Below are 57,671 nucleotides of genomic sequence, written 5' to 3'. Positions count from 1 at the left end.
GTCATTTGAAAACAAAGGCGGCTGGGTCCTCGATCAGCAGTCGTTTGTGGTCATGGGCTCCTCCTACCTCATGGCCCACGGCATGGGTCGGCCGGTGAAAGATGCCGCCACGACCGTTCGTTTCCCGAAAACCGGCAAATACCAGATCTGGGTTCGCACCAAAGACTGGGCGCCCTTTCCGAAAGGGCCGGGCAAATTTCAGGTCGTCATCGACGGAAATCCGCTGAAGACGGTTTTTGGGGAAAGCGGCTCGGATGCCTGGAAATGGTATCCCGGTGGCGAAGTCGACGTTAAAAGTGATCAGGTAAAACTGGCACTCCACGATCTGACCGGTTTCAACGGCCGCTGCGATGCGGTTCTGTTTACCAACGTACCGAAGTTCACGCCGTCTGACAAACCGGAAGAACTGACCGCTTTCCGGAATAAACTCCTGAATCTGACCGGCAAACCCGCCGAAGCCGGAAATTTCGATCTGGTGGTCGTCGGGGGCGGCATTGCCGGAACCTGCGCGGCCATCTCGGCCTCCCGCATGGGTCTTAAAGTCGCGTTGATTCAGGATCGTCCGGTGTTGGGAGGCAACAACAGTTCCGAAGTTCGGGTGCATTTGCGGGGCGATGTCGACAAGAACCATTACCCCAAACTCGGTCGGATTGTCCGGGAAATGGACAATGGCGATCCGGGAAACGGCCATCCCGATGGACTGGAATACGGCGATGCGCGAAAAACGGACATTATAAAAGCCGAACGAAACATCACTCTGTATCTGAATACGCACGTTTATAAAATCGAGAAAAAAGGCAATACCGTTGCCGCAGTGATCGGGCGCGACATTGCCACCAACAAGGAAGTGCGGTTTACGGGGACCTATTTTTCCGACTGCACCGGTGATGGCACCCTGGGCTACCTGGCCGGGGCCGACTACCGGTTTGGTCGGGAAAGTAAAGCCGAAACCGGGGAGTCGCTGGCCGCTGAAAAAGCCGATAATTTCACGCTCGGAACGTCCAATTTGTGGGCATCGCTGGAGCGGGATACGGTTTCGTCGTTTCCTGAAACGCCCTGGGCCTTGCCTTTTTCGGACGAATACCACATCGACGAAGTGCGGGCCGACTGGCAATGGGAAACCGGTTTCGGGAATCTCAATACCATCACCGATGCCGAGAAAATCCGGGATCACAACCTCCGGGCGGTGTATGGCAACTGGTCGTACCTGAAGAATAACAAGAAAGCCAAGTATGGCAAACGCGAACTCGCCTGGGTGGCCTACATCGGCGGCAAACGCGAATCCCGGCGGCTGCTGGGCGATCACATTCTGACCCAGATGGATATTCAGGAAGGGAAGCAATATCCGGACGGCACCGTAACGGCCACCTGGACCATCGACCTGCATTTTCCAGATGCCAAAAACAGCAAATACTTTGAAGGTCAGGAGTTTTTCGCGGGCACGAAGCACATCAAAGTCGCGCCGTACACGATTCCATACCGCTGTCTGTATTCCAAAAACATCACGAACCTGTTCATGGCGGGCCGGAACATCAGCACCACGCACGTGGCTTTTGGCAGCACCCGCGTGATGCGGACCTGCGGCATGATGGGCGAAGTGGTCGGGTTTGCGGCCTATGTTGCGAAAAAATATAACACCACCCCGCGTGGCGTCTATCAGGAACATCTGCCGGAATTTATGGCCATTATCAAAGACGAGCCGACCGCGGCCAAGCCGTAATTTAGTTAAAAACAGGTTTATGGTTTGTGGTTTAAAGTTTCAGACGTAAGGCGGTTTTTGAAACTTTAAACCACAAACCATAAACGATAAACGCACTCCGTAATGCCTTCAACGTTCCCCAGGACCCCGGTTTGCCTGCGACTGTTCGCCCTGTTGTTGATGCTTTTAATTCAAACGCATCGAACCAAGGCTCAGTTGGTGAATCTTGCCAAAGGAAAAGCCGTGTCGGGTTATCCGATCATTGCCGACAATCCGGTTCAGAACCTCGTCGACGGCAACGATGCCACGGTTTGGTACACTTCCCCGGCGGCACCGGTCAATCAGTTTGAAGTAGATCTCGGAAAAGCGTATTCCATCGACCGGGTGTTGCTGCGCGGTTTTCGCGGGAAAGAAAAGGTCCGGATTCGGGTGGAAACCGGCGGCACCTGGAAGGAAGTTTTTAACAATCCCCAACCCGACAAAGCCCTGATTGCGTTTGAGCCGGTTTCGGCGCAGAAAATCCGGGTGGACTATTCGGCCAAACAAGCCACCGGTTTTCCCGAATTTGAAGTCTATGCCTACGATCCGCAGCCGGTTTTTGTCAACCAGATTGGCTATAATCTGAAGGCGTCCAAACGGTTTACGGCTCCGCTGGCGACCGATGGCACGGCCTTTCACGTGGTCGATTCGGAAGGCAAAAAACCGTTTTCCGGAGCGCTGAAAGGTCATATTGGCGATTTTACGGCTTTCCAACCGACCAATCCGGGCCCCTATTTCATTGTTGTGGATGGGGAGAAAAAAGGCACCTCGTTTCCGTTCGAAATTGCGCCGTATGCCATCGAGCAGGCGTCGTATAGCCCCGCGCTGGCGTTCATGATCGACGACCGCTGCTGGTACGGCAACTCAGAAACGTATTCACCAACCGACAAAAGTGCCGATTGCCCGTCGCTGGGCGTGGCCTGGCGCGACAGCCACCAGTTTTCGTTTGAACTACCGGCGCTAATCGCGCTGTATTCCGCCAATCCCGATGCGTTTTCGACGGAACGGATGCCGGTTGAGGGCATTTATACGGGGGTTCGCGAAAAACTGCCCGAGAATACGCCCGAAATCGTTCGGCTGATTTACTGGGCGGTCGATGTGTATTTGCGGGGTCAGGTGAATCATACGCTTTTGAAAGAGCAACTGGCGTATTTTCTGTACGCGTATCCCGACCTGAGTCCGTACATCCCGCAAAAGGTGTATGTGGAAGCCCGCGATTACCTTTTCAAAATCTGGGAAAATGAGAAAAAAGATCGCTGGAACTGGTATGACCTCGACCATTCGGCCAACCTGTTTCAGACCTACACGCTGATCGGAACCGGAAAAGGGCAATTTCCGCCGGGCCATTCCATCGTACCGAATCTAATGCTGTATGAAGTGGCTTTGCGTGAAAACCGGAAGGACGCCGACACCTATTTCAAAGCCGCTTTTCAGCAAACCGACTGGCTGATCAAAAACCTCGACTGGCAGGACCCGACCTCCACCAAAGGCCAGCGAATGAACGAGTACGTCACGATGGATGCGCTGGCGTATTTTCTGAAAAAGTACCCGAAAAAAGCACCCAAAGGCTTGTCCGAAAAAATTCAGGAATGGGCAAGAGTAATCATCAGTCGTTCCGACAATCTGTGGGATTATCGCAAATACGCGGACAACAAGTGGGTGATTGCCGACATCAAAGCCACCTCCGATCCGACGTACAATCCGACCGGGAGCTTCAACGAACCCGGTAACATCGCCGGTTTTCCGGCTCCGGCCCTGGCGGCTGCGTCAGTTTTGACCGATATGGCAACCCAGAAACGATTACGCGAACTGGCAACGGCGCAGCTGGACAACGTCTACGGGCGCAACCCGACCGGGCGGCATTTCTGCTACGATGCCCTGACTGATTTCAAAGGTGCCGATCTGGGCTGGTTCAAGGAACTGGAAGGCGGGGCGGCTTTGCTCCAGACGGTTCGGGGCGTGTTGGACGGCTCACCCAAAGAGGGGGTTTATCCCTACGATCCGTATTCCGGCGACCCCGGTCATACGGAAGGTTGGGTCACGTTCAATACCGCCTGGATGGCCGGATTGGCTTATTTAGCCGCCGATGCGACGACCATCGAGTTCTACGACGCCACGTTCCAAACCCGCATTCAGGAAGCCCGGCCGGGCCAGAAAATTGGCATTCGACTGACGGCACCACTCAATCTGGACACGCAGAAAAACGAACAGGCATCGGTTGTTTTGACGACGGGCAAAGGAGTTCAAAACCTAATTACACTGAACGAGCAGGGCGCGAATGGCGTCTATTTTCAACAGGTCGTCGATTTGTCGAATGGTCCGGTTTCCAGTCATAAAAATGACGTCTTTCGGGCTTCGTACGGGTTGGGGGCGTTTAAAAAAGATGCCGTTTTGAAAATTAAATAGGTACCAAAAAACCAGCCCACGGTTTCAACCGTGGGGATTAATGAAAATTGAAGCCCAGGTTTCAAACCGTTTCAACGGTTTTGTTCACGGATTTCAAAACCGTTAAAACGGTTTCCGAGAATGAGGTTTCCGGTTGGTTGTCCCACGGTTAAAACCGTGGGCTGTTATAAATTTAAAAATCGTAGGTGGGGCCACTTGATACTTTAATCAGGCTGAGTCTTAAATGAATTAACACAATGCCATGAAATACAGCCTTATTTTTATACTTGGATTAGTGAATCTAGCCGGTTTTGCCCAGACGTCGAAGAAACTCAGCCTGTCGAACGAGAAGGTTCAACTGGTGTGGGAGTCGACGGCTGCGGGCTGGCGGTTGCAGAAAGTTTCGGCTCAAAAAGGGAAACAGTGGCAGTCATTCGTCCAGCCTTCCGGCGAAAATACGGTGTTGTATGCCGCCGAAAAACCGTCGGAATTGCCCCAGCAAACCTTTAAAACCATCACGGGCGAAGAGTTTCCCGGTGAACATTACCATTACCAGACTAAACAGTGGGCGGAAAGTACCAACCCGGTTTCACTGAATACCGCCGGACAGGCCACGCATTTTTTCCCGAAAGAAGGCAAACGATCCGGTAAAAACAGCCTGACGTTCCGGCAGGAAACCGAAACCGCTGCCATCAGCACCGAATGGAGCCTGGACCCCAAATTCCCGCAGGACATTGTGGTTAAACAGACGCTGACGGCGAAGAAAGGCGGTTATTTTTCACTGGCCAGTCCTTCGGTCGCTACGGTTTCCGAACCCAATCTGGCGTGGGCGACGGTGCCGGGGTACTTTCAGGGAAATAAAATGCAGCCGAATTTTGTGCTGGCCTACGCCTACGGCCACGGCATTCCGAGTCTGCCCGTCGTTTACCGCGAACGTTGCGCCAGCACGCTTAGTCCGATGATCAGCACCAAAAATGGCCTGACGCTTTCGGTGATTCCCGAACCGGGTCTGGCGCGCGATCCGTGGGCGAACGACAAAATCACGCAGACCGACTGGAACATCGGTTTGTCGCACATGAACCGCAAAGCCCAGCTTTCGCCGACGCTTTATTTTCCGGTTTTGGGCGAACCCAAATCGGCCCTGAAACCGGGCGAAACGATCACGTATTCTTTCCGCTACAGCCTGACCGACGGCGATTGGTTCAAGGCGCTGAATCATGCGGTGTATGACATTTACCAGTTTAAGGAGTCGCTGGCGTTGCGGCAAAGCAAGCAATCGCTGACCGACCGCATCCAGAAAATGCACCACTACCTGACCGATCCGAAAACGTCGCTGTGGAACGTGGAGGAATTTGAAGGCAGGAAAATCGGGGCGCAGTCGTATCTGGGGGGCGTGGTTGGCTCGAACAAGGACGCCATGAAAAACTCGGATTATGGCGCGATGTGGATGCTGGCGACGGCCACCGGCGATTCACTGCTGACAAAAAACGTGCTGCCGTATGCTCAAAATTTCAAGCTGGTGCAGCAGGAAACGAACAACGGTTTTTTTAAGGGAGCCGTTGAAGGACAATATTATCTGGCCAAATCGAAGAAATTTGTCGAAGAGTGGGGCGCGGTGGTCGAACCGATTGCGCTCACGTATTATACGATGCTCGACATTGGCAACATGCTGCTGTTCGAACCCAACGATCAGGAACTGAAAGAGCGGCTGCGGTTTGGAGCGGAGCGCTTGCTGACCTGGCAAAAACCGGATGGCAGCTGGGCCGTGGCCTACGACAAGAAAACGGAGCAGGAAATTTTCAAGGATGTGCAGGACGTTCGGCCCACGTTTTACGGAATGATCGTGGCCCATCGCATCCTGAAAGACCCCAAATACCTCGCGGCCGCCCGCAAAGGAGCCGATTGGCTGATCAAAAACGCGGTCGAAACCGGGAGTTTTCTGGGCGTCTGTGGCGATGCGCGCTACGCCCCGGATTTTGCCACCGGCCAGTCGGCCCAGGCTTTTCTGGATTTGTATGATCTGACGAAAGACGAACGGTATAAAGCAGCCGCCATTACCTGCGCGAAGATTTACACCACCTCGATTTATACGCACCCCATTGCCAGCCACAAGCAAAAGACGGTCAACGGTATTCAGAAAGAAGATTGGGAGATCAGCCAGGCGGGTTTGAGTTTCGAACACGGCGGCATTTTCGGCTCGGCAACCCGGCTTGGCCCCATCCAGTTGTGCAGCCACGCCGGGATGTTCATCCGGATGTACGGGTTGACCAAAGAGCCCCTTTTTGCCGACATGGCGCGGGCCGGAGCCATTGGCCGGGACGCGTTTGTGGATCCCAAAACCAGCGTCGCTTCGTATTACTGGCAGGCCATGAACCGGGGTGCCGGGCCATATCCGCACCACGCCTGGTGGCAGGTTGGCTGGCTGACGGATTATTTACTGGCCGAAGCGGAGCTGCGTTCGAATGGAAAGGTGGTTTTTCCGCGCGGTTTTGTGACGCCCAAAGTGGGGCCGCACCAGACCTACGGTTTTGCACCGGGAACGGTCAACGGCGAGAAAGTGAATCTGGTTATTGACGAAACGCTGGTGAAGATCGACAATCCGTCGGTGGATTACATCCTGGCCAAGTCAGAAAACAAGGTGTTTGTAATTCTGCTGAACAATAGTGCCGGCAAGTCTGATTTCCAGCTGGCTGTAGAAGGAAAAACCGCCACGGCAAAGCAATTACCGGCTTTTGGGCTGGAGGTTGTTACGCTTGAGAATAAAAAAATGTAAGCAGAAACAATGACTACATCCTATTTCTTTTTTGCAACATCAGGAACACCCGCTTTCGCAAGAGCGGCATTGGCGCGGGCTATTTTTTCGGCAAACGGTTCGCGTCCGTCGACGCCCTTCAAAACACGATTGGGAACTACTTCGGGCCGTCCTATTTCTTTTTGGGTTTCCATATGCTTTTCCATTATTAATGAATTTAGGTGTTATTTCTTTCCAATCAAAAAGAGTTCATAATGATGGGTAGAATTAAACGATTCCCATTCATCATTCTGATACCCTAACAACGAAAAAAATTGAGAGAGTTCCTCAAATCCCTGATTGATGGCCATTCGATATAGACGATTTCGAGACGGCGTGTTGCCGGCAAGTATTAATAAATGCGCTGGATGGACATCCAAGTAGGATATCACTATTCTAAAAACCGTAGCTAAAATTTTGGCAGTATCACCATTATTACTGATCGTAAGATCGTCAATCACACCGGTTTGGGAGTTAAAATCACCTAAACCCAGATTGTAGACATTGTCGATACCGGTGGCTGTGACAACCACTACTTTTTGAATGCTACCTTGTGGTCCAATGCTTTCGAAGAAAAATTGAGTAGCGTTTTGGCTCCGACGGAATGAATAACTTGGGTAATGCACAGATTATATTTTTACATACAAATATAGAAAAACTTGAATACATCCATTGATACCGCCGTCATCCTGATTTTCTCGGCGTTCGTGCTGGGCATCGGGATGCTGTTTGCCCGAACGGGGCGCAACCTGAAATCCTTCTTTGCGGGTGGAGAAGCCGTGCCGTGGTTCATCGGCGGCCTGTCGCTGTTCATGAGCTTTTTCTCGGCCGGAACGTTTGTAGCCTGGGGATCCATCGCTTACAAACACGGCTGGGTAGCCATTACGATTCAGTGGACGATGTGCATTGGTGCCCTGATCACGGGTTTGTACCTCGCGCCCCGCTGGAAAGCCGCCGGAGCACTCACAGCCGCCGAGTTCATCCGCGAACGGCTGGGGCTGACGGTCCAGAAAGTGTACATCTTCATTTTTACGCTCGTATCGGTTTTTATCAAAGGATCGGTGCTCTATCCGGTGGCCAAACTCGTCAGCTCGTCGCTGAATCTGCCGCTGGTTCCCTGCACGATTGGCCTGGGCATTTTCATGATCGCCTATACCGCCGTTGGCGGCTTGTGGGCGGTGATGGTGACGGACATTCTGCAGTTTGTGGTTCTGTCGGCGGCTGTTTTCATTCTGCTGCCGCTGTCGCTCGACAAAGTGGGCGGTTTTGCCGGATTCACGAAAGCCGTTCCCGACGATTTTTTCAACCTCCTGAATGGCGAGTACACCTTCGGATTTGTGGCGGCTTTCGTGATTTACCACATTTGCTACATCGGTGGAAACTGGACGTTCGTGCAGCGGTATACCAGCGTCGATAGTCCCAAATCGGCCCAAAAAGTGGCTTTTCTGTTCGCGGGATTATACCTCGTCAGCCCGGTCATCTGGATGTTACCGCCGATGATTTACAAAGCCATCAACCCCTCATTGACCGGTTTGGATACCGAGAACGCCTACCTCATGATTTGCAAACTCGTTTTGCCGCCGGGCCTGCTGGGCCTGATGCTGACGGGCATGTATTTTTCAACCTCGGCCAGTGCCAACACAGCCCTGAACGTGGTTTCGGCGGTTTTCACGAATGATATTTACAAAGGGCTGATCAATCCGAAAGCGTCGGACAAACAACTGATGCGGGTGGCCCGCGGCTCCTCGTGGTTTTTCGGAGTCGGCATGATCCTCATTGCGCTGATGGTTCCGGCGGCTGGCGGTATCGTGGAAGTGGTGCTGAGCATCTCGTCCATTTCGGGCGGGCCGCTGCTGGCTCCTCCCCTCTGGGCCCTGTTCTCCAAACGCCTGACCGGAAAAGCGACGCTCTGGGTTACCGGTATTGGGCTGACGGTCAACCTGTTCTTTAAAGCGGTTTCGCCCTGGCTGCTGGATTTCAAACTAACGCGCGGAGCCGAAACGATCATTGGCGTCGGCTTGCCGCTGCTGCTTTTATTAGCCTATGAACTTTGGGCAAGATCCCGCGAAAAAGTAGCCGACGACTACCTGAATTACCGCACGGCCGACAAACAAAAACGGATCGATGCGGCCGAAGCCGTCAGTGAAGAAGAAGCGATTGAAGTGAAGAAGCAAAACCGCTTTGGCCTGCGGGTGATTGCCGCATCGCTGGTTTTCACTGCCGTCATGCTGTTCGGGCTGAGTTTTCTGACCACGCAGGGCGCGGGGATTACGGCGGTCATTTCCGGAGTGGTCTTAGCGGGATCGCTGATTCCGTGGCTGGCATCGCGACGGGTTCAAATCCCTTCAGGGCTGCAACAACCGGAGAAAATCATCAATTCGGATCACCGATAATTTGGGAAACGTAATGTCACGAAGAATTGTAAAATGGCGGTCTTCCGAAACCAAATGGTCAACATTTGACATTAAGGCGCAATCGACGTACTTATTGTCATCGGGATCATTATGCCTAAATCCCCACTCAAAATATACAGATTGCAGTGTACAGTTTTCGAGAGAAAGAATGAGTTTGATTACATTATCAGCGACACTGGGAGAAGTCTTTTCGGCTAGTTTCTCGTGGTATTCAGCTAAAATGGGAGTACTGACAACGCATTCAAAACGACCTGTTTTTAACGCATCGAAAATCGGACGATATGGGGAGGCAACCGGAAGAGAAATGAGCAAAACATTGATATCCAGAACAACTTTCATTCGGCAGAGCGGTTACGCAAATGCTCGTTTTTCCAGGTTTCAATGGTTTGCTGGTCCCAGTTTTTCTCCTGCCAAAGCTGGTTCATTTCTTCATCAACCTTCCGGGCAAAATAATCCGCCAGCAGAAGTCGAATATCCTTTAATTCTTCGTCCGAAACCGAATAAGGATACAACTTCAGTAGCTCCATCTGAAGATTGCTCAAGTGGGTGGATGCGGTTTGTGAAGTTGCCATTTGATAGCTTGTTTTTTCACAAATATAACACAAAGCGAACGGCTTTGTAAGTTGTTCTAAATCTGCTCATGAGATTCAAAAAAAACATAGCATTCCTTTCCGTAGTACTCCAGTTTGCTACGGCTTCCTTCGCCCAATACACCATCCGCGATCCGAAAGCTATTCCGCTGCATGGCGAGTGGGTGTTTGCGATGGACCCGAATGACGTCGGTGAAACCGGCAACTGGTACCGCGAAGATGCCCCGCTTAATCGCTGGAACAAGGTAACGGTGCCGCATTGTTTTTCGGTCGATCCGCGCTACCAGTTTTACACCGGAACCGCCTGGTATCGCCGGACATTTCCGTGGCAGCCCACCACGGGCAAACGGGTTTTGCTCCACTTCGATGCGGCCTATTACGAAACCGGCGTCTGGATCAACAACCGGAAAGTTGGCACGCACGAAGGGGGCTATACGCCGTTTCACTTCGATGTGACGGATTTCCTCAAAGCGGGCACCAACACCATCGCCATTTCGGTCAACAATAACACCTGGCGGACCGGAACCATACCGGGTGCCAAAGACAACAACCAACCCAATGACCCGTTTCCCGGCTGGATTAATTATGGCGGTCTGATTCGTCCGGTTTATTTCACGGTTGAGCCGGACGTGTATGTCGAAAACGTGAAAGTGGAAGCGACACCGGACCTACAAAAAGGGACGGCTACGCTGAAAATCAAAACCCGCATTCGCAACACGACGGCCCAGGCCAATGCGCCCAAAATAACGTTTCGAGTCGAGCAAGGTGGTAAAACAATACCGCTCAACTGGAAGCAGCAACCTGGTAGTTCCGCCAATCAGATTGTGGTGCTGGAAGCCGAAACCGCTCTGAAAGCCACCGATGTTAAACTCTGGAGCATCGACCAGCCGACGTTGTATGACGTCCAGGTGATGGCCGGAACCGATACCGTCCGAACGCATTTCGGCATTCGGAAAGTTGAAGTTCGCAATGCCCAATTGCTGCTCAACGGCCAGCCGATCAAGGTAGCGGGCGGCAACCGGGTGGTCGACTACCCGGCTTTGGGGTCGCTGGAACCGGATTGGCTCATTGAAAAGGACTTGCGACTGATGAAGGAAGCGGGCATGGAATTGCAGCGTCTGACGCACTACACGCCGTCGGAAACCGTCTACGACTGGGCCGACCGTAACGGCATGCTGATCATCACGGAAGCTGGAAACTGGCAGCTCACCCCGCGGCAAATGGACAACGATACCATTCGCACCAAATTCCGGCAGCAGTTTCGCGAGATGGCCGAACGCGACTGGAACCACCCCAGCGTTATTGCCTACAGCGTCGGAAATGAATACCTCTCCGAACAACCCGCCGGGCAGCGCTGGACCAAAGATATGATTGCCTACGCCCGCGAACTCGACCCGACCCGGCTGTATACCTTCGCGTCGATGCGGTTGAATATTATGCCCAAAAAACCGGAAGACGAAGCGAGTCAGTATTGCGATTTTATCTCGACCAACACCTACGGCAATCATGCCGCCATCCTGAAACACATCCATGCGCTGTACCCCGACAAACCGATCTTCATCAGTGAATACGGCACCCGGGCCGATGGCAGCAACGGCGAAGCCGGTCAGGTAAGCCACCTCGAAAAATTCCTCAGCGATGTCCGGCAACTACCCTACGTGGTGGGTGCATCCTGGTGGTCGTACAACGATTACCTCAGCCGGCACGACGGCACCAATCCCGACGGAACCCGCCCCTGGGGACTCGTCCGGCACGACCGCTCGAAACGACCGCTGTATGCCACGCACCAAACCGGTATGGCTCCGGTAACGGTTGAAAAAATAAGCTGGACACCCGGTGCCGAAGGTGTTCATCAACTCAGGCTCCGCATCACCGCCCGGCCGGATTTTCCGGCCTATGCGATCAAACAATACCGGCTCAAAACGGGCCATTCAACCCAAACCATTCCCGACTTACAACCGGGACAAACAACTGAAATTATACTCCCGATCCGTGGTTTCGATAAAACGATGACCGTCGAGGTTCTGAAACCAACTGGCTTTTCAATTCTTACGCAAACGATTGATCTGACGAATGATACGCGAACAAGCAACCGATAAACGAAGTCCGAAAACCGTCCGGTATGAGGCTGATTTGATTGTGGTAGGCGGAGGACTTTCCGGTACCTGTTGTGCCATTACGGCGTCCCGCGCCGGCATCCGGGTTGTGCTGGTGCAGGACCGGCCCGTGCTGGGCGGCAACTCCTCGAGCGAAGTCCGGCTCTGGGTTCTGGGAGCCACTTCACACATGGGCAACAACAACCGCTGGGCCCGCGAAGGCGGTTTTATCGACGAACTTCTGCTCGAAAACCTGTACCGGAATCCGGAAGGAAATCCGCTGATTTTTGATACGATTATCCTCGAAAAAGTCGTCAACGAGCCGAACATCACCTTGTTATTAAATACGGCGGTTTACGAAGTGGAGAAATCCGATGCCGAAACCATCACCGGACTGAAGGCTTTTTGCAGCCAGAACAGCACGGCTTACGAGTTGGTGGCTCCGCTCTTCTGCGATGCTTCGGGCGATGGCGTGGTGGCGTTTCAGGCCGGCGCTGCGTTTCGGATGGGTGCCGAATCGAGTGAGGAATTTGGGGAAAAATTCGCGCCCACGGCCGAGTACGGGGAATTGCTGGGCCATTCGCTTTATTTTTACTCGAAAGATACGGGCAAACCGGTTCGGTTCGTACCGCCTTCGTATGCCCTTCAGGACATCACTCAAATTCCGCGCTACCGGCGGTTTAACACCAAAGAATTCGGTTGTCAGTTGTGGTGGATCGAATACGGCGGTCGGCTCGATACCGTTCATGATACCGAAACCATCAAATGGGAACTCTGGAAAGTGGTCTACGGCGTCTGGAACCACATCAAGAATTCCGGGCAGTTTCCCGAAGCCGAAACGATGACGCTCGAATGGGTCGGACAGATTCCCGGCAAACGCGAAAGCCGCCGGTTTGAAGGCGATTACATCCTGAAACAGCAGGATGTGGTGGAGCAACGGACGCATCCGGATGCCGTGGCGTTTGGTGGCTGGTCGCTGGATTTGCACCCCGCCGACGGCGTATTTTCCGAAAAACCGGGTTGCAACCAGTGGCACAGCAAAGGGCTTTACCAGATTCCGTACCGGTCCTTCTACAGCCGCAACATCAAAAACCTGTTCATTGCCGGACGGATCATCAGTGCTTCGCACGTGGCTTTTGCCTCTTCGCGGGTGATGGGTACGAGCGCCTACGGTGGCCAGGCCGTCGGCATGGCGGCTGTGTTGTGTGCGCAGGACGGTTTGCTTCCCCGCGACCTGACTGAACCCAACCGCATGAAAAAATTGCAGCAGGAATTGCTCAAAACCGGTCAGCACATCCCCGGTTTGCACCTGCACGACGAAAGCGATTTAACGCACCAGGCCACGCTTTCGGCTTCCAGCGAACTGATTTTAAATGAGTTACCACCCGATGGCCCGATCATCCCACTAACTTCGGCGGCTGCCCAGATGCTGCCTTTACCCGCCGGACGGGTTCCGGGGATGACGGTTTGGGTCAGTGCCGATCAGCCCACCACGTTGACGGTCGAACTGCGCCGGAGCAGCAAACCGGATAATCATACGCCGGACGTCACGCTCCGCACGCTTACCCTTCCCCTGCAAAAAGGCAAACAGGACGTCGAGCTGGATTTTGACACGGTTTTGGATGAACCGGGTTATGTGTTTGTGACTTTTCCCAAAAATGAACACATTCGATTGCAATACAGTGCGTTGCGGGTGACGGGCGTTTTGTCAGTTTTCAACAAAATCAACGCGGCTGTTTCCAATTTTGGCAAACAGGAACCCACCGAAGACATTGGCGTGGATGCGTTCGAGTTCTGGACGCCCGAACGACGGCCCAAAGGACAAAACCTGGCGCTCAAAATCGACTCCGGTATCGCACTATTTGGCGTCGAAAACCTCCGCAACGGTATTCAGCGTCCGACGAACCAACCCAATGCCTACGTGGCCGACCCGGCGGATCCGAATCCGACGATTACCCTAAGCTGGCCATCGGTGCAACGCATTGGCCGGGTAGAACTGTTCTTCGATGGCGACTTCGATCATCCGCTCGAAACCGTGATTATGACGCACCCGGAAACGGAAGTTCCGTTTTGTGTTCGCGGTTATATTCTTTGCAACGACCGCAAAGAGCGCATTTTTCAGGAGAGCGACAACCACCAGACCCGCAATACGATCCGGTTTGAGCAACCCGTGGAAACCCGGAGCCTGACGATTCATTTGAAAGCCATGAACGGCCCGGTTCCGGCGGCTTTGATGGAAGTGCGGTGTTATACTGAATAAAAACGCGCCGTAGTAGTCACCCGTTATTCCCGGCCGAAGCGACTTCGGCCGGGAATAACTCTTTATAAATCAGAGACGAGGAAAAGAAATAATTTGTTTTCGTAACTAATAAAGTCTATCTAGCGTTATATCCCGTATAAGCCTTTGCTACTCTTGTATCGATCTTGGCATCCCGGCAGTTATTAATTTCTGGATTGTCATCCTTTCATTTTGTAAAGCATTGTCATACAGAGTATGTATCATGATTATCGAGTTGGTCTGATCATGAACAAATTGACCGCCTGGTGCCTTTATCAACCGGTTTGTTGGCCGCTCTTTCACTGTTAAACAACGTAGAGAAAATGGTACATGCGATTCATTTGCTGAAAGAAAAATTAAAAATGATGGGAACGACTCAGTGGGATAATCTACTTCATCGGGTTTTCCGTCCGGTTATTGGACCTTCTCAGTCAATTTACGATTCTGTTGGAAACGGCATGTTCGGGTTTGACAAAACCCCGGCCAAAAGCTACCAGATGATTCCTGTAGCGAACACTACCCCGATTTCTCAATTCCGGCAATCGGCAAGGTCTCCCTATCTGCCGTCCGGCGGGCTTGGTGATATTTGATCTGCTCCCTGTAAATACGACGCTTTGGTAAGCTGAACGGCGCGAATGCGATCGTCTTACCGAACGATTTGCTCTGAAAATCCGGGCAACTGCATTGACTTTCTACTTTATAAAATGAACGAATTAGCAACAAAACTCCAAAAAATGCAGGAATTTGGCACACCCACCGTAGGCGGTTATGTCATTACGAACTTCTATAGGTCAAATGCCCACAGTGGTCCAACCACCTATCGCCTACATTTTAAACGAGAAAAAGATTTAACTCCCCCTTCTTTTGATGTTGTCATTCAATATACTGAATCATTTCAGGTAGACTACAAAGATCCGGGCCAGGATACGGAACGCCTAACCTTTCCGAATTACGAATCCGTGATGGCTTACCTGGCCGCCAAATAAGCAACCGGACCTTCCGTTCTACAAGACGCGAAATTGAGTCGTGGCAAAATGATCAATCATTTTCCAACTCAGTTTCGCGTTTTTATTTTAAAAGTCGTACGAATATTCTTAAACGGGGTGCCGTCAGAGGTGAGAACGGCAAATGTTTTTCCATCATACATACAGGCATTGCCCCTCGTGGCAAACCAGAATTTCCCTGGTTTATCTTCAATAAGAGAATTAACATCATTATGATCATTAAGGAAAAGTCTTTCTTCCGTCGCACAATTTAGACCTTCACAGCACAGCATTATACTAATCCCGATTCCTGCTGTAATGAATAGGGTAACTTGGCCTTAGTCAGTTTGGGATATTTAGACTATGTTGCTGCTAATGAACAGGATAGACTTAGTTCAAGGAGTAAAAAAAAACAAGTAGATACCAGCCGCTACAAAGAATTCAGGGCCTTCAATCAGTACTTGTTGAAAATTGACAAGGAGCGACGAAACGGACAGACCCGTTTCGGACCTGTATCCTTTACTTGTAAAATGGTTGAAGATCATAAATACCAGTAATGCTATTCTTAAACTTGTCCATGATCGACGGTACTTTGGGTTCAATCTTTTAATTTAACCTATTCATCCGCTTATTCGACCAGTAGTTTAATCCGCTTGCTTTTGGTGCGGCTTTGGAGCCACTTTTCTATGCGCTGCCGTTCAGCCTTCGTGTGTCGGCGGGAAAACCGGGCATACACCAGCATGACTGTATCCGGTGTCGCCTTATTGGCATTCATCACCAGTGACCGGGCAGCGGTAAAAGTTTGCACATCGGGCATCAGGGTTTTGAGCTCGTTGCGCAAATCGGCTACCGGTAAATGCGTCGATTGGGTTAGATCGATATACCGGCGCAAGGAGTCAATCGTATGGTCTTTGCGCGCGATAGACGACTGGCTGTATTTGATAACCTGGTCGGTTAATGAATTTTTCAGGGCATCGACATCAATCTCGGTATCTTTAAAACTACCTTGCTTCACGATTAGGGACGCATCACCCAGACCATAGGGAGGCATTTTGGCTCGGAGAAAGGTAATGGAATCTTTTGGTAACGGTTCGCCGACCAGCGTCAGCTCGACAAAACTTTGCTTTCGGTTAAAATGGGTTGTGTAATTGATTACTTGCCGGTATTGAAAATTACACTCGTTCGTTACAAACCGCTTCGCATTCTGCTCGAAAATGGTTTTGCGCACAATCTGGTAACCCAGGTAGCTGCTGGGGATCACCACGATCAGAACGGCTACCCAAATGGTGTTGCGGACCCGGCGTTCAATATCCGGCGTCGGATACTGTTTCTGATGGTAGCCTAAAAACCGTACAATCAGGAAAGTAGCTAAGCTGATGCAGACGCTGTTGATGAGAAACAGGTAGAATGCGCCGGCAAAATAATACAGGTTGCCCGATGCCAGACCGTATCCGGCCGTACAGATGGGTGGCATAAGGGCCGTTGCAATGGCGACACCCGGAACCACATTGGTGATTTTATCCCGGCGAGAACCGGCCACAATGCCCGCCAGACCACCAAAAAAGGCAATAAAGGCATCCCAGACCGTGGGTGAGGTCCGGGCCAGCAACTCTGATTGAGCAATATGGAGCGGACTAATAAAAAAGTAGACGGTTGACGTCAACAGGCTGATAAAAACCGCAATGCTTAAATTTTTTAAGGCCTGCTGAATCATGATCAAATCATTGATCCCGATCCCGAGTCCAATACCCATAATGGGCCCCATGAGGGGCGAAATAAGCATGGCCCCAATAATTACCGCCGTGGAATTAACATTTAAACCAATGGAAGCGATAAAAATGGCAAAAATCAAGGTCCATAAATTGATTCCGCGAAACTCAATTCCCCGGCTAATGGACTGAATAATAGCCGTTTCTTCTTCCTTGTCTTCTTCCAGACTGAACCGCTCCCGTAGAAATGTACCGAAGCGGGCCAGCCTATCAGGTCGTTTGGTACGGGGTTGGTTGGGGTCGTTGACGATCATGCTGGTCAAATAAAAAATGGATGTGGTAAGGCCAATTTGAATAAATCAAATGAAATTTAAGCAATCTTGTGAAAACCCTTGATCTGAATGGACTTATTTACGCTCATTACACTCCTTATTGTGATCTCCGCGCTGTTTGCCTACCTCAATACGCGCTGGCTTAAGCTTCCGGATGCCATTGGGATTATGGTCTTATCACTCCTTTTTTCGGTTTTGCTCATTGGCTTAAACGCTTTTCATCCCGCCTGGTTTGCCGTAATCCGCCAGGCCTTGGGGCAGATCGATTTTGGCCGGGTTCTGTTCGATGTGATGCTGAGTTTTCTGCTGTTTGCGGGGGCTTTTCATACCGATTCCGCGCAATTAAAACTGGAACGTCGGTCGGTCATGCTTTTTGCCTTAATCGGTGTATCGCTTAGTACAGCCCTGGTCGGTACAGGGCTCTATTTCCTGGCGGGCTGGTTTGGATTTGCCTTACCCTATCCGGCTTGTTTACTGTTCGGCGCCTTGATTTCTCCCACTGACCCGATTGCCGTGCTGGGTATCCTGGCCAAATTCAAGTTGCCCGAGAATGTAAAACTCAATATCGTGGGCGAATCCTTGTTCAACGATGGGGTCGGCGTAGTCGTATTTGCGTCCATCTATCGGATTGTTGTCAATGGGGCCGACAGCATCAGTGCGGGGGAAATTGGCTTGTTGTTTCTGGAAGAAGCCGGCGGAGGAATCTTATTTGGCCTGGCGCTGGGCTATGGAATGTTCCGGCTGCTGAAATCCATCAATCATTATCAAACCGAAGTGATCCTTACCGTTGCAGGCGTGATGGGGGGCTACCTGCTGGCGCAGACGCTCCACATTTCCGGACCCCTGGCCATGGTGGTAGCCGGTCTGTTTGTGGGTGGCCATGCCCGGCAGGGAGCCATGAGTCACACCACCGAAGAATATGTCGATAAGTTCTGGGAATTAATCGATGGCATCCTGAACGCCGTGCTTTTTGTATTGATTGGCCTTGAATTATTACTTATCGATTTCCAGTCGGGGTATTGGCCCATTTGCCTGGCCGTTGTCTTTTTAGTTTTGCTGGCCCGGTTCATTTCGATCTGGGTCCCTTTCAACCTGGCGCGACGCTGGCTCGATCTGGACGATAAGGCCCCCCTTATGCTGACCTGGGGCGGGTTACGGGGCGGATTATCCATTGCGATGGCCCTGTCAATTCCGGCCGCCTTGCCGTATAAAGACCTGCTGGTAACGATTACCTATGCCGTGGTCCTGTTCTCGGTGATTGGGCAGGGCCTGACCATGGAACGGCTGATTCGGCGACTCTACCCACCCGCATCCAGCAAGTAACGCCTGGCCAACGGGTCAATCAGCACGGGTCGGTTTTGAAGGGGGTTTATTGGGTACGGACTGCGCCAATGTTTCCTGGACAAATCCGGTTTTCAGGTGTTCATAAAAAGAGACCGGATCAACCAGCGAAGCCGCGCCCTGGGCCATCAACCCGCCCAACAGGAGCTGGAAGATGGCCGAATGCCGATCCGTCATTTCAAGGACCAGAATAGCGGCTGTAAACGGCGAGCGGACCACGCCGGTCAGGAAACTCACCATGCTGACCAGAATGATCAGGTTGGTATTGGCGGGTGTAACATGCAGCAGACGGGAGAGGCCATCGCCCAGAATGGCACCGGCGCTGAGGGACGTGGCGAAAATACCGCCCGCGGCTCCGCTACTGTAGCTAAGGGCCATCCCCGCAAACCGCACCGGAAAGAGATACCAGGGCGTCAGGTGATCATTCTGAAACAAGAGCCGGTTGATGATGGGTTTGCCCGTTCCGGCGGCATCCGTTCCGACCAGAAAGGCCAGCCCGGCCAGAACCAACCCACACCCCAGCACCCATCCCGCCTGCGCGGCAACGGTACGGAATCGGCGACGGTAAGAATTTAACCCCAAGAGAGCCTTGGCAAATACCGCCCCCGCAAAACCGCACAGCATCGCCACCAGCGCAACAATACCCAAAAACCAACCGGTCGAAGCCGTCACTTTGGGAAAACCCAGGTATAAATACGGCCCCAGAATGGCTTGTGCCGTCATACCGGCAATAATCACCGCCGTGAAGACGGCGGTACGAAAACGGGTAATGTGGGTTTGCGTCAGCTCTTCCACCACAAAAACGATTCCACCTAAGGGCGTGTTAAAAGCCGCAGCCAGGCCAGCCGCCCCGCCGGTGACGAGCGCAATTTGGCGCGATAGCTGCGGCCAGCCCGACGGTTGGAGCCGGTTAATGGCCCGAAAAATGGCCGCCGAAATCTGGATGGTTGGCCCTTCCCGACCAATGACCCCTCCGCCGAGTAGCAAGACCACACTACTGAACATTTTGACCACCGCCACCCGCAGACTCAGCAGGTAGGCGGTGTGTCCGTGCGTGGTTGGGCTGGCGAGTTCAATCCCGGCCATGACCTGCGGAATACCGCTTCCCCGGGCGGCAGGGGCCCATCTGGCCACGATCCACCAGGCAACCACAAAGGCTATAGGGGTCAGGATAAAGACCAGCAGGGGTTGGGCTTGGATCCAGGTAAAACTGGTTTGCTCCGCCCACACAAACAATTTTTCGTAGCCAACCGCAACCAGACCAGTCAGGATGGAAGCGACCCAAAAGGGCAGACTTTGAAGAATAATCCGGCGGACCTGCTCGGTATACAGCCGCCGGATCAGATGTCGGTCGAGCCAGGCCAGCACCAGGGCATAGCGGGAGGGTCTATTGGCCATTGGTCAGTAAAAAGTATCGGTTTCTATACTAACACAGGAATGCGGTATCTGATTGACAGAATGGCCAATTCTAAGCAAATTTTAAGTTTTCCTTCAGTCCGTTATGAGGGCTCGAGGGTGGGTTTGAGACCATCAACCACCCCAAATGCAGTTGAGCGAGTAAAAACATTTGGACGATGTTGCGGTGAAGTAGACGGCAATGGCTGCTATATCTTTTGAGTTTTAAAATACCCTGTAGCCGTCAGCAATACCGGTAAAACCTGCTGTTGCTGGCTGCTGTTCGACATTGCCTTCGAGGGTAGCCAGTTTTCTATGGTATTGAAACCCCATCACTAGCCCGGAAACCGGGAATACCGTATAGGCTCGTTCTGTTTCATAAGCGACACGACAAAATAATGGATATCAGGCTTGAGCTTCCCGGTTGGACGATGCTTCCCGAACTTCATTGGGCATTCCGCACAGAGGTTATAGATCCACTTAGTAAAACAGGGGAATTATCAGATAGGGCCCATTTAAGCAGATACGATTTTAATGAGTACTACGACAGATTTCTTTATGCAGTCTATAAGCTACTTCCAGACAGGTACAAGAATGGCTGCCATTCTGACGGGATTAGGCACGGGCCAATGGGAATCAAAGGTAACAAACCGCAACCCGACCAAGGTTGTGAATTACCCTGAAATAGTTTTACAATTACTGTATCAGGCTATTTCAGGGTAATTCACAGGTGGCTTAATTTAATAGCCCGGATTCTGTACGATTTTCAGCCCGAAATTGGCATCAATAAATTTCTGCGGAATGGGAAAAAGAGCGTTTTTATCCTGAATCGTATTGACGGTTGTGGCGAAACCGTTGTATTTTTTTACCCGCTCCACCAGTTTTCCCATCCGACTCAGCGTTAACCGACGCGGTTCTTCCACGACCAATTCCCGCAACCGTTCATCCAGAATATAATCCAGATCGACCTGAGACGCCAGTACGGGTTTTGCTTTAGCCCGGCCGCGGACCACGTTGATATCGTCAGCCGCTTTTTGCTTTTCTCCTTTCAATAAATACGCTTCAGCCCTGAGCAGGTACGTTTCCGCTAGCCGCATCATAGGCCAGTCATTAAAGGTAGTGCCTTTGGCCGCTCCGGCCAGCGATAAGCCTTCAATTTTCCGGAATGAAGGGTAAAGATGATAGAGCGTGTCGAGGTATTGATGGTTCTTCACTTCCTGACCGTAGTACTTTGATGCCGGATTGTTGTAATACCATTTCCGCCGGATGTTGTATCCCGAATTGCGGATGTCAGCCGGGTCGTTCCAGATTCCGTACAAAATATGATTACTGGGCCGTATCCAGCTCACTCCCCGCCCCAAACTATCCGCCAGGAGCATTCCCGAACTATTATTCGGATCTTTCGCATCAAAATACCGCGCTCCCCAGGCCCGTAGCCAGGTTTTTCCGTTTGCGCTGGTTCCACCGGATGTGCCGCCCGCCGTCTGAAATTCAAATTGAACGACCCACAAATTTTCCAGGTTGCCACTGCTCCGGTTTTGATTTCCATCCTTCCACAGATCCGAAAAAACATCCCCCGGTTGTGCTTTCATCGTACCAAAACGCTCGGTCATGAGCTTATTCCGGCCCGAGCCGATGACCGATGACGCGGCCGCGATGGCTCCGTCGTAATTTCCCAGGCTGATGTTTACCTCCGAAAGCAAATGATCGGCAGCATCTTTCGTGATACGACCGGGTTGCGATTCGGTTACCGGAAGCCACTGAGAAGCAAACTCCAGATCCGCTTTGGCAAACGTAAGTACCTCTTTGCGTGAACTCCGCTGGTAATCGACACGGGGCTCCGTGGCCAGTTTATCCACAATAACGACATCCCCATACAGGTTGGTGAGTAAGTTCAGCGTATAAGCCCGAAAAAAACGAGCTTCCGCTATGACGGCGTTTTTCTCGGCTTCGCTGCTCCACACTGCGGTGGGCCGCCCGGCATAGTCGATGATCAGATTCGCCCGGGGCAGTTCCGTAGTATAGGCCCAGTCCCAGAAATAATTGACGACACCATAGCTCGGGGTGAGCTGAGCCTGGTAATCCCGCAACAAAACATCGCGCACCCCAATCGAACCCATGTCCGTCGCTAAAGACAACGCCCACCAGCCATCGGCGCTGTTCAAATTGATCATCTCCCGCAATCCCTGGTGCAGCGACGTGATGGCACTTTGAAAACCAGCCTTGTTCACCAATACGTTGTCTGAACCCAGAAAACTGATTGGTTTTTCGTCCAGAACGGATTCTTTACAGGACTGACCGGCCAGCAGCAGTATACCCACCAGTCCTGTTTTTAGATAAATAAGCAGTTTATTGTTCATGATTTGAGGCTAAAGAAAGGTTCAAAAACTGATTGTTGCTCCTGCCGAAACCGTACGCGGTACGGGGAAAGCGCTCCGGGTGCCATCACCCGTTTCCGGGTCCATCCCCTGCCAGCTGGTAAACGTATGCAGATTCCGGCCACTGACGTAAAACCGAAGCGTATTCATCCGTAAACGCTTGGTAAACTCTTTCGGCACATCATACGATAAGGCAACTTCCTGAATGCGGACAAAATCCCGGCTCTGGAAGTATTGGTGTCCATACGGATTGGTATAGACCAGCGAAGAGCGGGTAGTCGATTTATTCTCGGGCGTCCACCAGCCCGCATCCAGGAAATTGGCAGCCCGTCCGGGGTTGTTTCCGCCCCCGAAAACACCCGCTGACGGGTCCAGGGCCAGCAGGTTGTTGACGCCCAGCCAGCCTTGTAAGGCATTGATATTGAGCATCAGGCTAAAGTTTTTGTACCGAAGGGAATTCACAATGTTCCAGCGGTATTTGGGTTGCAGCGTGCCCTGCACCACCCGATCATCGGGCGTTATTTTTCCATCGCCGTTGGCATCCTGCATCCGGAAAAAACCGGCCTTCTGTCCGGCAGGAATTTGGTCACCTTCCTGGTAGACCCCGTCCAGGCGGTAATCATACGCGACGGAAATGGGCTGTCCGATGAACCACTTGTTGTTGATGTCGTTGTCTTCGGTTCCATCCCCATTGGCGTCGCTCTGGTAAATGTGAACGATCCGGTTTTTGTTGGCGGAAAACACCAGGGTACTGGTCCATTCCAGAGGCCCCGGTTTCAGATTTACCGTATTCAGGGTGACTTCTACGCCCTTGTTGTTGGTAGCGCCAATGTTGGTCAGAATGGACGTAAAACCGGTCGGTCCGGGCAATTGCCGGGTGAGTAACAGGTCTTTCGTATTCATGCTATAATATTCAACGGTTCCCCCGATGCGACCTTTAAATACCTCAAAATCAGCAGCAATATTGGTCGTGGTGGTGGTTTCCCAACGCAGATCCGGACTGGCAATGTTGAGGGGAAAGATGCCCGTAGAGGTCGTACCGCCATCACCATATACGTATTGAACCTGCCCCAGTTTGGTCAGCGACTGGTAGGCCGATATGGCCTGATTCCCCACTGAGCCGTAAGATGCCCGGAGCTTGAGCAGGTTGATGGCCGACAGCGTTTTTATGAATGACTCATCCGAGGCTATCCAGGCGAAGGCCGCCGACGGGAATACACCAAACTTGTTGTTGGCGCCAAACACCGAATTACCATCCCGGCGAGTGGTGAACGTAAACAGGTAGCGATCTTTGAACCGGTAGTTTAGCCGGGCCATCGACGAGATGGCATCCACCTGGGAAGCGCCCAACGTTCCACCGGGATACGTTACCGCCTGAATTTTAGCCAAGGCAATGTTATTCCAGCCGTTGGCATCGCTGGAGCCCGAAAAATCGGTTCCCGAAGAAATGATTGATTCGGCATACGCCTGATTTCGTCCGTACAACAACGTCAGATCGAAGCCGTGATTTTCACCAACCTGGCGGCTATACGTCAGAATATTTTCCAGTACCCAGTTCTTGTTGAAATCGGTCCGGCGGCTGGCAAAACCCGTATTATTGATACCGTTCCGTTGGTAAATGGGCTGGAAATCATTCAAATTAAACCAGCGGTAATTAGGAGAATAATTAATCCGGTACGACAATCCCTTGATGAAGGGAATATCCAGGACGCCAAAAAAATTGGCGAACAGATTGCGCTGACGTTCCTGATTTTTATAGATCAGGGCGTTATAAAGAATACTGCCGACCAGGCCATCCTCATTGCCAAGCGGTTTGGGATCGGTTTGGGCGGCATCCACCCAAACGTCGTTGTAAGGCGATGTCCAGAAGGCGACCCCCATGTCCGCCGAATTTCCCGACAGATCCCGTTCTGCATACTGCGCATTGATGCCGATCTTAAGCCAGTCGGTAACTTGCGTATCCAGGTTGACCCGAACGCTGGTCCGGCTGGCATTATCGTTGTAGATAAGCCCTTTTTCGTTGTTGTAGTTAGCGGAGACGTAATAGTTTGTTCGGGCCGACCGACCGGCTACACTCAAATCCAGGTTATAAATTCCGGCCTGTTGCGAGGCCACCTTAAGCGGATCGATCGTTTGGCCTGCGGCATAGTTTCTGGCTTCCGTAGCGGTAAGGTAGCCGCCAATTTTCGCGGGGTCGGCATCCAAACCACTCTGCTTCCGCCAGTCCAGTGTTTTTTCGATATACCGTTCCGGCGTCAGTAATTTGGGCGTGTAACTCCAGCTGGAACTTCCGTAATACGTATTCAGCCGGATGGTCGGTGTTTCAGAAGTGCCTTTTTTGGACGTAATCAGGATAACACCGTTGGCAGCACGGGCCCCGTAAATGGCGGTAGCCGATGCATCTTTAAGCACCTCCATGGATTCGATGTCGCCCGGATTGATGTCGCTCAGGTTCCCCTCAAAAAAAATACCGTCCAGAACAATCAAGGGGTTATTACTGGCCGAAATGGATCGTTGCCCACGCACCAAAATACTTCCTCCCTGACCGGGCCGCCCATTGTCGGTAAATTGCACACCAGCCACCCGGCCCCGCAAGGCCTGGCCGATGTTCGTCGTCGGCGTGTTTTCCATCTGCTTTAAATCGACTTTGGTCACCGATCCCGTAACATTCCGGCGAGATTGCGTACCGTAACCGACCACCACCACTTCATTCAACGTTTTATCATCGACGAGTAGCGAAACCGTCAGCCGGGTCTGGTTATCAACACTTATCTCTTTGGCAACGTAGCCAACAAAACTGAACACCAGCGTGGCCGGACCATCCGGTACGGTCAGACTGAATTGCCCCTGGCCGTCACTGTTGGTTCCGCGTTGGGTGTCTTTCAAGACAATACTAACGCCCGGTAAGGGTTCGCCTTTGTCGTCCGTCACGGAACCCGTTATGGTTCGATCCGCTACTTTCTGTGGATCGTTATACTCCACGATGATCCGGTGGTTTTTCAAAGCGGAACCTCTGGTCGCTTCGGCAAGGGCTAAACCCGCAGGCAGAAGGCATAAGCAGAGCTGGAAAACTGTGAACCGCATCGGTTTCCAGCCTGGAATAGTACATTGATTGGGCATAATTTTAGTTGTTTTAAAGGCGAAGGGCAAAGGCATCCCCTGTCATCGGTTTTGGACCGATTCGATCAGATTCAGGGAGCAACACAGGCAATTGGACCTTAAATACAGGGGCTTTTAGAGGGTAGTTACCTATTCAGGATGCGCGTGCGGTTTGTTGTCATAGGTGATCAGACTAACCATCCGCACCACATAACCGGGATCAGGATTCAGTACTTTAACCCGGACGGCATGTTTGCCTTTGGGAAGTTGATATTTCCAGAAGAGTTCGTGTCGCCGTAGCCGGAAACTGGTTGGCAACTTCGCTTTCTCAACCAGTTTATCATCGATGTATAGCTCCGCATCAAATACGTGGACATTGGCCTTGTCATTGGCAATATCGACTTTTACGGGTTCAGCATTTCCTCTGAGCACAAACCCAATGCCGTCAACCTCAAATGAATACTCATTCGTAAGTTCTTTCTGGATGGGTTTTACACTCACGGGGAAATGACCGGTGAAGCCTTGTTCCAACCGAACTGCCTGAGGCTTTTGTACGGCCAGCGTTACGTCTTTATCGGAAACTTTACCGCCATTGCGCTCAATCATCTGCAACGCGTGTTTCAACCCGATGTCATACACATCATTCAACGACATGGTCGTATACCTGAAATCGACGTCTTCGGCTTCTTTCAAGCCCAATTTCCAATACGATGAAATTTGATCATAGCCTATCATCGTACCCAGGATACCCGCTGCCGATGAGGGATTGCAATCTGAATCCTGGCCACATCGGGTGCTGATTTCCATGGTTTTCGTAAAATCCCCGTTGCCGTACAGGAGGCCAATTACAATGTAAGCCGCATTGATCTTGGCATCGATGTCATAAGCTGAATAGACTCCCATTGGACAACCGGCCTCGTCGGCCCATTTCCGTTGCACTTCAAACCATGTTTTTTTCCAGTCATTGGGGTATTTTGCATGCCAGCCGATTACATCATTGATACACTGATAGAATGTGCTCTGCGCCGGTATTGTTTTCAGGGCTTCCTTGACGACATAGTTGATGTCTTTGGAAACAAAAGCCAGCGAATACATGGCACCAACGTAAACGCCCCCATACCATCCGTCGCCATAGTTCATGATGTGGCCAATGCCGTCGCCAATCTTTGCCGCCGTGTTGGGCATACCGGGAGCCATCAGGCCGGAGAAGTCAGCTTCAATCTGAAAGTCGATATCATCGGCGTGCGGATTATTCAGCCAGTGGCCTGACTCCGGCGCTTTTAGACCATGAAGAATATTGTACCGCCCTACCTGATTGGCGTGCCAGAGCCGGTATTCGGAGTTGGCGTAGGCTTTGGCATGAGCTTCGACGGGGGCATCCAATCCGTGCTTTTCAAATACATCGACAAACGTGAGATCCATGTACAAATCATCGTACAGGCTCGGACTGCTCATCATACTGTGTTTAATATACCCATCATACCAGGGGATTTTCTGGTAGTCATTGATCATCGTACCGTTGAACTGAAATTCCGTTGGACCGCCAAACGTGCAGCCGATGACCTGACCCGCCCAGCCGCCTTTGATTTTATCACGCAGTTTTTCTTTAGACATGCTTACGTACGTTGGCTGCGGTTTGGGCGCGATGAATCCAACAACGACAATGAGGAACAAAGACCAGGAAACTAGTTTTTTCATGCTGAAGGGATGTTAAAGGGTTACCTCACAGAGTGAGGTACGAATAAGTGTTAGGGTTTTTCTGTTTCGGGAGCGACCATGCCTAGTCGAAAAGATGTAAAATGCGCTCCTGAAAGGCTATATGGAGTATCTATCAAGCATCACGGGCAATAATCAGCAGACTCAATCCCGCGACGTAACATAGAAGCATAATATTCAGGAGTCTGTGGGTGGTTTGGGGAGCATGTCGGAATTCGCGCCAAACGTAAATGCCCCAGATGGCAGCAATAACCGTGGCCCCCTGCCCCAGGCCGTAGGATATGGCCGGACCTGCTTTGTCAGAAGCAATTATACTGAATAATAAGCCGATGCACCATATCGTTCCACCCAGAATACCCATGGCGTGATTACGACTCCCCCCCCGAAAATAATTCGCATACCGAAGAGGCTCACCTATAAAGGGCTTCCACATCAGCAGTGTATTGAACAAAAAATTACTGGTTAAAACCCCAATGGAGAAAAATACCACGGCTGAGTAAGGGCTGAGTTTTCCGGGTTGCGGTATTTGAAAATCAGGGAACATCGATTGCGCTACGTACTTGTAAAAGAGGCCCATTAAACCACCACTTATAATAGCCAGCCAGAGTCCCTTCCTGGACAGGCTTACGGATGAATCAGGGTTTGTTCGATAGGCTTTCGCGTTGAGGAGAATGGCAACGACAATCATAACAACGCCCCCCAAAAGGATGCTTGCATTGCCAACAGGAGCATTTATGTAATTGATAATTACGCCGATTACCAGGGCCAGGCCAACGCCAACCGGAAAAGCAACCGCCATACCGGAAATAGAAATAGCAGCCGCCAGCAGAATATTGGAGGCATTAAAGATGACTCCTCCCAGGATGGCTGAAAACATGTTGGACTTATCGGCTTGCGCAATGTCGGTAAGAAATGGTCGCCCGCCCTCCCCAATACTCCCTAGCGTCAATGCTGAGAGAAGTGAAAAAAGGAAAATACCGATGACATAGTCCCAATAAAACAACTCAAAACGCCACTGGCCAGCAGCCAGTTTTTGCGTATTGGCCCAGGAGCCCCAACATAGCATTGTAATCAGGCAAAAGACAACTGCGACCGTATAATTTGGAATGATAAACATAAAACTTGAGAAGGTTACGGTAATTCGGACGGATCGATTGACAAGGGTAATTTATTGACTTCGCGCCAGTAGGGTAAGGATGCCTGAGCTCCCATTCGTGTCACACAGATCGAAGCGACCTTACACGCAAAAGCAACGGCCTCTTCCAATGGCTTTTTCGAGGCTAAGGCAACCGCCAACGCGCCGTTAAAACAATCGCCCCCGGCGGTCGTATCAATTGCCGTAACAGGGGGCGCCGGAATCAGTTTTCCCAGTTTATCAGTTTGCAGGTAAGCTCCTTTATGCCCTAAAGTTATGATGACATTGGATACCCCTTTATCGCGCAACGCCTGGGCTGCCTCCCTGGCTGATTTTAAGTTTGTTACCCGAATTCCCGTCAAAAGCTCAACTTCGGTTTCATTGGGTGTGATCAGGTCCAGGCACGCGAAAAGGTCGCTGGGCAGAAGTTGGGCCGGAGCGGGATTTAAAATAACAAGGATCTTTTTTTCAGCACATCGGCGAATGACGTAGCTAACAGTTTGTAGCGGAATTTCTAACTGAATAAGTACGATATCGTGGGGATTTAAATCATCAATAACCGCTTCAACATCTTTGGGCATTAGATAACTATTTGCACCGGGAGCTACGGTAATACAATTTTCCCCTTTCGCATCTACATTGATCAGCGCTACACCGGACGGATGTTCCGGGTCTGTTGAAGTATACTTGAGATTGATCTTTTCGCGCTGGAACTGTTGTATGGCCTGTTTTCCAAAAATGTCATTTCCCACTTTAACAGCAAGGGCAACTTGACCGCCTAGCCGAGCTGCGGCAACCGCCTGGTTGGCTCCTTTCCCCCCTGGAGTCATTAAAAACTGTCCCCCGATTACCGTTTCACCAGGTATAGGCAATTTATCGGCTTTTACGACCATGTCGGTGTTTGAACTGCCAACAACACATATTACAGAAGTATGCATAGAAGAAGACGAATTGGTTGTTCAAAAGTATCTGGAATAATTTATAGTTTATAGCGTCTTTTTTCCTGAAACAGGTAAAGCTATAAAGGAAATGATCAGTAAAAAATCGAAGTAGTGCCCTTATATACTAAACTTTATCTCTAAATAATACCATTTTTCCAGTACACTTTAGGTAATGCTATGGTATCGATCGAAACACTTCATTTACTTATTCATTCACTGACAAAATCAGAGAAACGGTATTTCAAACTCAGCACCTCCATACAGGGGGGAGAAAAGGATTACCTTACCTTGTTCAATTGTCTTGATCGGCACCTACAATTTACGAAGGAGTTAAGCCGGGATCTTCATGAGAATTTTACAACCTCGGCTTTGGAGACAGCCCGTAAGTATTTATATAAGACCTTAATGAGGAGTCTACGGCAATTTGGTGCGGATAAAATTGTCGAAGATCAACTACAGGCCTTGCTTAGCGACAGTCGGATTCTGTTCGATCGAGGGCTGATCGAAGCCAGTCTTGAACAACTTGACAAGGCAAAAACGATCGCGTTGAAGTATGAAAAGTTCATTTACTACATTTTAGCTTCCCGACAAGAGATCCAGTATATAATATCCCAGCAATTTGTTGGCTGGGATGAAGCTAAACTAGTTGAGAAGCAGGAGAAAATCTCGGAGCTCTTACGCCATGAACTGGTGATCCAGCACCATGCCTCTCTGTATGAGATAGTGTCGATGCGCTACTGGAAAACTGGTATAGTAAGAAGCCGTCAGGAAACACTACGGCTAAATGATTTACTTCTTGAAGAACATCAGGTGTTAAGTTCCCAAAATATTGAGTCGTTCGAATCCAAACAGCTTCACTTACAGTTTCAGTCGGCCTACTTCCTAATGACGGACAGTCCTCAGGATAGCTTACAAATGCTTTATGAACTGGACAGTTTGTTTCAAAGTCATAGTCATCTATGGGCCGACAAGCCGTTGTATTACATGCACGTAGTGAACAATGCCTTACAAACGATGCGGGTAACCCAGCAGTACGAAAAAATGGATTATTTTTTAGGACAAATGCTATCCATATCGACGACTTCAGATACGTTAAAACTTACAACCCAATGCCAGGTTATTGAAAACCAGCTACACGTTGCTGTAAACACAGGAAACTACCAGCAAGCCAGTCAGCTCATCAGCCACAACCAGGATCTAATTGAAAAAGATCTTTATAGGCTACCTTTACAAATCCAAGTGCAACTTAAATTAAGCATTGCCCGTGTTTACTATCATTTGGGCAATTATAGTGAAGCTCTGCGCATTATCAATCAAATTTTAAATCAGCCTACGCGCTCCCTAAGTCGTATTTTATATGTGAGTTGCCGATTGATGAATCTGATGATCCACGTGGCGCTAGAAAACCGGGATTATATTCATTATGAGCTTAGGTCTATTGAGTTAAGGTTAAAACGGCAGAAAACCGGGTTCCGTGTTGAGCAACTTTTTCTGAAAACACTGAGGCATTGGCTAAAAAACAATCCTTTGAAGCAATTTTCCAGGCAATTTTCACTACTAAAGAGAGACCCTTTTGAGCGCCAGGTAATTTTAGAATTGGGACTGGAGGAGTGGTTTAGTAAAGTTGATGCCCCTTCTGGTTAGACTCGATAACTTTTGATTCGCAAATAAACTGACCTTGTCTCTAAAAACTGGATATTGAACGAGTAGAGAAATCCGGGCGATTTTGATAATTCAACTAATCACGAAATCGCTTATGGAAAAAACCCGCGGTGGCGGACCGCAAGTTCACAGAAGCACAACGGGGTAGCCCGAGCCATCGTTTTGCGCTTCGACAGGCTGATACCGGCGTATCTGTTGCGGAGGTCTGCCACACTTCCAATGGCAATATCTTACCGTAATTTTGAACAGACATGTTGACATCAACCCCAATTCATAACAAGATAAGGGGTTGCCATTCGTTGATCAGTTAATTTGCTTTACGACCTCTATCGCTTTACCCAAAACGCATGAACCAACACCAATTATGACTAAACAGCGAATCTGTTTTACAGGAGGATCAGGAAAAGCCGGTAAGCACGTCATTGCCTACCTGCTTGAGCAAGGCCATACCGTGATGAATGTTGACCTGAGTCCGCTGCATCTCCCAGGAGTCACCAACCTGATAGCCGATACCACCGATTCCGGTCAAATGTTTAATGCGCTCAGTGCGTATGCCAGCTTCGACGAATTGGAACCAGGTACGGGCATACCCCACTTTGATGCCGTCGTCCATTTTGCCGCCGTGCCCCGAATTTTACTCAAACCCGATAACGAAACATTTCGGGTCAATACCTTGGGTACCTACAATGTGATTGAAGCCGCGGTTAAACTGGGCATTCAAAAAATTATTATTGCTTCTTCCGAGACCACCTATGGCATCTGCTTTTCGGATGGTCAAACCAACCCGAAAGTCTTGCCCCTGGAAGAGGACTATGACGTAGATCCCATGGATAGCTACGGCTTATCAAAAGTCGTTAATGAACAAACGGCCCGCAGCTTTCAACGACGCTCGGGCGTGGATATTTATGCGCTTCGCATCGGTAATGTGATTGAACCCCACGAATACCAAGAGCTGTTTCCCTACTACCTGACTCACCCTGAAGTCCGTCGCCGGAATGCTTTTTGTTATATCGATGCGCGGGACCTGGGCCAGATTGTGGACTTATGTTTGCAAAAAGATGGGCTAGGCTATCAAGTGTTCAATGCCGGAAACGACCACAATGGGGCTCTACTTTCCAGTAAAGAACTGGCGGAAAAATTCTTTCCCGGCGTGCCTTTTCGTCGCGAGTTAGCAGAGCATGAAGCCCTATTTTCCAATCGAAAAATCCGGGAAGTGCTGGGCTTCAAGGAACAACATAACTGGCAGAAGTACGTAAAGTGAGGCACATGAACTACCCTCAGACGTTTTATCCAGTGAACAGGCCGGCAATGGTCAGCGGGGTTTGTACGCCCAAATGTTGAGAAAGATTTGGTCAGAAAGGTATGACATTGTGGCGCTGCTTTTGGGAAAGTTGGAAAAGGCAACGAGGTGTTGAATAGCTCCGGAAGGTTGCCTGAAAAATTCCCCTGCCTCTAGTTGAAAGCCCTTTACGGCCGGGGCCGTTTTACAACTCCATGAGCTGACCAGGATGCCCTTCCATACGTAGCGGAATCGGTATTGTATGGCAGCGGGACTCCATGCCCAACACCTCCCCTTTTTTATTCCGACCGCGAACGTTGATTCCTCGTTTACATTGGTTTACCAGGATAGGGGTGCCTATTGAATAGGAAGCGGCCCAATCTTTTGCCTTTCTGTGGGAGACTCACTTCCTTGGCACGGACTTGATCGCGCCCAGAAGGGGCAACTTTACTCGAAACCAGCCATTTACTTCCTCAATCAAGAGGTTAGATCCATCCGGATTAGCGGGGTGTAGCAGCCGGTATTTATCGGTGATATTGGACAGACCCACCCCGTTTGATTCGACCCGTACATTCCGGCGCTGCAAATTGTTCTCAACAACGAGTTGGCCCTCTGCCGTGGTCCGAATGCGAATCGTGAGGGGCTCATCGGGCAGGGCGCGGTTGTGCTTAACGGCATTCTCGACCAGCAGCTGCAACGTCAGGGGCGGAATCAGCGCATCGCGGTAGGCGTTAGCCACCGCCACCTCCGGGCAAACGCTGTTGCCAAAGCGGGTTTTGAGCAAGTGAAAATAGGACTCCATAAAATCCATCTCAACGCTAAGTGTGGTCAGCTCCTGATCGGCCGACCGCAGCAGGTAACGGTATACGGAACTCAGCTCGTCCACGTAATCGGTAGCTTGCCGGGGGTTTTCGTCAATGAGCGAGGACAGTGTGTTTAGGGCGTTGAACAGAAAGTGCGGGTTGACCTGACTCTGCAACGCGCGCATCTGCGCTTCGGTATGTTGCTGCTTGATCTGTTGAAGGGTTAGGTCGGCTTCCAGTTGACGGCGCAGACTGTGTTCCCGTTCGCGCAGAAGTTCCTGTTCGGCCTGCATCTGTCGACGGGTTTCGCGTCGCTGGCGGTAGGATAGCCCCAGCGATACGCAGGCAATATCAAACAAAAGGCCTAACTGGCCGATAAAACCAGGATGAATAGGCAAGGGCAGGCTAAACAGCCCAGCTCTCATGCCTGCCTGTCCATACTGAACGATGACAAGAATACCCAGTAGTTCACTAATCAACAGGACCAGCGTTCCGACCACAAAAAAACGGGCCAGCACATCCGTTTTTTGAATAGTAACAACGACAGTATAAGCGATGGTCAGGTAAGTAACCAGGATGATGAGGATTCGAATCAGGTTGAGCTGCATTTCATGCCAGCCGGTTTGCCAGGCCGACGAAAACAGGTTGAAATACACTTCGGGTATGGCTACCAGGGCAACGCTCCATTGAACCCGACGGTACCAGTCCGGCAAACCCGGTCGGTCGTTTACCGGAAGAAACGTAAGCGCTATTTCTAAATAAAGCAGGGAAAATAGGTGTAGCGAAACGGTCTGTATAAAGGCGAGCACATTGGGGGGTAAGCGGACATAGTCAACGCCAAACCCAATCATCCATAGTAAAATGTAGGCTGTGTACTGACCGTAGATGCGCTCTTGATGAACGGCCCATTGAATCAGGTTAGCGATCAGCATAACCAGCACGGCTCCCGTAAAAAGCAGGAACCACTGATTATAAGTCAGTGCGAAAGAAGGCATCAGACGGAGTGATTAGTGCAAGCGAAAATAAGCAAATATCGTTTCATCGGCTAGTTTTACCGCTTCATCGTTCGATCGTTTGAATCCGACCGAGCAGATAGCACCCTTGGGTATACTTGTAAACAATACAACCGTATCGATGTCAAGCAGACGTTTCTGGCACCAGTCCCCGCAAACCCCGCTCGCTTCCCTTCTCCCCTTGCCAACCGAAATGGTCAGGCGAATGATTGCTAAGGCTGAACTACCTACCAGAACCTGTTGAATAACTTTCAGCTCAAACGAATACCGAAGAGGTCTGTTCGGCGGGTATGATCAGCCGCATTTTAGCTGCGAGTTTACCAAGATCACGGTTAAACTTCGTATGCTGTACAGGAAGGCCAATGACGAGTTGACACTGTCCCTGTGAGAATGTCGCATATGTACAATCCTGCCCAAGCGAAGGTGTTTAGCTTTGACTCATCAAATAAGCTGATACACCATGAAACAGCTGAATTTACGGGCTTTCGTTAAAGCCCTCGCTAAAAACCATGCTCAACGTTTCAATGCAGGTACAGCCATTACCCCAGTGGGCTAAAATCGGGTCTAAAAGTGCTTTTTCTCAACTTAGTTTGATCCGGCTTTACAGTGCAATATGAACGGTAATTCTTTTAAAATTAGCCATGAAGAGTCTATTAATTAGTAGTTTACTTTGTTTCGGTGTCGTGTCTTTTGCTCAAACGAAACACCCGCTTTGGACGGAAAAAGAACGGCAATTTCTCATCGATGGTTTGCAATCTTCACAAGTCGATTTTTTGAATGAAGTATCCGGTTTAACCCAGAAGCAGATTCATTTCAAGCCCGACAGTACAAAGTGGTCAATTGCGGAAGTAGCAGAACATCTAGGCATTTATGATGAATTATTATACTGGGATTTATTAAATAACCAATTTACGCCTGAAATGCCGGAATGGGTAGAGAAAGTGAAAGGGGTGGATTCCGTGATGCTAGCTTATACGAACGATCCGGTCAGGTTGAAGGCGCCCTTTGTTGCCCAACCACTAGGACGCTTTGAAAAGAAAGCCGACCTACTCGCCTATTTTAATCGCTTTCGAAATGAAGTAATAAACTTAGTAAAAGAATCCAAAGCTGATTTTAGATTGCATTTCATTTTTCGTTCTGAAGATGCCGGTGTGTGGCGCGTTCGAGACCTTCAACAATATACCTTACTTTGGATTGCCCATACCCAAAGGCATACGAATCAGATAAAAAGTATCAAGGCATCTGCCAACTACCCTAAAAACAACCACCGCTAACTCGTCACTCAGGCCTGCCTGGTGCCGGGCGGATCTCCAGAGTTGAAACGAGGGCCGGTGTTTAATTTTGTCCGCATGGAGTGGGACGACTTGTGCTGTCCGAATATTTTGTCCCGCTTGACGACTGCTTTGACCCGAAGAATGAGCCGCGCAGGCTGCCCTGTTGGTTATGCCTTCCGTGTTGGTTGTCAACCGCAGTTGTTCACTTTTTATTGACAACATTCAGTCGGCACTGGTTATCCAGGTTTAGCTCCCAATCACAAAAAGCTTTTGAGACAAAAATGGGGCTTTTTTGTCAGCAGAAACGGTGAATGATGCCCATTCTCTGAACCAAAATGCGGGTCCAAAATAGCCACTCGTAGCCTTGAGAAATGAAAGGGTCAAAAAGCTATGGATTCTTGGGAAAATATAACCTCACCGTTTCTAGTTAGCGTCGGCCCACCGGGTCGCCAACTTTCTACCGATTGCGAAACCAATCATGAACCGGTTTTAAAAACCCTTCTATTTCTATCATTGCCGGACTTTAACTACAGTGTTCGATGGAAACCTCGGCTTTGCGCTTCTTACTACTGCTTTATGTTCTCTTTCGAACAGGAATTAGTTCGTTGCTGGCCCAGCCAATCACCGTTCAGGATCGGATATACCGGCACCTTAACCGGGCCGAACAATTCACATCTTCCCAGCCTGAGAAAGCGTTGGCTGCCGCGAAAACCGCCCTGACGCTGGCGCAGAAAAACCAATTGACGTTGTCCGAAGGAAAAGCCTATCAACTAATGACCCGCATCTACGCCGAACGGGACGACTACGTCAGTGCGCTCAAAGCAGCCAAAGCTGCGCTTTCGATTTTCCACAAGCTGGGCGATCAGCGGGCCATTTGCCGCATGTACATCGCCATGGGCGTCATCAACCGCTCCCTGAAGCTGTATGATGCGAGTATACAGGCAAACCTGCAAGCCCAAAAAATCGCGGAGGCTCAGCAGGACACGGCCCTGCTCGGGGCCATTTACGGCAACCTGGGAAACGTGTACTTTGACAAAAAGAGTTACGAACGGGCCTTACAATCAGCCCTGAAGGCTCTGAACATGCAGACGGCTCGGCGGGATAGTCAGGCGATGGGCAACACGTTTCATAATTTGGCGAGAATTTACCGCATTCGCCGGGAGTTCGGCAAAGCGCGGGAGTTTTACAACAAATCGCTGGACATTGATCTAAAAAAAGGGAATCAGCTAAACATCGGCGGCTCCTACGCGGATTTGGCGTTGCTTTCCAGGGACATGGGCGATTTTCAGCAAGCCCTGCAGTATTCGCAGCAGGTGCTGGCCATTGCCAAACGAATCGAATCCAAGAGTCTTCAGCAACTGGCCTTGGCCAATTTACCCTTGATTTACGGCGTGTTAGGAAAATCCAAGGAGGCCGTGATTGCCCAAAAGCAGTACCAGTACCTGACCGACAGTTTGCAGTCGGCGGAGTTGGCCCGGCAGATTGCTGACCTACAGGCCCGCTATCAGGGCGAACAGAAAGACCGCGAACTGAGTGTGCAAAAACTCCGGCTGGAAGCACAGCAGGCGTCACTAAGCCAGCAGCGTACGCTGATCGTATCCCTAATCGCTTTCGCACTGCTGGGCGGTCTGATTGGCTATCTGCTGTTCAACCGGTATAAACTCCGGCAGCGCAACGTAAAGCTTTCGCTGGAAAACCAACAATACCAGCTTTCGAAGAACCTACAGATCCGGCAGGAGATCGACGAAACGATTCACTACTTTGCCACTTCGCTCTACGGCAAAAATACGGTGGATGAAATCCTGTGGGATGTGGCTAAAAACTGCATTGCCCGGCTGGGCTTTGTCGATTGTGTGATCTATTTGCTCAATGAAGAGGGGACGGCTCTGGTGCAGAAAGCGGCCTACGGCAACAAAAATCCGGAAGCTTATTCTATTCTCAACCCGCTGGTGATTCCACTTGATAAAGGGATTGTGGGGAGTGTCGCCCGAACGGGTAAACCGGAAATCGTAACCGACACCACCCAGGACCCGCGCTACATCCTGGATGATGAGATGCGCCACGCTGAATTGGCCGTACCGCTGCTGCTGCAAAACAAGGTGATTGGGGTTATTGACTCGGAGCATCCCGAAAAAGGCTTTTTTAAAGAGCATCATCAGGAAGCTTTGCAAACCATTGCGGCCATCTGTAGCAGTAAAATTGCCCAGGCTATAGCGGATGAGGAGACCAAAAAGTCCAAAATTCTGCAACTCGAAGCGGATTATATCAGAGAGCTGGACCGGGTCAAGTCACAGCTTTTTGCCAACATCTCGCACGAGTTCCGCGCCCCGCTTCAGCTCATTCTGGCCCCGCTCCGGAAACGGGAAGCCATCAGCCCGGAGGAAACCCAAATGATGGAGCGCAACGCCAACCGATTGCTTCGGCTGGTAAACCAACTGCTCGACCTGGCAAAAGCCGAAATGGGCATACTCACGCTGAATCTGCAAACAGGGAATGTGGTTGACTTCCTTCGGCAAACCGCCGACTCCTTTCAGCCGATGGCTGCAGCCCGGAAACTCCGGTATCAGATTGACCTGCCAACGACCGAATCGTGGGTGGCCTACGACCGCGACAAGCTCGAGAAGATTGTGTATAACCTGTTGTCCAATGCCATCAAGTTTACTCGGGCGGGCGGTCAGGTCACGCTGCGGGTTGAGGTGAAACCCGAAACCGGACTCCGGCTGGTCGTCAGCGACACCGGCATCGGCATTCCTGAATCGTTGCAAGACCGCATATTCGACCGTTTCTATCAGATTGACCCTTCGCAAACGCGGGCCTTCGAGGGAAGCGGTCTGGGACTGGCCCTAACCAAAGAACTGGTCGAACTGTACGAAGGCTCGATTAATGTAGCGAGTCAGCCTGGTTTAGGCACCACCTTCGTGGTCTGGCTGCCGCTGAAAGCCGATGCATCGCAGGCCGCTCACGGATTGGCCGGGGTCGTATCGGCTACGGGTGTTGGCCAGGTTTCTGGCTTAGCCATGGCCACGCCTGCCCTCCTGACGGAGGAGGAACCGGCTGTGGTCGGCGGAGAGGACAAGCCCACACTCCTGTTGGTGGAAGACCACCCCGAGTTAAACCATTACATCCATCAGCAACTTTCCAACCGCTTCCGGGTTGTGCAGGCCATGCGGGGTGATGAAGGACTGCAAGTGGCCCGCCGGGTGGTTCCGGACCTGATCATTTCCGATGTGATGATGCCGGTAATGGACGGTTTTTCGATGACCCGTCACCTGAAAGAGGACGACTTAACCAGCCACATTCCGGTTATCCTGCTTACGGCCAAAGACGACGTTGATTCCCGGAAAGAAGGGTTTGAGGGCGGGGCTGAACAGTACCTGGCCAAGCCCTTTGCCCTCGACGAACTGGTGGCCCGCATCAACACCTTGCTTACCCAGCGCGATCTATTGCGCAAAAAGTACAGTCGGGAGGTAAAACTGCAACCTGCCGGGGCGCTCGTCCGCGACCGGGAAGCCGAGTTTCTGGAAAAAGCCATGCGCATCATTGGCGAACACCTTACTGACGAAGCGTTCACCGTGGAAGTGCTTCAACGGGAAATGGGCATGAGCCGGATGCAGCTTCACCGGAAACTGAAAGCGCTCACCGACCAGTCGGCCTCCGATTTTATCCGTTACATTCGGCTGCAACGGGCCGCTGACCTCCTGCAGCAACCCGGTATTCAGATTGCCGAGGCCGCTTACCAGTCGGGTTTTCAACATCTTTCCTATTTTTCCCGGTGTTTTAAAGAACAATTTGGCATGCTGCCTTCCGAATTTGCGAAGCAAAAAGATGTAAGCCTCTCCGGTATTAAATCATAAAATACTGATTTATAAGCACTTATTGTTCATAATTAGGCTATGTTACATCCGTGCTATTTTCTGGGAACTCCGTGTTAGTTCCGCGCCGGGGGCCTGCTTTACCTTTGTTGCCGTAAGGTATCGGCCGAATCACCTGTAAGCAGTAGGCACCCTAATTTCTTATTTTCCACACCAACACGTATGCAACATGGTAAAGTAGTAACCGCGCTCTTTATGCTCCTGATAGGACTATGCGGATGCGAAGAAAGCTTTATTGAGCGGAAGGATCTGACAGCACGAACCGAAGGTGTCGTCCCGAATCCGCACTCGAACGGTATCGAAGGATACACTGCCAATCCGGGCGGGCAATCACTGCCGTACCCGACAATTACCAAAAAGACATTCATTCCTGAATACAGTCTGTGGGCCCACACCAAGTGCCTAACCTGGCGGATCGAGTGGCCGAATTATCCGGCCGGTACCGACCCCAACAAGATTCCAACGGTGTTTACGCTATCCAACGGGGCGCTCAACAGCTTCGATTACCTGAACAGCCAACCAGCTTCCACTACGTACAAGACGAATTTCAACCTGTACAACAATGCCCAACTCGAAATGTCCAATACGCTGTGGGATGAATTGATACACACATTTGAAGCGGGTAATCAGATGGAAACGACCTGGTTCAACAAGGTTGATTATTCGGTCAAGACTATCGAACACATGGTGAAAGAGCGACCGGGTCTGTTCGAAACCTACTGGGTAGACAACAACCAGCAGCCTCCGGTGTACCAGCAGGGCGATGTATTTCTCTTCCGGCAAATTAAACCGATGAACCAGAACCGCTACGGCGGCATCCGCATCGTCTCGATGACCCCCCGAATCATCGAGGTGTACCTGGCCGTACCGAACGACTGATTCCGTCTAACCACTTTTCCGAATGTAAAGACCCGGAGCAGACGTCCGCTTCGGGTTGGGGAAGCTGTGTCTTCCAGTAGTTAGTTCATCTTAACCAATCATTTGTCAAAATCATGCGTACGTATTCTTCACACCTCTTTCTAAAGCTTTGCCTTGCAGGCTTTCTGTTCACCTCCAATCAAGTGCTGGCCCAATGGTCGACGCAAAACGGCAACGTTTACGTCAACCCGCCGATCAAAGTTGGAATCGGTATGTCAAACCCGAACCGGAACGTAGATATCCACAGTACATCAGACACCTATCTACGGGTCAGCTCTCTGGGCGGGGCTTCACTCTCCAGCCAGACGGCCGGCATCGAACTACGCAGAACCGCTAACAACAGCACGACCAACACCTGGTCCATCAATAACGAAAACCACTTTCGCATCCGGCACAACAGTGACCTGCTGTTTGGCCTGTCGCCCGACATGGCCCGGCTGGGCATCAACACCGACAACCCGGTCGAGTTCACCATCTACGGAAAAAACATCACCAAATCGGGCAATTCGGTGGTCGACGGTGCCCTGCGCCTGCACACCAAGGTGGGTGACAACACCCACATGCTGGCCCTCGACGGCAACCAGATCGAAAGCAGCGACCCGCTGTACATCAATAACGATTCGGAACAGAACGTTCACCTCGCCAACGGCGGGGGCAAGGTAAAAGTCGGTACGACCGACAACGAAGCCCGGTTCAGCGTGGCCTCCGAAGGTGACATGCAGCTCAAGCTCATCAATACCGGTGCGGGCGGAGCGGCCTGGCGCGTCGGGGTGGCCAACAGCAGTTGGGGAGCCGGAGCGGGTAAACTGGTTTTTTCCAAAACCGCCAGTTCCGACGATGCAGCGATGGTGATTACGCCCGCCGGAAACGTCGGCATTGGCCTCACAACGCCCTCCAAAACGTTACAGGTTAACGGCACGACCTCGACTAAAGTGCTGGAAATAACCGGAGGAGCCGACTTTGCCGAACAGTTTGACATCGATGCGGACGAGGCATTACTGCCGGGTACGGTCGTCAGCATCGACCCCAACAAACCGGGGCAATTGCGAGTGGCCCGGCAAGCCTATGACAAAACCGTGGCCGGTATTGTGAGCGGAGCGGGCGACGTGCAGCCGGGGATGCTGATGGGGCAGGCCGGTACCCTTGCCAGCGGGCAACATCCAGTCGCCCTGACGGGACGCGTTTATTGCCGGGTCGATGCGCAGTACGGGGCCATTCGGCCGGGCGATCTGCTCACCACTTCGCTCACGACCGGCCACGCTATGAAAGCGACCGACACCGGGAAGGCGCAGGGAGCCATTCTCGGCAAAGCCATGACGTCGCTGGAAACGGGTACGGGTTTGGTGCTGGTCCTGGTGAGTCTTCAGTAAAATACCCAAAAACTGTAGAAAACATGAAAGTAATCAATCTCTTGCTCTTCGGGCTGTTCGGTCTGTTCAGCGTGCCGGTGGTGGCCCAGAAAATGGTACCCCATTCGGTCCGGTACCAGACTGATACCGTAGACCACGCTCAGCTTCGGCTCCTGACGCAGGTGACGCAGCCCAACACGACTTTTCTTCGGCTATATTTCGCGGGTACGCAATTAGGCGAAGGCAGCTATCTGGTGCTGGAAGGTGCCGACGGCTCCCGCCAGGAACTCAGAAAGCAGGACCTTGAAAACTGGCGCTATAGCTCGGCCTATTTCAACGGCCAATCGGTCAATGTATCGCTCTTTGCTGCTACAGGCGACAGAAACACGGTTACGGTTAGTGGCCTAAAAGTTAGCAGCGTACCGTTTAACCAGACTAAAAACGCCCGTCAGGCTGCGTTTTCACAGCAGGCAACGAAGCAATCGACGGTAACAACGTCCGCTGCTTCGTCTGTAACCTACCCGCATGCCAAAGCAGTCGGTCGGTTCACCAATGGAAGCGAGTCGGACGGCACGGGCTGGATTGCCCCCAACGGGGCCATTGTGGCGACTTGGTCACAGCAACTCAGGTACATCGAAGGGTTTGACGTCATCGAGTTTAATGTACCGCCCTCGATCGGCACCACGGTCAGGCATCCTTCTCCCCTGGACCAATACCCGGTGCAAATGAAGAACCCATGCCAATCCTTGGACTTGTATTTTAAAAATGTGCCTACAAGTTACCTGTTCTATACCGGTTGGTTAATTTTTGAACCCTTGCCCAACGGCACCGGTCTACGGCCCGGCGAACGCCAGCAGGAATACTTCCGCATCGCCACCAACCCGAGCAATTACACCATCGACGCGATGGGCGACGTGCCGGTCGACCTGTTTCACTACGGCAATGATAACAACGACCTCCTGCAAGGCAATAACACATACCGGACCTTGCATGTATCGCAAACACACCTGCTGCCCCAGAACAGCTATCTGACCACTGGGCAAGGCGATCGCGACCGGTTTGTGCTGTATAATATGCCGTATTGGGGCGGTAGCGACTACGGTGCCCCCATCACCTTTGCGGGAACGAACGTGGCCATCGGCGTACATAATAACGGGAACGATCTCAACCTGGGGAGCGGCCGGGGCTTTCGGGACGACAGCTTTCGAAATGAACTGAACGACTTTTTCGCATCCAACTCGGTCTACGTCGATCCGGATGGGCTGTCTGACCCCGGTACCGGCGAGATTCACAAACCGTTCCGCACTGCGAATAAAGCGGCCAACGATGCCCCCGCCGGGGCGCAGGTGTATTTCGCCCGGGGCGATTACTACGGCCCAACCACCTTCACCCGGCCCATGACGCTGCGGGCACCCGTGGGCACTGTCAGGATGGGGCTGCCTTTTTCGTCGGCTCGCAAGGCCGCCGGACCGACTATCCCACCGCACTGGCTGGAGGACGGGTCTTCTCCATCGTTCGACCGAGGGTCGGCGGAAGAGCACCAGGTACGTGCTTACCCCAATCCGTTCCGGGACCAAACCGAAATCAACTTCCCGTTTGCGGAGGGAGGTCCCGTATCGGTGCGCATCCTCACCACGGCGGGTGTACCCATTACTACATTACCCACGAACAACGCCGTATTGGGCCAAACCGGGGTATACTGGAACGGAACGGACCAAACCGGAGTGCCGGTTCCGGCCGGGCTCTATCTGGTGCAGGTCAACGACGGAAACCGGGTATTGACCACCAAAGTGCTGAAGAAGTAATCCGTGTCCGGGAATACCAAACAAGGTAAACGCTTTAACATGATAATCACGCACAATTTACAAAATGGAAAAAATGATCAAAAAAGTATTTGTAGCCGGTATGTTGGGACTCGCCTGGGCGGGTGTGATTCTCGCTCAGGCTCCCCCGAAAGAGTCGGCGGGAAGTACAGAAAAGCCCCGGCTGGCAGTGGTCGAATTCACGCCTGGTCCCAGCGTACCGGGCATGACGGCCGAAGCCAAACGGCAGCTTCAGGCCAGCATCGCGTTCGCCCTTTTTGAAAGCGACCGGTTTGACGTCGTGGATGTAAGGCACACCAGGGATGCCTCCAAAGCCGATCTGATAGCGGTGAACGGGCCTTCAACGGCCGCTGCGGTACGGGTCGGCAAGCAGCTCGGGGTCCGTTACGTCCTGACCGGCACGGTCGAGGAATACAACCCGAAGGGTTCTGCCACGCTCAAAACCCGGCTCGTTGAGGTCACTACCGGAAAGGTTAAACACAGTGGAGAGACATCGCAGCAGAGCACCAGCGCCATGACCGCCGGCGGTGATGCTGAAATGAAGACGAAAGTGCTGAAACCGCTGATTCAAAAGCTCACGACCCAACTCACGGCAGAGGTGCTTTGATCCTTCGCAGGTAATCGGGCTTCGGAACGATCTGCACCAGCCATGCCCGATTACATTCGCTCGTTACGTCTTACGGTGTCTGCCAATGCATTTGGTAGAAGTTTACCTGTGACGCAGATACGGGGCGAATTTTAGCTGAGCGCTGACGAAGGGGAAATTATTACCGGCACGAAGCACTTGCCTAATTCGCTTCAAATAGCTATTATTTTTCAACGAGATCGCAATCCGTAACCAAGCCGTCGGAAGTCAGATGGACGAGTATATAGGTATCCGGCTGATTGGACTTCAATTGGTAAGTTACTATTTCGCTTACGTCGCTTTCATGGCGTTGAATTCCCCGGCCTGCGACGTTTTCGGAATGAATAAAAGTTAATGATTTCAACGTTTCCGGCTCTGGCATTCCTCCTGCAAAATCGCGTTTGGCTCCCAACGTGATGCCTGATGCTTCTTCCAATAGTTTACCACCTTTTACCATAGCCTGCAAAGCCGCCATGATTTTGGGTGTGCGTGACGGATCAGGATCGGCCTTGGTTTGATGAGCATTGGCAAGCGGCCCAATACGCGGTACTGTTCGCTGATAGCCCTGATCATCGTCTTTAAGCGTGAAGCCAGTCGCATTTCCATTGGCGTCGGTAATGAAGATCACAGAAACATTGCGGTCAGTCGATGTAAACTTATTAGGAGCGACGGGCACAAATTCTTCATCCACAAAGCCATCTTCCAGGGTAAAAAGTCGCTGATTCTCCGCTTCAAAAGTGACGATTCGATTATTAAATAATTCATAGCGACCTTCGAAAGCCGTTAACGTTTTGGAATCCACAGTCACCGCGGCCGGTTTAGCCCTCTTTACGGGAAATCCATCCCAGTGGTAATAGTCAGCGATAAAATCAACAATTCTGCCCATCATATGCGAGTTATCATTCGCATTGATCATGATCACAACGCCTTGTCCCTTGTGCACGCTAGCGGTCAGTAATGCGTCGAAACCCTCGTCGCGCCCATTGTGCCCGAAGCGGAGCGTCGTGCTGTCACCCTGCAAAAAAACCCCAAGTCCATCCCTGTTTTTCTGATCGGTCAACATTTGGCGGGTCATGGCCTGGGACAATACACTTCCTGATTTTCCAGCATAAGCATTCTGGATACTAATCGCGAATCGAGCCAGATCAGACGGCGTAGTCCACAATCCCGCTGCTGCCATCTCAGGATAAATGTGCCAGCGACCTGCCACTAACCTTCGATGGTTGTAGTGACCGGTTGCCGTCAATTTTACCAGTTCCGGAGGTAAAGGCTGTTGGTAGGTACTGTGTTTCATACCCAGTGGCGAAAGCACCTTATTTTTCAAGAATTCCGGAAAAACAGCGCCAGTTACATCCTCCATCAGTTGTTGCATGACGGTATAACCGCCACCTGAATACCGCCAACGGGAGCCTGGAACAAAGTCTACGCGAACCGGTGGTGTATTGGCGGGTGCTGTCCCATCCAGAATCTGAACGACCGAAGGGATCTTCGCGCCCACCGTGTATCCCGGGAATCCGTGCACGGTAAGACCGGTCGTATGACTGAGTATCCCGCGCAGGGTAACCTTTTTGTCAGTTGTAAATTCATTCTCAGGAACTTTCCAACTTTTAAGTTTTACGTTCACATTCTCATCCAGAGAAAGTTTTTGATGTTCAACAAGATACAGAGCGCCCATAGCCGCAACCGATTTACTCACCGAGCCTGCCTGAAACAGGGTATTCGTCGTGACAGGCACCTTTCCATCCTTATCGATAAATCCATAGGACTGAGCCTTCAGGATTTTTCCGTCCTGAATGATCGCCAGAGACAAACCGGGAATAGCCCGCTTCTGCATTTGGTTCCGGATAAAATCGTCCAGACCATCCGCGTGGGCGTGAAATACAACGAATAGAAAGGAAAGAAGCAGAAAGATGCGTTGGTTTTTCATGGATGGTTTGGTCGGAATGGCGTAGCAAAATTGGAGTACTATTTACGAACCCAGTTCTTTTATTTCCTTTTTTGTTTTTAAATATTTCATCAAAGCTAAAAGTTAGTATCCCCGCGTTTGCCAGGGGTCGGTAAAAGAAGGTTAACGAAACGTAAAATAAGGTTAACGAAACGTAAATGCCGCTTTTACGGACTGCCTTAATTGAACATCACAAAGGTATATCTATCGCTGTGACCTGACCACGCACAAAGAATTGGCGGAGGAACCAGGTTAATAAGTAGCCGAAATAAGTCACTACCTTACGTCTGAAAGCTGAGCTTACTATTTAAAAGTGATGAACGTATCGTGAATATCTATTTACCTGCACCTAACAGAAACAATACGGTTGCAGGAATTGCAAAGTGGATAAATGGCTTCTAAAAGAATGAAATAGAGACTCCGATTTAGGATCAAAAGTTGGAAGCTACCGTCAGATGAATGAAAATTTACTTAAGCATAATGTACCAAGCCCTATTTGTACCAAACGTGTCTAAATACCCTCCGATTCACAATTATTAATCCCACGTTTTATGAACTCTATCAGATCTCACTCAAAGTCGTGATTAGCGAAGATTGATTAAACCAATAAAAATACCCTGCCAAATGATTTACACAACCTCAGCGGGCTTCTTCTAAAAAGCTAAAGTCAAGATAAGGCCTTAACAAAAAATAAAACGGCAAGTAACTAAGTATAACAAGCTTACAATTGTTTTTTAACACCAATACATCAATTTTATATTGCAAAACTAACTAACCCTTTATGCATGTGAACGATCAACCTCAAACAGCAAATTTCATTGCCGAAGACAATGGACTAAACGTTTTCTATAGGAATTGGAAATCAAGTAGCACTCCTAAAGCTATAGTTGTCATTGCTCACGGGTTCAATTCGCACAGTGGCTATTTCCAATGGACAGCACAGCAATTAACTGCACAAAATTTTGAAGTTTACGCAATAGACTTTCCGGGCAGAGGCAATTCCGATGGAGAACGTTATTATATTGCTGACTACGATGCGTTTGTTGCCGACCTTGACAAATTAGTGGATATAGCACAAACTGCTTATCCTACTTTGCCAACGTTTTTGTTAGGACATAGTGCCGGTGGGGTATTGTCAGCCATCTACACATTAAGTTATCAGCAAAAACTAAACGGCTTTATTTGCGAAAGCTTTGCTTTTCAGGTTCCGGCACCCGACTTTGCGGTGGCTGTTTTGAAAGGGCTTAGTCACATTTTTCCGCACGCTCACGTGTTGAAATTGAAGAATGAAGATTTTTCACGAAATCAGTCAGTCGTTGATTTCATGAACAACGATCCGCTCATCGCTCATGAAGTACAACCGACAAAAACCGTTGAACAATTAGCTCTTGCCGACGAACGGTTAAAAGCCGAAATGCCAACGATTAAACTTCCCCTACTAATAGTACACGGCACACAGGATAAAGCGACCAAACCGAGTGGAAGTCAATATTTTTATGACAATGCATCTTCCGAAGACAAAACCATTAAATTTTACGAAGGACACTATCACGATTTACTTAACGATTTAGACAAAGAAATTGTCATGAATGACATTTTAGATTGGCTCAATAATCGATCGAAATAATTAAAAACTGCAAGGGGTTCTTTTAGTAAATTGACGAAAAATCACTCTAAGGTTTTTCGCCATCGCGTCGACCCCGGCTGATCGGCGTGACCTTGAATATGACTCATTATTTTTTGATTAAACTTAACTTACTATGTCTGAGCAAACACCTCCTCATAATTCGTCCGTTTACAAACTCCACATTATATGGACACTAAGCTAATGTAACGGATTTGGATCGGTCGGTATTGGAAAGACATCACTTACTTGACCACATAATTTATTTCAAGCTTCGGGCGCAAGGCTGCATTTGGATGATCACTCGATGCGATAAAGGTCACTTTTTCGGGTGTCTCAACTTGATGTCTCATGAAAAAGCCATAGTTGGCAGCTTTATTGTTTACCATGTCCTGTACCAACTTAGTAACATCGATAACATAATTCTGAGTGGGCGATGTGGCGGCTGGAACTGAAACCTGATTTACCGTTGTACTCTGGGGTTGGGTTTCCCAAGTGACGGTACTTTCATCCCAAGGTGTAATGGTTTTTTGGACAAAAAAGTCATTTTGGCCTACGTGTCCCGTGTTAAAGCCACCGAGGCTCAGGTAGGGAGAGGTTGGATTAAAGTATAAGTATAAATAAGCTTCCTGGATGGTAGAATTTTCCGGAATACTAGTTAGATCAAATTGAACCGCAGAACGGCTGATAGCTTCACCAACAACGGGTTTTGTATTGTTAACAGCCGAGAAAAATAAGTCTTGTACATTTCCATAAATTGTAGTGGGTGACCCGCTGGAAAATAGAGCATCCTTACCTGTGGTTGCATCCGGTTGAAGTACCAGGTGAGTAATGGGAAGGTGGTCCTGCATACATGCCTGAAAACCTAGCGTAAGCACTACTGTGACTACTTTGAAAACGTACTTCATAAGAGCTGAGTTTATCTAATAAGCGTAATGATAAGTTTACTCTATCATTATGGCAAATTCAACTATGATAATATGGGAATAAATCAAACAAATCTGCGAATAAGACGATGAAGCCGTTAGACGCGTACGGACGGATCATAAAGGATGGCTCGCGAAAAACGGCAGTCTTTCAAAATGTTCGCGGTATGGAAAGTAATGCCGGCCTGTCGTTTCAGAGCAGACCAAATGAGAGTCTGCCTCATGATCGATTTTAGCTGAAATATTAACCTCTATCAGATCAATCTAGAAGCAGGTGTGTAAACTCGTTTATTGATTTAGTTTGCTCACCCGCTCTCGTTATGCCTTATTTGGGTACGACAGTTAGAATGACCCGCTGGTAACGCGTGAGCGCGGGGCGACCCGAATCCGTCACCGCCAGAATGAAATGCATCGTTTCTGGCTGGGTAACCTTCGGTGCCGTCAGTGAAGCAGCCTTTTGTTTTTGCTTCGAAATGACGGGTAAGCGTGGCCCGGAATACGTTCCGACCTCCGGGTAATAAATCCACTCATACGACAGTTCGTTCCCATCGGGATCCGACGAACCTTCGCCACTCAGCGTGACATTCTCCCCACTTTTCACCAACAGTTGGTTGGGATGACCTAACTTCACCAATGGCGGGTGATTAGCTTCTTTATAGGGCCTGATGGTCCAGTCGATGCGGGCGGCAAAATCATTTTGGTAGGCCTGCCGCCACCGCCAGATAGTCGCTTTATTACTCTCATACCAGCCGCCGTCAATGCCCTGCACCTGATCCTCGACATCGGTCCAGATGGGGCGGACTTCGGGTTCCAGAAACCATTTTCGGGTCCGGGGTGTGTAAAGTTCATAGCGCCCCCCCCAACTGCCATAATTGGGATGCTCAGGGTCACTTAAACCATTGTCAACCAGGCCTAAGAAGCTAGGGGTGTCGCCTTCCATAATGTAATCGGTGTGTGGGTGCTGAGCACCCAGCGGGCCGTGATCTTTGCGAATATTGGCGTCCAGCCAGGTATTATTGACCAGATTGGAATCTGGGCCGGCAAAGCCGGGTGCATACGGGAAAACATCACCGCTGATTCCTCGCCAAGTGGAATGCTCGTACCCACCTTTGTCGTGAAAACCGGGGCTTACAATGTAAAATAGTTTCGGGAAAGTCCGACGAAGCCAGGGGCCCGAATCGTCCTGATCGGAAATGGTATACACCCGCAGTTTCGCCACAAATTTGTCAACTTCGGCAGGCGTTCGGTTTTTTTGTACTTTCCAGAGAGCTTGCGCCAGGCAGTTGGCTCCTCCCCAGACCGGTATCCAGACCGGGCGGGGATCGGGCTTATCGACCACCGCAATGATGCATTCCGACCCTTCTGAATCGTTTCCCGGTCCCACCGCATTCATTCCATATTTTGGAATAGCCGACTTAATTTTGCTCAGCAGGTAGGTTGTTTCGGGATAGCCTTTTTCGTGGAGGAGTAGATTATTACGGACCTTACCATACGCTTCCACAATCCGCCGGATGCGCTCGGGTGCAATGCGTTTTTGCTGATGAACTGATGTAGTTGCTACCAGCCCTTCCACATCCCACTGATTCGAATAGGTCAGAAAACGAACCAACGATTGAGCATCATCGGGCTCGTTTTCAATGTCTGTCAAGACCAAAACGCGAAGCTTAGTCGGTACCTGAGCCCAATGCACCGTTGGCAGCAGAATCATTGCTGACCAAAAACAAAACAGGAAGATGGATTTCATAAAGTAGGTTGATAACGGGCCAATGATCTGTGCGTCTGTCTTCCAAACGGGTCTTACTGTTCGTTAACCCGGTTTTCTACTAGCAAGTGACGAATGGCGAATCGTTACTCACTGTTCTTCAACAATTTTTATACCCCAGAGTGATGGCCATTACTTCCGGGTTTTTACATACCCGTCAGGGCTTTGTCAATCACAACTTTGGGTGACAGAAAAATAACTCATTTCAAGCAGGATCACTAATCAATACCGTCTAAAAAACCTCCCAATTTCAACTACCGAATTTGGGACATTCCGAAGAATATAAACCTTGATATCCAGAATAGGTCTCATTTCCAAGCATTTAACTCCACGTTTTATAGACTTAATATTTTTTGATACTCTCTTTGCAGAGCTTGCATACTGTACCCGATGGGCACACCATCGAAGGCTCCTAGCGGCAAGTCAGTACGCCTTCCTTCTTCGTCTATTAGATGGACTGAAAGTACCTGACGATCAATAGAAATGAAGTAATTGATCAATTCCATCAAATACCCAAGATCTTCAGAGTGAAAAATAAAGGTACACTTTACTTTTTGAGGACAACTTAGAGACAAGTAAAGCCACATAATGCTGATGGTTTAGAATAGCTAGACCGTCAGTTTAAAATCAGGGGCGGAGAAGATAGTTATATAACTAGTTAATTATGAACTTGTTCAGCAAACCTCCGTTTATAAACCAACATTCTCAACCGGTCTTTTTCATTTGTTCGATGGCTATCCATCCTTCCGGTGTAATGCCCATTATTTCGGTGGCAACGCCCATCGTTTGGTAGGTATCGAAGAAGGCCATCCGGGCAATGGGGTGGTCAACTTCGCTCATGATTTCATACCCTTCTTCCCGTAGTTGGCTAGCCACCCGGTCAAAATCGTCAACCGGCAACCGGAAGGCAAGGTGCTGGGTGCCGCCTGCCGGATACCGGGCCAGGTAATCATGGAACATACTTTGGCCGGAAACGGGCTGGATGAGTTCGATGAAAATACCCCCGGTATACGTCTGTGTAGTTAGCCATTCACCAGCCACCACCTGTCCATAGTAGGTCATGTTCAGAGCCTGAGCGCTGATAGGCTCCGGTTGGGGAAAGCCACTAATGGCCAAGGCGTCCGTAAGGAATTTTACAGCCGCGTCAATGTCCGGGACTACCCAGCCAATCTGGGCAAGTTCAAGTCCGGCGATGGTAGTATTGACAGGTTTCATAGTGACAGGCATTCCGTTTTATGCAAAAGTAAACCGGACGGATTTCTTCTGTCAGGGGTGTTTCCGACAATAAGAGGGCCGTTTGCGACTATTTTAAAGGTCCTGAAACAACCACGCCCATTAGCGTACGTTTTCCGGGCTTTTATCTCCCTGATTAAGGTTAATACTGTTTTCAATCCGTAGTTACCCGGTGTCTCGTTGCGCAAAATTAGCACAGACGTTCCGTACGAACGTCGCGCGGTTAGAGATTGATCTTCTGAATGGTTTTCAGTAGATTAGGTGTTTAGAAAAGCTCGCCGTACATGAAAAAAATCGTTACGATTCAGAATCAGAACATTGTCACCGGTGATTTTGGCCGGGTTGCCAGCACCTTAATCCTGCAATTGCTGCAACTCCACATTCATAACGAGGTCCGTGCCGACTACAAAGAGGGGTGGCAGGAATACAGCTTTCCCTTTACCACCAGTGGATTTGACGGTCATCTGAATTTTAAGTTCGTCGAGGAAACCGCGGATCGGCTGATCTTCCGGTATCGGGGTACGGTTTAGAGTATCAGCGGAGTCGCTCAGACCAGCAATGCCCTGATTCTGCCAAACCCACAAGTCAATTCGGCTGCGGATCCAGATAATTCAAATCATACACAGTACGCTGCTGCGATTGTTTCGGGACCTTCGCACCGGCTGTCGAGCGAGTAGTATTGATACGATCAACTTTTACAATTTGCTTTACGTATCAGAAAACTTCGGCAGTGTCGGCATGAAGATGATTTCTCGGAGCCTCCCCAGTTGAAGTCCACCTTTGATCTGGATACGCTGATGAACTTGCCATTAGTTAGGCCCATTCGCCCTTCCCGATCCTTCAAATATTGAATTATGCCCCTTTCGGTGGAATTACCCTATTACAGCTTTATAGAAATAAATATATTAAATTTACTTATTCCACTTTTTCGTAAAAATACCTGTTGGCCCTTAAGGAGTTAAAAACCGCATTGGTTTTATCTATACCTCATCAATAAATCGAATTTACATCCTATTGCGTTTTTTTGCATTTTTGTACAGAAATTAGACACTACAACCTGTACAAATCATTTCCATCCATGAAAAATCAAATTATATCTGTTGGTTCCGTTTTCCCGGATTTCAAAAAACTAGCCGTAGTCTCTTTGGAAAAAGGCAATGAATTTTACGAGATTTCTTCCGACGATCACAAAAATGCCGGCAAGTGGCTGGTGATGTTCTGGTGGCCGAAAGATTTCACGTTCGTTTGTCCGACCGAAATCGCCGAATTCAACAGTAAGTACGACGACTTTACCGACCGTGACACCATTTTGATCGGTGCTTCAACCGACAGCGAGTTTGTTCACTTGGCCTGGCGTAAAAACCACGATGATCTGCGTGGACTGAAATTCCCGATGCTGGCCGATACATCAAAATCACTGGCCGAAGAACTGGGTATCCTGGAAGCCAACGAGAAAATTGCCTACCGGGTAACGTACATCGTTGATCCACAAGGCATTGTTCGCTGGGTATCCGTCAACGACCTGGCGGTCGGCCGGAACGTGAACGAAGTAATCCGCGTACTGGATGCCCTCCAAACCGACGAACTTTGCCCCTGCAACTGGGTGAAAGGCGAAGAAACTCTGAGTGCTTAATTTTAATTTTGAATGAAGGAATGACCACTTCGACTCAAAACGAAACCATCGTATCGCTGCTGACCAATCTGGGATTGGACACGTCGGCCAGCTACCCAACACTGGACACGTTGGGGCAGGTTGATCATCGTTACCTCCGCGACTTGAAAATCAACGTGGGTAACGTTCTGAACAGCAGCCAGCACCTCACGAAGAAAGAAGCCCGTCTGCTGGCTTTATCGGTGGCGGTAAACGAAAAATACCAGCCGCTGATCGATAGCTTTTCCAACTTTGCCCGTCAGGAAGGCGCAACCGATGCCGAAATTGCCGAAACACTCGCCTGTACGTCGCTCTTGAGCACGAACAACGTCTTTTACCGGTTTCGGCATTTTACCGGAAAAGATTATTACACCCAGACACAACCCGGTATTCGGATGAGCATCATGATGAATCCGGTATTGGGGAAAGAGTTTTTCGAGTTGGTGAGCCTCGTTGTTTCGGCCGTCAACGGCTGTGAACTGTGCGTTCGTTCGCACGAAGAAAGCGTTCTGAAACACGGTGCCAGCGAAGCCCGGGTATTTGACGCCATTCGTCTGGGCTCCGTTGTTAAAGGACTGATTACCATTTTATAAGGCAACCTAGTACACTTCATCGACAGACCCGCAGGCTTTGAAAGCCTGCGGGTCTTTTTTGTTACCAAAAAATAAAACAAGGAACCATATGCGTTCATTTTTACCAGATTTTCGATAGGTTTACGGGTAAAAATACCTATTCCTTCCTTACAACTAAACCATGAAAAAAGGACTACGAATTCTGTTGATCGTTCTCGGTGTGATTGTTCTTCTGGCCTCCGGTGGCGTCGCTTACCTCAAACTCGCCCTCCCCAATGTTGGCCCGGCACCGGAGCTGACGATTCAGGCCGACTCAGCGCAAATCGCGCGCGGAAAGTACCTGGCTAACCACGTTGCGGTTTGCATCGATTGCCACTCGGAGCGCAACTGGGCGATTCCCAGCGGACCGGTCATTGCTGGCACCGAAGGGAAAGGGGGCGAACCCTTCACCCGCGACATGGGCTTTCCGGGAAGTTACTACGCCCGGAACATCACCCCGGCCCACCTGAGCGACTGGAGTGACGGCGAAATCTTTCGCGCCGTTACCACGGGTGTTAGCAAAGACGGCCATCCGTTGTTTCCCGTTATGCCTTACCTGAATTATGGCCAGGTCGATCCGGAAGATATCAAAGCGATTATTTCGTACGTGCGAACACTCAAACCCCTAGAGAATAAGTCGATTCCCGCTCCGGAATCCGATTTTCCGATGAATTTGATCATCAACACCATCCCGACGAAGACGACCGGTATGAAACGTCCCGATCCGGCTGATTCGCTCGCGTATGGGAAGTATTTAACGACTTTCGCCAGTTGTGGCGAGTGCCACACGCCGGTGGATGACAAAGGTCAACACCTGCCGGGAATGGAGTTTGCCGGTGGCCGCGAGTTTGCCATGCCATCGGGTACGGTTCGGGCGCTGAATTTGACGTCTGACCCGGAAACCGGTATCGGCTCCTGGACGAAACAGGCTTTTATTGCCCGTTTTAAAGCCGCCGAACAGAAGGATTTTAAACATCCGGCCAGTGGCGAATTCCCCGAATTCAATACCATCATGCCGTGGATGATGTATGCCGGAATGAGTGAACAGGATTTAGGCGCTATTTTTACTTACCTGCAAACCATCAAACCGGTGAAGAATGCCGTTGTTAAATTTACACCCCGGGAGAAAACTGTAGCAAGTCGATAAATCGAACGACGGCCTGCCAAACGGTGGGCCGTCGTTTTCTTTACTTTCACGGAAAACCGCCTTTTCCGAAACCGCTCCTCCTTTTAATCAATACCGCCCTGGCAATCTGCCGTTTAATCAAATAATAGCTGCCGTTTCGGAGGAAAAGTCGACTATTGCAGGGTTTAATAACCGACCTTGCCTTGATGATGCCCTACAACATTGCTCTTTTGGACGACCATCAGGTTGTGCTGGAAAGCTTTGCCAATTTGCTGGCCACTTCGGACCGCTTCCGGGTGATCGGTATCGCTTTTGACCAACCTTCTTTGCTGGCTATTCTGGACCAAGAACCCATCGACGTGCTGATTACGGACCTGCTGATGCCAACCATCAACGCAACCGAGTTGATTCCCATCCTGAAAGCCCGCTACCCTACTCTTTCCATTCTGGTGTTGTCTGGCTCGACAGACCCGCTGCTGGTGCGGCAGGTGATGCAGGCGGGTGCCAATGGGTATGTAACCAAAACCGCCGACAAAGCCGAACTCTTCGACGCCATTCTGGCCGTTGCTGCGGGTCGCCGGCACATCGATAGCCGGGTTTTTTCGGTGGACGAAACCGTGTTGGTTCCCCCCGCCAGCAATCCCCTGACCGATCGTGAAACGCAAATTGCCCGCCTGATTGTGGATGAATTATCCAGTATGGAAATTGCCAACCGCCTGTTCATTTCGTTCAATACCGTTGAAACACACCGCAAACGGATCTATCAAAAACTGGGCGTAACGACGGCACTGGGACTAATGAAATACCTGCTAAAACGGGGTTTTATGAAAAAGTAAGCGGCAGCGTAATGCTGGCTTTGGTTCCATTCGATTCTCCTGATTCCATCCAGAACTGCGCCCCGATGGTTTCGGCCCGCTCCCGGATGTTGTGCAATCCCATGCCAACTTCCGTCGAATGAATCAGGCCAATACCGTCATCGTACAGTTGCAAAACCAGGCAGTCGTCGTGCTGAACCAGTTCGATGGTGGCCGTTCGTGCCCGCGCATGCCGAAGAATGTTGGTGCATAACTCCAGGCAGATAACGTACAGATTGAACTTTGCTTCCTGCGTGAGCGGAAAATTCTCCGCGGGTTCCAGCGCCAGTGAAAACACGGTTTTACCCACCAGATTCAGTTTGCTGACCAGATTTTTGAGCGACACCACCAGATCCTGCTGGAGCAACTGCTCGGGAATGAGGTTGCGGGAAAGTTGATGAACCTGCGCAACGGCATCATTGAGCAGATTCAGGCTGTTTTCGTATAATTTCTTATTCCGGGGGGTTAGCATCTCGGAATCGATGGTCTGGAAAGTCATTTTGGTCGCACCCAGCAAACTACTCACCCGATCATGAAGTTCGGTGGCAACGCGTTTCCGCTCGATGGTCTGCCCCCTGATCAGTGCGATTTCGATTTCCCGGTTTTTAGTCAATAAGGCCTGATTGGTCCGGCGTAGCCGCAGGCTATAATACAACAGCAAAATCCCCAGCAAACTGATGATGGCGATCCCGGCAAACAACTGATTGCGCAACCCTTTCTGTGCGGCCAAACCGAGCCGTAACCGTTCAATGTGCAACTGCTTGATGGTGGCCTGCTGCCGGGCCTGTTTCTGAGCCGCCACGTTTTTCAGTTGCTGCGTTTCCAGCTGGAGTTTCAGCGTATTGGTTCGGGCCAGACCGAGTAGTTCGTTCGTCTTGTACGCATTTTGGAGCCGATCAATCTCCGCCTGTTTGGCTAACATTTCATACCGCTGATTTTGCGCCAGTTGCTCCTGCAAATACATGGATTCCAGCCAGTCGCTGGCCAGTTTGGCTTTCATGTGAATGCTTTCAGTCGGATTGATCGCCTGGTGTTGCTCTTCCTTTTTGTCATTATAGAGCCGCTGATACGCAAACGCGTTTTTCCAGTCCTGCTGGTGTTCATAGGTTTTGACCAGCACGCCATACGCCGTCAGCATGGTGGAATGTACCTTCTGATTTTTGGCCAAAGCCGCCTTCGCCGTCGTAATGGCTTCGGCATACTGGCCCTGATCGAAATAGGCCTCCGCCAGATCGGCCAGGGCGTCCGACTGCGGCAGGGGAGATTTGAGCTGGTCCCAATACGCCACCGACTGTTTCAGGTACCAAACCGCCTGATCGGTTTTCCGCAAGCTGCTGTATAACCGCCCGATTTCGTTGGTCAGGTACGCTTTGTTCGAGATCCAGGAACCGTTCTGATTCAGCAGGTCCCACGCCAGCAAATAGTGCGACTCGGCTTTGTCCAGGTGTCCCTGCCGTTTGTAGGCATCGGCCAGAAACTGGTGCAAATCCGCCAGGTTCGTAGGGTCGTTTCGGTTTTCTTTGCCAAACTCCGCGATGCTCTTTTGTAAATAGGCCACGGCCTCGTCATACTCCCCGATCCAGCAATTGATCTGGCCCATATTCCGGTAGATCCGCCATACATACGAACCATAGAGCCGGGGATTCATTTCGACCAGCGATAGAATGCGGTAATTCAGCCGGAGTGCCTGCGGGTAATTCGTCTTGTGGGCACGGTAATAACGTTCGACCAGCAAAAGCGCCTTGATCTGATACTTCAGATTCTTTTTTCGCTCCGCATACCGAATGAGCTGATTGGCCAGAAACAACGCACTGTCGCGGTACGTAATACCGCTATACTGCACATGAGCAAGGAAATACTGGTATTCCATGCGGGCGGTATCGACAGTCGGTGTCGGCCGCAACCCGTCGAGTTCGAGCAACCGGATTCGGGTAACCCGCAACAGACTGTCTACGTATGGCTGATCCGTATTTCGGTCAAAGTTGAACGGTGGCGTTTCA

40 protein-coding genes (2 of these 40 cut by a window edge) are annotated in these 57,671 nt (G+C 50.5%); 23 read left to right on the top strand and 17 right to left on the bottom strand.

The genetic code is table 11. The annotated features are described in order from the left end of the window. The 3 genes from EHT87_RS02970 to EHT87_RS02960 all read left to right on the top strand — a co-directional run. Positions 1–1,720: the 3' portion of an FAD-dependent oxidoreductase gene (locus EHT87_RS02970; protein WP_124903693.1), read on the top strand. It extends 83 nt beyond the left edge of the window; the window shows 1,720 of its 1,803 coding nt (coding positions 84–1,803); its start codon lies off the left edge, out of view; it ends in the stop codon at positions 1,718–1,720. 102 nt (positions 1,721–1,822) lie between these two features. Continuing rightward, the gene (locus tag EHT87_RS02965) at positions 1,823–4,144 is read left to right on the top strand and encodes a discoidin domain-containing protein (RefSeq protein ID WP_124903691.1); all 2,322 of its coding nucleotides are present in this window, start codon (positions 1,823–1,825) and stop codon (positions 4,142–4,144) included. 241 nt (positions 4,145–4,385) lie between these two features. Further along, positions 4,386–6,896: a glycoside hydrolase family protein gene (locus EHT87_RS02960; RefSeq protein WP_124903689.1), complete on the top strand. Its 2,511-nt coding sequence runs from the start codon at positions 4,386–4,388 to the stop codon at positions 6,894–6,896. A 20-nt stretch (positions 6,897–6,916) separates the two neighbouring features. Here the strand turns inward: EHT87_RS02960 and EHT87_RS31210 are convergent, their stop codons facing one another. Continuing rightward, positions 6,917–7,069 (bottom strand): hypothetical protein, encoded by a 153-nt coding sequence (locus tag EHT87_RS31210; RefSeq protein ID WP_221621975.1) that lies wholly within the window; start codon positions 7,067–7,069, stop codon positions 6,917–6,919. 30 nt (positions 7,070–7,099) lie between these two features. Next, entirely contained in the window at positions 7,100–7,540 is a 441-nt protein-coding gene (locus EHT87_RS02955; protein WP_124903687.1) for a DUF6934 family protein, read from the bottom strand. 33 nt (positions 7,541–7,573) lie between these two features. Between EHT87_RS02955 and EHT87_RS02950 the strand changes: the two genes are divergently transcribed. Continuing rightward, entirely contained in the window at positions 7,574–9,307 is a 1,734-nt protein-coding gene (locus EHT87_RS02950) for a sodium:solute symporter family protein (RefSeq protein WP_124903685.1), read from the top strand. Here EHT87_RS02950 and EHT87_RS02945 read toward each other — a convergent pair. Further along, positions 9,260–9,667 carry a putative toxin-antitoxin system toxin component, PIN family gene (locus tag EHT87_RS02945; RefSeq protein ID WP_124903683.1) on the bottom strand — a complete coding sequence of 136 codons (408 nt, stop codon included), beginning with the start codon at positions 9,665–9,667 and terminating at the stop codon, positions 9,260–9,262. The two genes, EHT87_RS02950 and EHT87_RS02945, sit on opposite strands and share 48 nt — an antisense overlap. Beyond that, positions 9,664–9,900, bottom strand: coding sequence for a DUF8507 family protein (locus EHT87_RS02940; protein ID WP_124903681.1), 237 nt, complete (start codon positions 9,898–9,900; stop codon positions 9,664–9,666). Before EHT87_RS02940 ends, EHT87_RS02945 begins: the two co-directional genes overlap by 4 nt. Positions 9,901–9,968: 68 nt before the next feature. Between EHT87_RS02940 and EHT87_RS02935 the strand changes: the two genes are divergently transcribed. From EHT87_RS02935 to EHT87_RS02920, 4 genes are all read left to right on the top strand, one after another. Continuing rightward, entirely contained in the window at positions 9,969–12,017 is a 2,049-nt protein-coding gene (locus tag EHT87_RS02935; RefSeq protein WP_124903679.1) for a glycoside hydrolase family 2 protein, read from the top strand. Further along, the gene (locus tag EHT87_RS02930) at positions 11,992–14,274 is read left to right on the top strand and encodes an FAD-dependent oxidoreductase (RefSeq protein WP_124903677.1); all 2,283 of its coding nucleotides are present in this window, start codon (positions 11,992–11,994) and stop codon (positions 14,272–14,274) included. Before EHT87_RS02935 ends, EHT87_RS02930 begins: the two co-directional genes overlap by 26 nt. 284 nt (positions 14,275–14,558) lie before the next feature. Next, complete coding sequence (locus EHT87_RS02925) at positions 14,559–14,882, top strand: hypothetical protein (protein WP_124903665.1); 324 nt, start codon at positions 14,559–14,561, stop codon at positions 14,880–14,882. Between the two features lie 114 nt (positions 14,883–14,996). Then, entirely contained in the window at positions 14,997–15,278 is a 282-nt protein-coding gene (locus EHT87_RS02920; protein WP_124903663.1) for a hypothetical protein, read from the top strand. 625 nt (positions 15,279–15,903) lie between these two features. Here EHT87_RS02920 and EHT87_RS02910 read toward each other — a convergent pair. Continuing rightward, on the bottom strand, positions 15,904–17,298 hold the full coding sequence (locus EHT87_RS02910; protein WP_124903661.1) for a DUF389 domain-containing protein: 1,395 nt from the start codon (positions 17,296–17,298) through the stop codon (positions 15,904–15,906). 87 nt (positions 17,299–17,385) lie between these two features. Here EHT87_RS02910 and EHT87_RS02905 point away from each other — a divergent pair, with 87 nt between their 5' ends. Continuing rightward, positions 17,386–18,639, top strand: coding sequence for a cation:proton antiporter (locus tag EHT87_RS02905; RefSeq protein WP_124903659.1), 1,254 nt, complete (start codon positions 17,386–17,388; stop codon positions 18,637–18,639). Positions 18,640–18,654: 15 nt separating this feature from the next. Here the strand turns inward: EHT87_RS02905 and EHT87_RS02900 are convergent, their stop codons facing one another. The 6 genes from EHT87_RS02900 to rbsK form a co-directional block, all read right to left on the bottom strand. Further along, positions 18,655–20,055: a chloride channel protein gene (locus tag EHT87_RS02900; protein ID WP_124903657.1), complete on the bottom strand. Its 1,401-nt coding sequence runs from the start codon at positions 20,053–20,055 to the stop codon at positions 18,655–18,657. A 737-nt stretch (positions 20,056–20,792) separates the two neighbouring features. Then, a complete protein-coding gene (locus EHT87_RS02895; protein ID WP_124903655.1) occupies positions 20,793–22,412 on the bottom strand; it encodes a RagB/SusD family nutrient uptake outer membrane protein in 1,620 nt (539 codons plus the stop codon). A 21-nt stretch (positions 22,413–22,433) separates the two neighbouring features. After that, positions 22,434–25,514 (bottom strand): SusC/RagA family TonB-linked outer membrane protein, encoded by a 3,081-nt coding sequence (locus tag EHT87_RS02890; protein WP_229320813.1) that lies wholly within the window; start codon positions 25,512–25,514, stop codon positions 22,434–22,436. A 165-nt stretch (positions 25,515–25,679) separates the two neighbouring features. Next, on the bottom strand, positions 25,680–27,227 hold the full coding sequence (locus EHT87_RS02885; protein WP_124903651.1) for an ADP-ribosylglycohydrolase family protein: 1,548 nt from the start codon (positions 27,225–27,227) through the stop codon (positions 25,680–25,682). A 133-nt stretch (positions 27,228–27,360) separates the two neighbouring features. After that, a complete protein-coding gene (locus EHT87_RS02880; RefSeq protein ID WP_124903649.1) occupies positions 27,361–28,362 on the bottom strand; it encodes a GRP family sugar transporter in 1,002 nt (333 codons plus the stop codon). A 14-nt stretch (positions 28,363–28,376) separates the two neighbouring features. Beyond that, a complete protein-coding gene (rbsK, locus tag EHT87_RS02875; RefSeq protein ID WP_124903647.1) occupies positions 28,377–29,318 on the bottom strand; it encodes a ribokinase in 942 nt (313 codons plus the stop codon). A 180-nt stretch (positions 29,319–29,498) separates the two neighbouring features. Here rbsK and EHT87_RS02870 point away from each other — a divergent pair, with 180 nt between their 5' ends. Beyond that, positions 29,499–30,965 carry a hypothetical protein gene (locus EHT87_RS02870; RefSeq protein WP_124903645.1) on the top strand — a complete coding sequence of 489 codons (1,467 nt, stop codon included), beginning with the start codon at positions 29,499–29,501 and terminating at the stop codon, positions 30,963–30,965. A gap of 382 nt (positions 30,966–31,347) precedes the next feature. After that, complete coding sequence (locus EHT87_RS02865; RefSeq protein ID WP_124903643.1) at positions 31,348–32,244, top strand: NAD-dependent epimerase/dehydratase family protein; 897 nt, start codon at positions 31,348–31,350, stop codon at positions 32,242–32,244. 421 nt (positions 32,245–32,665) lie between these two features. Here the strand turns inward: EHT87_RS02865 and EHT87_RS02860 are convergent, their stop codons facing one another. Then, positions 32,666–34,060 carry a sensor histidine kinase gene (locus EHT87_RS02860; RefSeq protein WP_229320811.1) on the bottom strand — a complete coding sequence of 465 codons (1,395 nt, stop codon included), beginning with the start codon at positions 34,058–34,060 and terminating at the stop codon, positions 32,666–32,668. A 659-nt stretch (positions 34,061–34,719) separates the two neighbouring features. Here EHT87_RS02860 and EHT87_RS02855 point away from each other — a divergent pair. The 6 genes from EHT87_RS02855 to EHT87_RS02830 all read left to right on the top strand — a co-directional run bounded on the left by EHT87_RS02855 (position 34,720) and on the right by EHT87_RS02830 (position 43,921). Continuing rightward, positions 34,720–35,352 carry a DinB family protein gene (locus tag EHT87_RS02855; protein ID WP_124903641.1) on the top strand — a complete coding sequence of 211 codons (633 nt, stop codon included), beginning with the start codon at positions 34,720–34,722 and terminating at the stop codon, positions 35,350–35,352. A 554-nt stretch (positions 35,353–35,906) separates the two neighbouring features. Then, on the top strand, positions 35,907–39,206 hold the full coding sequence (locus tag EHT87_RS02850; protein ID WP_229320809.1) for an ATP-binding protein: 3,300 nt from the start codon (positions 35,907–35,909) through the stop codon (positions 39,204–39,206). A gap of 213 nt (positions 39,207–39,419) precedes the next feature. Continuing rightward, a complete protein-coding gene (locus EHT87_RS02845; protein ID WP_229320807.1) occupies positions 39,420–40,103 on the top strand; it encodes a hypothetical protein in 684 nt (227 codons plus the stop codon). Positions 40,104–40,216: 113 nt separating this feature from the next. Further along, complete coding sequence (locus EHT87_RS02840) at positions 40,217–41,512, top strand: hypothetical protein (protein WP_124903637.1); 1,296 nt, start codon at positions 40,217–40,219, stop codon at positions 41,510–41,512. A gap of 23 nt (positions 41,513–41,535) precedes the next feature. After that, the gene (locus tag EHT87_RS02835; protein WP_124903635.1) at positions 41,536–43,296 is read left to right on the top strand and encodes a T9SS type A sorting domain-containing protein; all 1,761 of its coding nucleotides are present in this window, start codon (positions 41,536–41,538) and stop codon (positions 43,294–43,296) included. Positions 43,297–43,360: 64 nt separating this feature from the next. Then, the gene (locus EHT87_RS02830; protein ID WP_124903633.1) at positions 43,361–43,921 is read left to right on the top strand and encodes a hypothetical protein; all 561 of its coding nucleotides are present in this window, start codon (positions 43,361–43,363) and stop codon (positions 43,919–43,921) included. A gap of 202 nt (positions 43,922–44,123) precedes the next feature. On the opposite strand, the gene EHT87_RS02825 is transcribed toward EHT87_RS02830, so the two are convergent. After that, positions 44,124–45,866, bottom strand: a complete 1,743-nt coding sequence (locus EHT87_RS02825; protein ID WP_124903631.1) for a serine hydrolase — start codon at positions 45,864–45,866, stop codon at positions 44,124–44,126. A 799-nt stretch (positions 45,867–46,665) separates the two neighbouring features. Between EHT87_RS02825 and EHT87_RS02820 the strand changes: the two genes are divergently transcribed. Beyond that, positions 46,666–47,511, top strand: coding sequence for an alpha/beta hydrolase (locus EHT87_RS02820; RefSeq protein ID WP_124903629.1), 846 nt, complete (start codon positions 46,666–46,668; stop codon positions 47,509–47,511). A 242-nt stretch (positions 47,512–47,753) separates the two neighbouring features. On the opposite strand, the gene EHT87_RS02815 is transcribed toward EHT87_RS02820, so the two are convergent. The 3 genes from EHT87_RS02815 to EHT87_RS02805 all read right to left on the bottom strand — a co-directional run bounded on the left by EHT87_RS02815 (position 47,754) and on the right by EHT87_RS02805 (position 51,411). Further along, entirely contained in the window at positions 47,754–48,416 is a 663-nt protein-coding gene (locus EHT87_RS02815; protein ID WP_124903627.1) for a DNRLRE domain-containing protein, read from the bottom strand. 343 nt (positions 48,417–48,759) lie between these two features. Next, positions 48,760–50,178 carry a DUF1593 domain-containing protein gene (locus EHT87_RS02810; protein WP_124903625.1) on the bottom strand — a complete coding sequence of 473 codons (1,419 nt, stop codon included), beginning with the start codon at positions 50,176–50,178 and terminating at the stop codon, positions 48,760–48,762. Between the two features lie 723 nt (positions 50,179–50,901). Next, a complete protein-coding gene (locus EHT87_RS02805) occupies positions 50,902–51,411 on the bottom strand; it encodes a VOC family protein (RefSeq protein ID WP_185716125.1) in 510 nt (169 codons plus the stop codon). A 302-nt stretch (positions 51,412–51,713) separates the two neighbouring features. On the opposite strand from EHT87_RS02805, the gene EHT87_RS02800 reads away from it, so the two are divergent. The 5 genes from EHT87_RS02800 (at position 51,714) to EHT87_RS02780 (ending at position 55,653) form a co-directional block, all read left to right on the top strand. After that, positions 51,714–51,959, top strand: coding sequence for a hypothetical protein (locus EHT87_RS02800; RefSeq protein ID WP_124903621.1), 246 nt, complete (start codon positions 51,714–51,716; stop codon positions 51,957–51,959). 548 nt (positions 51,960–52,507) lie between these two features. Next, the gene (locus EHT87_RS02795; RefSeq protein ID WP_124903619.1) at positions 52,508–53,062 is read left to right on the top strand and encodes a peroxiredoxin; all 555 of its coding nucleotides are present in this window, start codon (positions 52,508–52,510) and stop codon (positions 53,060–53,062) included. 20 nt (positions 53,063–53,082) lie between these two features. Beyond that, positions 53,083–53,673 carry a carboxymuconolactone decarboxylase family protein gene (locus EHT87_RS02790; RefSeq protein WP_124903617.1) on the top strand — a complete coding sequence of 197 codons (591 nt, stop codon included), beginning with the start codon at positions 53,083–53,085 and terminating at the stop codon, positions 53,671–53,673. Between the two features lie 160 nt (positions 53,674–53,833). After that, positions 53,834–54,838, top strand: coding sequence for a c-type cytochrome (locus tag EHT87_RS02785; protein ID WP_124903615.1), 1,005 nt, complete (start codon positions 53,834–53,836; stop codon positions 54,836–54,838). A gap of 185 nt (positions 54,839–55,023) precedes the next feature. After that, entirely contained in the window at positions 55,024–55,653 is a 630-nt protein-coding gene (locus tag EHT87_RS02780; RefSeq protein ID WP_124903613.1) for a response regulator, read from the top strand. On the opposite strand, the gene EHT87_RS02775 is transcribed toward EHT87_RS02780, so the two are convergent. Further along, positions 55,640–57,671, bottom strand: the 3' portion of a protein-coding gene (locus EHT87_RS02775) for a tetratricopeptide repeat-containing sensor histidine kinase (protein WP_124903610.1). 74 nt of this gene lie beyond the right edge of the window; the window shows 2,032 of its 2,106 coding nt (coding positions 75–2,106); its start codon lies off the right edge, out of view — the gene reads right to left on this strand; it ends in the stop codon at positions 55,640–55,642. The two genes, EHT87_RS02780 and EHT87_RS02775, sit on opposite strands and share 14 nt — an antisense overlap.

It is taken from the genome of Larkinella knui (genome assembly GCF_003858645.1).
Taxonomy (GTDB): Bacteria; Bacteroidota; Bacteroidia; order Cytophagales; family Spirosomataceae; genus Larkinella; species Larkinella knui.
Note: the sequence above shows the minus strand (reverse complement) of the source record. Positions and strands in the feature narration are given on the sequence as shown.

Bases quoted from the DNA above. Each gene is read 5' to 3' on its own strand.
- EHT87_RS02965 (WP_124903691.1), top strand. From the start codon at position 1,823: ATGCCTTCAACGTTCCCCAGGACCCCGGTTTGCCTGCGACTGTTCGCC.
- EHT87_RS02960 (WP_124903689.1), top strand. From the start codon at position 4,386: ATGAAATACAGCCTTATTTTTATACTTGGATTAGTGAATCTAGCCGGT.
- EHT87_RS31210 (WP_221621975.1), bottom strand. From the start codon at position 7,069: ATGGAAACCCAAAAAGAAATAGGACGGCCCGAAGTAGTTCCCAATCGT.
- EHT87_RS02945 (WP_124903683.1), bottom strand. From the start codon at position 9,667: ATGAAAGTTGTTCTGGATATCAATGTTTTGCTCATTTCTCTTCCGGTT.
- EHT87_RS02940 (WP_124903681.1), bottom strand. From the start codon at position 9,900: ATGGCAACTTCACAAACCGCATCCACCCACTTGAGCAATCTTCAGATG.
- EHT87_RS02935 (WP_124903679.1), top strand. From the start codon at position 9,969: ATGAGATTCAAAAAAAACATAGCATTCCTTTCCGTAGTACTCCAGTTT.
- EHT87_RS02930 (WP_124903677.1), top strand. From the start codon at position 11,992: ATGATACGCGAACAAGCAACCGATAAACGAAGTCCGAAAACCGTCCGG.
- EHT87_RS02920 (WP_124903663.1), top strand. From the start codon at position 14,997: ATGAACGAATTAGCAACAAAACTCCAAAAAATGCAGGAATTTGGCACA.
- EHT87_RS02910 (WP_124903661.1), bottom strand. From the start codon at position 17,298: ATGATCGTCAACGACCCCAACCAACCCCGTACCAAACGACCTGATAGG.
- EHT87_RS02905 (WP_124903659.1), top strand. From the start codon at position 17,386: ATGGACTTATTTACGCTCATTACACTCCTTATTGTGATCTCCGCGCTG.
- EHT87_RS02900 (WP_124903657.1), bottom strand. From the start codon at position 20,055: ATGGCCAATAGACCCTCCCGCTATGCCCTGGTGCTGGCCTGGCTCGAC.
- EHT87_RS02895 (WP_124903655.1), bottom strand. From the start codon at position 22,412: ATGAACAATAAACTGCTTATTTATCTAAAAACAGGACTGGTGGGTATA.
- EHT87_RS02890 (WP_229320813.1), bottom strand. From the start codon at position 25,514: ATGCGGTTCACAGTTTTCCAGCTCTGCTTATGCCTTCTGCCTGCGGGT.
- EHT87_RS02885 (WP_124903651.1), bottom strand. From the start codon at position 27,227: ATGAAAAAACTAGTTTCCTGGTCTTTGTTCCTCATTGTCGTTGTTGGA.
- EHT87_RS02880 (WP_124903649.1), bottom strand. From the start codon at position 28,362: ATGTTTATCATTCCAAATTATACGGTCGCAGTTGTCTTTTGCCTGATT.
- rbsK (WP_124903647.1), bottom strand. From the start codon at position 29,318: ATGCATACTTCTGTAATATGTGTTGTTGGCAGTTCAAACACCGACATG.
- EHT87_RS02870 (WP_124903645.1), top strand. From the start codon at position 29,499: ATGGTATCGATCGAAACACTTCATTTACTTATTCATTCACTGACAAAA.
- EHT87_RS02865 (WP_124903643.1), top strand. From the start codon at position 31,348: ATGACTAAACAGCGAATCTGTTTTACAGGAGGATCAGGAAAAGCCGGT.
- EHT87_RS02860 (WP_229320811.1), bottom strand. From the start codon at position 34,060: ATGCCTTCTTTCGCACTGACTTATAATCAGTGGTTCCTGCTTTTTACG.
- EHT87_RS02855 (WP_124903641.1), top strand. From the start codon at position 34,720: ATGAAGAGTCTATTAATTAGTAGTTTACTTTGTTTCGGTGTCGTGTCT.
- EHT87_RS02845 (WP_229320807.1), top strand. From the start codon at position 39,420: ATGCTCCTGATAGGACTATGCGGATGCGAAGAAAGCTTTATTGAGCGG.
- EHT87_RS02840 (WP_124903637.1), top strand. From the start codon at position 40,217: ATGCGTACGTATTCTTCACACCTCTTTCTAAAGCTTTGCCTTGCAGGC.
- EHT87_RS02835 (WP_124903635.1), top strand. From the start codon at position 41,536: ATGAAAGTAATCAATCTCTTGCTCTTCGGGCTGTTCGGTCTGTTCAGC.
- EHT87_RS02830 (WP_124903633.1), top strand. From the start codon at position 43,361: ATGGAAAAAATGATCAAAAAAGTATTTGTAGCCGGTATGTTGGGACTC.
- EHT87_RS02825 (WP_124903631.1), bottom strand. From the start codon at position 45,866: ATGAAAAACCAACGCATCTTTCTGCTTCTTTCCTTTCTATTCGTTGTA.
- EHT87_RS02820 (WP_124903629.1), top strand. From the start codon at position 46,666: ATGCATGTGAACGATCAACCTCAAACAGCAAATTTCATTGCCGAAGAC.
- EHT87_RS02815 (WP_124903627.1), bottom strand. From the start codon at position 48,416: ATGAAGTACGTTTTCAAAGTAGTCACAGTAGTGCTTACGCTAGGTTTT.
- EHT87_RS02810 (WP_124903625.1), bottom strand. From the start codon at position 50,178: ATGAAATCCATCTTCCTGTTTTGTTTTTGGTCAGCAATGATTCTGCTG.
- EHT87_RS02805 (WP_185716125.1), bottom strand. From the start codon at position 51,411: ATGAAACCTGTCAATACTACCATCGCCGGACTTGAACTTGCCCAGATT.
- EHT87_RS02800 (WP_124903621.1), top strand. From the start codon at position 51,714: ATGAAAAAAATCGTTACGATTCAGAATCAGAACATTGTCACCGGTGAT.
- EHT87_RS02795 (WP_124903619.1), top strand. From the start codon at position 52,508: ATGAAAAATCAAATTATATCTGTTGGTTCCGTTTTCCCGGATTTCAAA.
- EHT87_RS02790 (WP_124903617.1), top strand. From the start codon at position 53,083: ATGACCACTTCGACTCAAAACGAAACCATCGTATCGCTGCTGACCAAT.
- EHT87_RS02785 (WP_124903615.1), top strand. From the start codon at position 53,834: ATGAAAAAAGGACTACGAATTCTGTTGATCGTTCTCGGTGTGATTGTT.
- EHT87_RS02780 (WP_124903613.1), top strand. From the start codon at position 55,024: ATGATGCCCTACAACATTGCTCTTTTGGACGACCATCAGGTTGTGCTG.